This is a genomic window from Methylobacterium sp. 174MFSha1.1 (assembly GCF_900116815.1).
Lineage (GTDB): Bacteria > Pseudomonadota > Alphaproteobacteria > Rhizobiales > Beijerinckiaceae > Methylobacterium.
On sequence record NZ_FPCB01000027.1, the window covers coordinates 55,933 to 111,996 of the forward strand.

Genomic DNA, 56,064 nt, shown 5'->3' on the forward strand with positions numbered 1-56,064 from the left:
GGGCGGGGGCCGGGAGACGGTAACGGGAAGTTAGAGCGCTGCCCGATCGTCTTGCAGCATGAGCCTAGAGCAGCGCCCGATCACGTTGCAATCGGGCGCTGCTCTAGGTCATTGATGTTGCCGCATTTTCTTCGCCCAACCGGAAGCCACTTGGTCGGAAAATGCTATAGCTTCCTCAACCAGATAGCCCGTTACGTCGAAAGATTCTCAGGGCTCCGCGGCCTGTCAGATCGTCGCCCTGTCCATCTTCCTCAAGCTCATCCACATCTCGAAGTCGCGGTAGAGTTCATCGAAGGTCACGAGGGTAAGCGTGAAGCTGTCGGCCTTCACCTTGTTGCGCCGCCACTCCCATCGGTCCTTGCGCACCATCGTCGATAGCGAGGTCGAGCGTCCGATGACGAGCACGCCGACGATGTTGGGTCGTTCGCCGCCGAAGGCATCCACGTAGTCGCCGGTCTTGCGATAATGGTCCAAGGCCCAGGTCCAGTCGACGATCTGACTGAATCCCTTCTCGAAAGGGCGGGCCCACGGGTCGATGCCCCGCTCGCTCGCTTCAAAGATGTGCCGGTCCGATGCGCCCTCGAACTCGATCAAGCAGACATTGTCGGTGCCCGCACGGCGGACGGTCAGGTCGGTCCGGAAGTGGGGAAGGATCCGGAACTCGTGCCTGATCAAGTCGCCGATGCCGACGCGCGTGTTGTACTGCCCCATCAACGCGCAGAGATTCGGCCACGTCCTGAAGTTGGCGAGGACCTGATCACGTTCGGCGAGATCAGTCGTGGTGTCGAGAAGCGCTTTGAACGCGCCGAGTTCGACCTCCGCATCCGTCAGGCTGAAGGCATGCGCGTCGAAAGCGGGCTTTGCCATCAGGTCTGCGCGATGACCGAGGTGATGACGAGCGAATCGCCCTCTGTCTTGAAGAGCACGCGCAGATCGCCGGCTCGCGCGACGAAGGCATCGTCGAGGCCTGCAATCTTCTTGACCTTCGCCGGGTCGAGAACACTCGCCTTGATCGCCATCAAGGTCGCATCGGCCCCGGTCTTATCGAACGGGTGCAGCGACGAGACCATGTTCGCCGCCGTGTTGCTGATGTGCACGCGCGGGGTGTCGTGAGCGTTGTCCTGTCGCCGTGCCGTGGCCATTGTCGGCTCCCACCCCTCCTCGAACGAGCATAATCTAGGTGCAGCCGACAGCGACGTCCATCGCACCTCTGCATCTCAGCCAGTCGTTCCCGGCCGCCGCGGTCGCTCTTCAAACCAACCCGGTCAAGGCCGAGCTTACCCCCGCGGCATCGGCCGCCAATCCGGCGGCGCCATCTCGAAGCCCTCGAACCGGAATCCCGGCGCCACGGTGCAGCTCACCAGCGTCCAGGCACCGAGGCTGGTCGCGGTCTGCCAGTGATGGGCCGGCACCACGATCTGCGGCCGGTGGCCCCGGGCGAGGTCGGGGCCGAGATGGCGCGCCTCGGCGTCGTGGCCGTTGGGGCTGGTGGTGATCACCATCGGCGCCCCGGCATGCCAGAGCCACACCTCCGTCGCGTCGACCCGGTGCCATTCCGAGGTCTCGCCGATGTCGAGCAGGTAGTAGATCGCCGTCGAGGCCGGGCGCCCGTCGATCTCGTTCGGATCCCGGAACGTCTCGCGATAATGCCCGCCCTCGGGGTGGGGCTTGAGGTCGAGCAGGCGCACGACCTCCGATGCGGTCAGGTGTTGCATGGGCGTCAGAACCGGTTCTTCCACTCGCGCAAAGCCATGAACACCGCCGCCGGGTCGGCGCCGGGCTCCATCCCGACGGCGCGGGCGAGCGCCGGCTCGGTGGCGCGCAGGAACGGGTTGGTGGCCTTCTCCTCCCCGAGCGTCGTCGGCACCAGGAAGCGGCCTTGCGCCTTGGCCGTCTCGGCGAGGGCCGCGCGGTCCTTCAGGTTCCGGTTCTCCGGCTCGGCGGCCAGCGCGAAGCGGGCATTCGACAGGACGTAGTCGTGGCCGGAATAGATCACGGTCTCGTCGGGCAGGGGGAGGAAGCGCGACAGCGAGCGCCACAGCACCTGGGGCGGGCCCTCGAGCACCCGGCCGCAGCCGAGGGTGAACAGGGTGTCGCCGGCGAACGCGATCCCCGCCTCCTCGAACCAGTAGGTGACGTGGTCGTTGCAGTGGCCGGGCGTCTCCCAGACCGCCGCCGCGAGCGAGCCCACCGTCACCACGTCGCCCTCGCGCACCGTGGCGTCGACCTGCGGCACGGCGCTGCCTGCCTTCTCGGGGGCCGTCACCCGGGCCCCGGTGCGCGCCTTCACCTCCGGGATGCCCTCGACGTGGTCGCCGTGGCGGTGGGTGACGAGGATGTCGGTGAGGCGCCAGCCGGTCTCGTCGAGGGCGCGCAGGACGGAGGCCGCCTCCGGCACGTCGATCGCCGCGCAGGCGCCGGTCGCGGGATCGCGCATCAGCACGCCGATATTGTCGCTCCGGCACGGGAAGGTGCGGATCTCGGGGCGGATCTCGGGCATCGCGGCGCTTCCTCGAAAACTCTCTCGCCGCCGGAAGATAGGGCGCCACCGGGAGGCGCGCGAGTTGCGCGGCCGGCGAATAGCGGGGAGCGCGCCGGACCTTGCGGGTTGACGCCTTGCCGCGCTTCGCGCCACTCCCCATTGATGGCCTTGGCGTCCGGTCGTCCTGGCGCCCAGTCGTCTTGGCGCCGATGGCATCGGCGTCCGCGCGCCGCTCCGCACGCCCCGGGAACCGATGAGCCTCGACGTCACCGACCTGCGCGCCTTCTACGCCAGCCCCCTCGGGGCGGTGGCGCAGCGGCTCGTCGGCCGCACGGTCCACCGCATGCTCGGCTCGGTGTCGGGCCTGCGGGTGATGGGGCTCGGCTACGCGGTGCCGTATCTCGGGCCCGTCCGGCACGCCGCCGAGCGGACGCTCGCCTTCATGCCGGCGACGCAGGGGGTGACGCACTGGCCCGGCTCCGGCCGCTCGGCCTCCTGCCTCGTCGACCCGACCATGATGCCGCTGCCGGACGCCGCCCTCGACCGGGTGATGCTGATCCACGCCATCGAGGCGGTGGAGAGCCCGGCCGAGCTGATGCAGGAGGTCTGGCGCGTGCTGACGCCCGGCGGACGGCTCATCGTCGCGGTGCCGAACCGCCGCGGCCTGTGGGCGCGGCGGGACGCCACGCCCTTCGGCCACGGCCAGCCCTACAGCCGCTCGCAGCTCGGCCGGCTGATGCGCGACACGCTGTTCTCGCCCGAGGACTGGGCCGAGACCCTCTACGTGCCCCCCGTCGAGGGCTGGCTGACGCTGCGCACCGCGAGCGCCTGGGAGCGGGTCGGCACCGGCCTGTCGCTGCCCTTCGCCGGCCTGCACGTGGTCGAGGCGACGAAGCAGCTCCACCGTCCGGTGGCGGTTCCGGCCCGCCGGACGGCGCGCCTCAGGCCCCGGGTGCTGGCGCCGGTGCCGGTGCCCGCCCCCGTGCCGGGGGGCGCGTGATGCCGTTCCCGGGCGCGGAAGCCGCGCTGCAGAGCTTCCTCCTCGCCTTCTCGGCCCTGTTCTCGATCGTCAACCCGCCGGGCGCGGCGCTGATCTTCGCGCAGGTCAGCGTCGGGCGGACCCACGCCGAGCGCACCTGGCTCGCCCGCCGCATCGGCGTCTACGCGGCGGCCGTGATGCTGGTCTCGCTCTGGGCCGGGGCCTCGGTGCTCAGCTTCTTCGGCATCTCGCTCGCGGCGCTCCGCATCGCCGGCGGCCTCGTCGTGGCGGCGCAGGCCTGGACCCTGCTCGCCGCGCCCGAGCAGCGCGAGGCCCGCAAGACCGCCCAGGCCGAGCCGGCCCAGGCGAGCGAGGAGCGCCCCGAGCCCGCCGCGCTCGCCGAGGTGGCGTTCTTTCCCCTGACGCTGCCCTTCACCACCGGGCCCGGCACGATCGCGGTGGCGATCGCGCTGGGCGCCGGCCGGCCGGAGGGCGGGGCCGACCGGATCGCGTATCTCGCCGGCGCCTCGGCGGCGGCCCTCGTCATCGCCCTGATGGTGCTGCTCGCTTACGCCTCCGCCGACCGGCTGGTGGAGCGGCTCGGCCACGCCCGGGCCCGGGTGCTCGGGCGGCTCGCCGCCTTCCTGCTCCTCTGCGTCGGCACCCAGATCACGCTCACCGGCGTCACCGACGTGCTCGGGCCGCTCATCGCGAACGCCAGGCCAGGGTTCGGCCGGTGAGCGCCATCTGGGCGTCGACCGCCCGCAGGATCCGGGCCTTGGCGAAGTAGTGGATCATGTGGCCCTGGCCCGGCAGCAGGGTGAGGGTGCTGCCCGCGAGCTCCGCGTGCAGGCGGGAGGATTGCTCGGCCGGGTCCACGATGGCGTCGGCATCGCCCGACAGGATCGCCACCGGCAGCCGCAAACCCGCGTAGCGCGGCTGCATCAGGGCGACGGCGGTGTTCATGCTGGCGGTGTCCTCGGCGCTCGCGCGGCTCTGCGTGGCCGAAAGCGAGAGCGCGACGGGGAAGCGCGCGGTGAACCGCGCCGGCACGGCCTGCGGCTTGAACACGTGGCGAAACACCTTGGGCGCCAGCATCTGCCCGACCGCCCCCGGCATCAGGGCGCGGGCCGCATCGCCGACGCCGGGCACGGCGAGCGGCGCGATCAGCGCCACGTCGGCCCGCCGGCCCGGATAGTAGTAGCCGGAGAGCAGCACCAGCCCGCGCAGGTCGAGTCCCTCGTGGACCGCCAGCGCCAGCGACACGATCGTGCCCCAGGAATGGCCGACGACCACCGGCCGCTCGACGTTCAGCCCGGCGAGCACGTGCCCGATCAGCCGCGCCTGCGCGGCGGCGGTCCAGACCCAGTGCCGCGGCCGCTCGGTGTAACCGAAGCCGGGCCGGTCGATCGCGATCACCCGGTAGGTCTTGGCGAGCTGGTCGACGAGGCCGCAGATGACGAAGTCCTCCGCCATCGTGCCGTTGCCGTGGATCAGCACCACCGGGCGGCCCTTGCCGCGGACGACGACGTGCACCCGCACCCCGTCGACCTCGACGAAACGGCCCGGCGGCGCGTGCGCGGGCTCGTCCTTCTTCAGCGCCTCGGCACCGCGCTGCATCAGGGACCCGGTGCGGCGCGCCGCGGCGGCGTTCGCCTTGGCGGTGGCGCGCAGGATCCGGACGGCGCCGCTGGCGGCGCGGCGGGGGCTGAGCCCTGGAACGAACCGAAAGGCCATGGGATCTCCGGCGCGATGCTGCACTGCGGCATAAGATGGGGCCTTCCGGCTCCCGCGCATATCCCCCCACCCAGCCCCTCTTGCCTCCGCTCTTCGCCCTCAGCCTTGGCAGCATCGCCGGGCCCCTGTACGAGGCCCGGACGGGGCGGACCGGGACCGCCGTCCCTTGCGCGCCCGAGCGGCGCGGGGCAGGCCCGAGTCCCGAATCGGCGCCGCTGCGCCGGGACGGCAGCGGAAGGAGCGTGATCCATGCGTCTCGTCGTCGTCGGCGCCTCCGGGCGCATGGGGCGGATGCTGATCCAGGCGGTGGCCGGCAGCGAGGGCTGCACGCTCTCCGGCGCGATCGAGCGCGAGGGCTCGCCCGCGCTCGGCCAGGATGCCGGCGTGCTCGCCGGGCTCCAGCCCCTCGGCGTTCCGGTCACCGACGATCCGCTGCCGGTCTTCGCCGAGGCCGACGGCGTCCTCGACTTCACGGCGCCCGCCGCCACGGTGTTCTACGCCGAGCTCGCCGCCCAGGCCCGCATCGTCCACGTGGTCGGCACTACCGGCCTGTCGCCGGACGACTTTTCCAAGTTGCGGGCGGCCGCCTTCCACGCCCGCATCGTGCAGTCGGGCAACATGTCGCTCGGCGTCAACCTGCTGGCGGGGCTGGTGCGCAAGGTCGCCGCGACCCTCGGCGACGAGTTCGACATCGAGATCCTGGAGATGCACCACCGTCACAAGGTGGACGCGCCCTCCGGCACCGCGCTCCTGCTCGGCGAGGCCGCGGCGCAAGGCCGCAACGTCGCGCTTGAGCAGCGCAAGGTCGCGGTGCGCGACGGCCATACCGGCCCGCGCGAACCCGGCACGATCGGCTTCGCCACGCTCCGGGGCGGCAGCGTCGTCGGCGAGCACAGCGTGATCTTCGCCGGGGCCGGCGAGCGCCTCGCACTCACCCACCTCGCCAGCGACCGCGGCCTGTTCGCCGCCGGCGCCGTCAAGGCCGCCCTCTGGGCGCAATCCCGCGAGCCCGGCTTCTACGGCATGGACGACGTGCTGGGCCTCTGAACCCCTTTTTCCTGACACACGGAGCGACACGCATCATGGAGCGGCTTCTCGTCCTCGCGCGCCACGGCCAGAGCGAGTGGAACCTGAAGAACCTGTTCACCGGCTGGAAGGACCCCGGGCTCACCGAGCTCGGCGTCGAGGAGGCGCGGGCCGCCGGGCGGCGGCTCAAGGCGAAGGGCGTGCAGTTCGACGTCGCCTTCACCTCGGACCTCGGCCGGGCCCAGCGCACCTGCGCGCTGATCCTGGAGGAGCTCGGCCAGACCGGTCTCCAGACCTTCGCCGACGCCGCCCTCAACGAGCGCGATTACGGCGACCTCTCGGGCCTCAACAAGGACGACGCCCGCGCCAAGTGGGGCGAGGAGCAGGTCCATGTGTGGCGCCGCTCCTACGACTCGCCCCCGCCCGGCGGCGAGAGCCTGAAGGACACCGTCGCCCGCGTGCTGCCCTACACGATGCGGGAGATCCTGCCCCGCGTGATGCGCGGCGAGCGGGTGCTGGTCGCCGCCCACGGCAACTCCCTGCGCGCCCTCGTGATGGTGCTCGACGGCCTCACCACCGAGACGATCCCGGGCCTCGAGCTCCATACCGGCGTGCCGCTGGTCTACAGGCTGAAGGACGACACCACGGTCGCCTCGAAGGAAGTCCTCGACCGCGACTGATCACGTCGCCGCGGCCGCCCTCTTCCGGGGGCGGCCGCCGGCCGAAGCGCGCGGGACTATTGCCGCGCCGCCCATCCGTCCCACCTGTCGTACCATGGCGCGCCCTTCGCGCACGCCCCCGGCAAGGGAGAGACAGATGGTCGACACCGATCGCATCACCGGCGCGGCCCGCGAACTCGGCGGCAAGGCGCAATCGACCCTCGGCGACCTCGCCGGCGACCGCAGGGCGCAGGTCGAGGGCCGGTTCCGCGAGGCGCAAGGGCACGCCGAGCACTTCGCCGGCGAGGCCCGCGACACCCTGCGCGACGCCGCCGACACTGCCATCGACTACGCCGAGGACGCCTACGAGCAGGGCCGTCGCGCGGCGCGCCACGGCGCCAGCACCGTCTCGCACTACGTCGAGGAGACCCCGCTCCTCGCGCTCCTGGTCGCCGGGGCCGTGGGCTACGGGCTGGCGCTGCTGGTGCACGGGCGGCGCTGATCACCTGATCCACCTCCAGTGTGGCGGCGTCCGAAGTCTATCCGACCATGCAAATGTCGGGTAAAAGAAATATACCAATATAAAGGACGTCCAAGCTGCCCGGCCACACTGTGGTCGGGTATCTTTCACCATTGCACTCCCAAGAAAAATTTTTGCTAATATTTTAAATATAATTTAGTAATATTATATTGGATAATATTTTAGAAATAAATATTAATAATATGTGCGTATCGTCTATGCATGTGTGCGTTGGTGTATAACCGGCTTGGCGCTTGTTTTTCTGCCTGAATGGCGTAGGGATAGATCGACACCTTTTCTTTGGAGGGATCTATGTCTAACAATCGTACGCCTAAAAAGGATAGGATCGGCGAAATAAATATAGGAATTAACGCTGAAGATCATATAGAGTTTGATTTTAACAAAGAAAAACAGACAGTATCGATCAGGGTTATGCGAGATGGATCCCCTGTAAAGGCAAATCATCAGCACTATACTACATATTACGAGAGGAAGTCAAAGCCTAAATTCATAAATGCGATCGAATTTCAGTCAGCGAAAGATTTTACTTTGGATCATTACGACGCCTTGCGCGTATACAGTCAGGTATGGGCCATTGATACCAATTCCGACGTGTTCTTTGACAATAAAATATGCGTTTCTGTTTGCAGCGAATGCACTCTAGATGAAATTCATGGTGTAGTGCCTAAATTTGCAATTTTATTTGGCGCAACCGCAGCCAACCCAGAGCGATATGCTTGGCGACATTACATCGAAATGATATGCAAGTGCGAGGGATATAGTGAAACGGAGAAATACGCTCTGATCGTAGATTCGGACATTAATAAAATATTTCCTATAAATCACAGGAAAGAGCCGGTTCATGGTACATTTTATCTGCCAGAAAACTGGTGCCTGATTTACGCAACTGCAGATAAGCCAGCGGACTCTTTCATAAACAGGGCAATCTCGGTATCGGATAAAACTGCTAAAACCATCTTGAACGGAGTCGGTGCCCGTGAAAGCAATAAAAAATATTTTTCCCCTATCGACGATGAAGAAGAGCCAAACTTTCTGCGATATGAAATCTACTATGAAGAAGATAGAATGATTGCAATCAAAGTGTGAATATGTATTTATGTTTTAACCAAAAAGATATCGAAAGATCAAATATTGCCAAGACGATTGAGGAAAAATATAAAATAATTATCATATTTGTTGCTAATTTATCAACGTATCACGATATATGAGGCGACACGTGGGGCAGCGTGCCGCCCTCACGCTATGGTCTGTGACTGCCGCCTCGTAAAAGAGCCGGCTGAGACGTGATCGGCGCAATCACCACGACAATCGACAGCTACGTGAGTCTCACCGCCGCCCCAGCAAACATCGGCCCGGCGGGATGGATCTCCCGGGCCGAAGCCTATCTGCTTACTTTGCCGCCTTGCCGTCGGTCGCGCCCGCATGGCCCTGCGGGGCGGGCTTGGCAGCGGCGGTGTGGGCGGCGGCCTTCTGGGGCAGGCCGACGGCGTCGATCACGTCGAAGCGCATGCCGTCCTCGGCGGTCTTCAGCGCCGCGTTCGCCTCGTAGTACTTGCCCTGGCCGATCAGCGTGGCCGCCTGGTTCACGTCGGCGGTGGTCTTGTCGAGGGGCAGCACCGCCATCACGAAGTTCACGTCGACATGGGCGAGCTTCAGCGTCTCGATCGCGCCCTTCTGGTCGCCCTTGGCGAGGCTCTTGTTCGCCTCGTTGACCGCCGACGCCTTCTCGGGCGTCGCGACGAAATCCTCGCCGAGGGTCATCTGGGCGTCGACCGGCACCCAGGCGACCTTGCCCGCCGCATTCATGTCCTTGGACGCCGTGTTCGTGGCGCCCGGCTGCGCCGCATTCGTGTCCTTGGAGGCGGCCATGTCGGCCGGCGTCTTGAGATCGGCTTCCGCCTTGGTGAACACCGCGTCGTCGGTCTTCGCCTTGGCGAGCGCGGACTGCGCCTTGCCGATCAGGCTCTTCGCCTGGGCCGGATCGGCGTCGAAGATCGCGATGCGGGCCATGTGCATGTCACGGAACGCCTGGGCGCCGTCCTTCGAGAGCTTGCCGACATCCTGGTCGATCGCCTTCTGCGCCGGCGTCTCCTGCATCGCGGCCGGCTTGACCGCCTGGTCGGCGGCATAGGCCGCACCGCCGAGGAACGTGGCGGCGACGAGGGCGGCGGCGACGGATTTCCGATAGGCCATGACGATGCCTCCTGCGCAAGATCGACTTCGGCGGACTATTCTGCCCCGGTCGATGTTGTCTCTACATCTCGATAATACATCGCAGGAGCTGACGTTGCCTGTCTATTCCATTAAAAGCCGGTAACCTTCTCAATCGAACCGTACAGTTTCGTTCGGTCACGTTTCGACGGCGTGCCCCGAAAGGGACAGCCCCCGACCGCCGGGCGGTCGGGGGCTGCGGCCCACATCACCTATGAGCGCTCGCCCCCGGGTCGGCCCCGGGGGCGCCGCGCCCTACTGCGCCGTCCACCCCCCATCGACCGGCAGGTTGATGCCGGTGATCTGGGCCGCCGCCTCCGAGCACAGGAACACCGCGATCGCCGCGACCTGATCGACGGTGACGAATTCCTTGGTCGGCTGGGCCTTCAGCAGCACCTCGTCGATCACCTGCTCTTTGGTCAGGCCGCGGGCCTTCATGGTGTCGGGGATCTGCGCCTCGACGAGCGGGGTCCAGACGTAGCCCGGCGAGATGCAGTTGACCGTCACCTTGTGGGTGGCGAGTTCCAGGGCCGCGGTCTTGGTCAGGCCGGCGATGCCGTGCTTGGCCGCCACGTAGGCCGACTTGTAGGGCGAGGCGACGAGGGAGTGCGCCGAGGCGGTGTTGATGATCCGGCCCCAGCCCTTCTTCTTCATGCCGGGAATCGCCGCCCGCATGGCGTGGAAGGCCGAGGACAGGTTGATCGCGATGATCTGGTCCCACTTCTCGACCGGGAACTCCTCGATCGCCGAGACGTACTGGATGCCCGCATTGTTGACGAGAATGTCGACCGCGCCGAACTCCGCCTCGGCGTCGGCCACCATCTTGGCGATCTCGTCGGGCTTCGTCATGTCGGCGCCGGAATAGACTGCGCGGACGTGGAACTCGGACTCGATGCCGGCCCGCTCCTTCTCGATCGCGTCGGGCTGGCCGAAGCCGTTGATGACCACGTTGGCGCCGTGCTGCGCCAGGGCCCGGGCGATGGCGAGGCCGATGCCGCTCGTCGAGCCGGTGACGAGGGCGGTCTTGGATTGCAGCGTCATGGTAGGGGCTCCCGGGTAAGATCAGGCCAGGTAGTCGTGCAGCACGTGGCCGTACGGCAGGGTGAAGTCGACGATCTGGTGGCGGGCGCGCACGATCCGGCGCACCGGCAGGTCGGCGACGCGGCAATTGACGTGCGGGATGAGGTGCAGCCGGGCGTCGCCCTCCCAGGCGCCGTGGACCGTGATGTCCTGGAGCCGGTAGCCGACGAGCTGCGCCACCTTCACGCCGCCATCGACGTCGGGGATCAGCTTCAGGTTGACGTTGAGCTGGCCGATGCCGTCTCTCACCTTGTCGAGCTGGTCCTCCAGGCTGCGGTGCTTGTAGGTCATCGTGCCCATCGCCACCCGCTCCTCGTCGTAATGCAGGGTGCCGGTCAGCGTGTCCTTCATCACCTTGAGCCGCGGCACGCCGTACTTCTTCGGGAAGCCCCAGATCTCGCGGCCGGCGGTGATCGGCGGCTCGTCGTCGAGATACATCTGGACCGAGTAGTTGCAGGGCTCGCCCTTGTAGCTGGCGACGATGGCCGATCCGCTCTCCTCGTAATCGCCGAAGCCGGAGGAATCCGGCATCTTCATCCACTCGTAGAAGGCGAGGTTGCCGGGCGCGGGCTCCAGCGGCTCGGGCAGCGCGGCGCGCAAGGCGTCGGGGTCGGTCTCGTAGGTGATGATGAGATATTCGCGCCGCAGGAAGCGGTAGGGCCCGTGCGGATAGCTCGGGCTGAAGGCCGGCATCGAGGGCGCCTTCAGGATCTCGTCGCGGGTCATGCGGCGTTCCTTCCTCTTGCGAAAGACGATCAGTCCCGCGCGTCGCGGGTGAGGTCGAACACGGTCACGCCCAGCTCGGGCCGGCAGCGCTCGATCCAGTGGCGGTGGCGGAAGGAGCGGCGCACGTCGTTGCGCCCGGCCTTCCAGTGCTCCAGCATCGTGGTGCGCGAGAACTCGTAGTCCTTGGCGTCGCTCTCGTAGTTCTTGGCGCGGTAGATCAGCTGGAGGATCGTCACCGCGTTCTGGTGGCTCACCTCCGACAGGAAGGCGACGTCCGGATCTTGTCGCAGCTCGGGCGGCAGCTTGTCGAACAGGCGCCGGAACGCGGTCTTGGCCTTGTGGATCTCGATCTGGTCGTTGGTGTTGAGCCGGGTGCGGCTGGAGAACCGGATGTCCTTCTCGCGCTCGGCCGCCTCCGACAGGGTGCGGGGCACCGGGCCGCGGGCGCTGAACAGGTCGACTTGGAACACCGCGAGGTCGGCTAAGCGCTCCTCGTCGAGCACGTATTGCAGCGGCGTGTTCGAGACGATGCCGCCGTCCCAGTACTGCTCGCCGTCGATCTCGACCGGCGGGAAGCCCGGCGGCAGGGCACCGGAGGCCATGATGTGCTCAGGGCCGATCCGGTCGCGGCGGTTGTCGAAATAGACGAAGTTGCCGGTGCGGATATTGACCGCGCCGACGCTGAGCCGCGTCTCGCATCGGTTGATCCGGTCGAAGTCGATCAGCTCCAGCAGGGTCTGCCGCAAGGGGGCGGTGTCGTAGTAGCTGAGCGCCTGCGGCGCGCCGGCGGGGTAGAACGTCGCCGGGGGCACGCGCGGGGCGAAGAAGCCCGGCACCCCGACCGTCGCCCCGAAGGCGGCGCTCCAGGCGTTGAACACCTCCCGCGCCTGCTCGCCGGGCCACCACGGCGAGACGGTGATCGAGGAAGAGACCTTGTCCCAGAACGCGCGCAGCCGCTCGACCCGGCGCTCGGGCGGGTTGCCGGCGATGAGCGCGGCGTTGATCGCCCCGATCGAGATGCCGGCGACCCAGTCGGGCGAGAGCGCAGCCTCCTGCATCGCCTCGGCGACGCCGGCCTGGTAGGAGCCGAGGGCGCCGCCGCCCTGGAGCACCAGCACCCGACACTCGTCGCCGATCGTCTTACCCGCCTGATCCCGCTCGTCCATCTGGCCTCCGCTGGCCGCCGCGCGAATCCCGGCGGTTAGATGATGCTGCACTGCCGCGAGACAAGTCTTAGCCCCGGTCCCGCGTCGCGGGTCGCCCCGCCTTCGGGTTGACACGGGCCGGCCCCTCCGCCAAGCCTCCGCGCCGCCCAAGGCCCGGGTGGGCCGCCCGCGCCGCAGGTTTCCCTCGAGGCCCCGGTTCCCGCCGCGGCCCCTTCCAAGCCCCCGCGACGCCGGCCCGACACAGCACAGGTTCCGATGCGCTCCTACCTCGACTTCGAAAAGCCCGTCGCCGAGCTCGAGGCGAAGCTCGAGGAGCTGAAGGCCCTCGGCGACCGCGATGGCGCCGTGGCGATCAGCGAGGACGTGGCGCGGCTGGAGGCCAAGGCCGCGGCGGCGCTCGCCGAGCTCTATGCCGGCCTCACCCCGTGGCAGAAGACGCAGGTCGCCCGCCATCCCCAGCGGCCCCACTTCGTCGATTACTGCGCCGGGCTGATCGAGGAGTTCCAGCCGCTCGCCGGCGACCGCGCCTTCGGCGAGGACGAGGCGGTGGTCGGCGGCTTCGGGCGCTTCCGCGGCCGGCCGGTCTGCGTCATCGGCCAGGAGAAGGGCGCCAACACCGAGGCCCGCATCCGGCACAATTTCGGCATGGCCAAGCCGGAGGGCTACCGCAAGGCGGTGCGCCTGATGGGGCTGGCCGGCCGCTTCGGCCTCCCCGTCCTCACCTTCGTTGACACCGCCGGCGCCTATCCGGGCATCGAGGCGGAGGAGCGCGGCCAGGCCGAGGCGATCGCCCGCTCGACCGAGGCCTGCCTCGGCCTGCCGACCCCGAACGTCACGGTGGTGATCGGGGAGGGGGGATCCGGCGGGGCCATCGCGCTCGCCACCGCCAACACGGTGCTGATGCTGGAGCATTCGATCTACAGCGTGATCTCGCCGGAGGGGGCCGCCTCGATCCTGTGGCGCGACGCCGGCCGGGCCCAGGACGCCGCCACCGCGATGAAGATCACCGCCCAGGACCTCCTGCGGCTCGGCGTCATCGACGGCATCGTGCCCGAGCCCACCGGCGGCGCCCACCGCGACGGGCAGGCCGCCATCCGGGCGGCCGGCGAGGCGATCGCGAGCGCGCTCGAGCCGCTGGCGGCCCTCGACGCCGACACCCTGCGCGACCGGCGGGCGCAGAAGTTCCTGGAGATCGGGCGGAGCCTGTAACGGTCGTCGGGCCGTTCTCGTCACGCCGGATCTGACATCCTCCGCGTCATCCCGGGGCTCGCCAAAGGCGAGAACCCGGGATCCATAACCGCCGAGGGATGCAGGCTCAGTCTGACCGCGTCCGCTTCATCTTGGAGCGTCGGCGGTTATGGATCCCGGGTTCCGCTTTCGCGGCCCCGGGATGACGCGGAGGGTGCCAGGAATGTCGTCGAGGCCGGTTGCGCGTCGCGCCCTGCCCGAGCCTGGATGCCGCAATCCCCATCATCCACAGCCCCGCACAACCCTCATACGCCAGACACAACCCGGCCTTCGTTTTGCCGAAGACGGGGCGGATGTGTTCGCGGGTGAACCCCGTGATGGGGTGCGCCGGCTTCTTGACCGGCGCGCCTGTTAGGCGAATCCCCGCAATCTTGACCGTTCTTGCGGTAAGAGGCGGGTAAGTTTAACGAAGCTATGGGGTTGGGGAGACCGGTCCGCGGCGTCAGTGTGCCGGCGGTCCGATGGCGAGAAGGCGGGGATCCCATGGTGCGTCTGGCGGCGATGCGTCCGGTGCTGGCGGCGAGCGGGCTCGCCGTCGCCTTGTCCCTCGGGGCGTGCCAGGATGCCGGCTTCTCGGCCGCCGGCTCGGCCCGGGCCCGCGAGCCGATCCCGCAGAAGACCGTCGCCCTGATGGCGGCGAAGAACATGTCGCCCCGCGACCCCATCCTGATCCGCGCCTTCAAGAAGGAATCGGAGATGGAGGTGTGGAAGCGCGGGACCGACGGCCAGTACGCGCTGCTCAAGACCTTCCCGATCTGCCGCTGGTCGGGCCAGCTCGGGCCGAAGGTGCGCGAGGGCGACCGGCAGGCGCCCGAGGGGTTCTATCCCATCAGCATGGGCCAGATGAACCCGAACTCGTCCTACTACCTCTCCTTCGACACCGGCTACCCCAACGCCTTCGACCGCGCCAACGGCCGCACCGGCAGCTACCTGATGGTGCACGGCACCTGCTCCTCGGCCGGCTGCTTCGCGATGACCGACGAGGCGATCGCCGAGATCTACGCCATCGCCCGCGAGGCCTTCGCCGGCGGGCAGCGGGCGTTCCAGTTCCAGTCCTATCCGTTCCGGATGACGGCGCAGAACCTCGCCAAGTTCCGCAACGACCCGAACATCGGCTTCTGGAAGAACCTCAAGGAGGGCTCGGACTATTTCGAAGCCCTGCACGAGGAGCCGCGGGTCGGCGTCTGTGGCAACCGCTACGTGTTCGGCGGCCAGGACGCCGCGGCGGGCGCCTGCAACCCGAAGGTCGATCCCGTCGTCGTCGCCAAGCGCGAGAAGGACGAGGTCGAGGTGGCCGAACTCGTCGCCAAGGGCACCGCGGCGACCCGCCTCGTCTACCAGGACGGCGGCCAGCACCCGTATTTCCGCGAGAGCGCGCCGAGCACCCAGCTCTTCGCCGAGCAGGCGCAGCCGCGGCCGAACATGGGCACGATCAGCCGGCCCGAGGCCCTGGCGGCGGCGCCCGAGGAGATCACGATCGAGCCGAAGGTGAAGCCGGTCCTGCTCGCCAAGATCGACCCGAAGCACGAGAAGGGGAAGGCCGGCGCGAAGCCGACCGCGCTCGCCTTCGCGGCCCCGGCGACCAATCCTGCCCCGATCCCGACCCGCGAGGCCGCCGCCGCCGCGCCGGCGGCGCCGATCACCGTGGCGAGCGCCGACGGCGATCCTTCGGCCTACCGCAAGCTCCTCGGCAACCTGTTCGGCGGCGCGCCGGCCGCCCCCCCGGTCGCCCCCGCCGCCCTGCCGGCGGCCGACACCACCCCGGTCGCGGCGATCTCGCCGGCCGCGCCGCTGCCGAAGAAGGTCACCGCCACCGCCCGGTTGCATTCCGCTCCGGCCGCCCACGCGGCGACGACCGCCAAGGTCGACGGGTTGAACCCGGGGGCTGCCAAGAAGGCCGAGGGCAAGCCGGCGGACGCCAAGGCCGCGGAGTCAAAGCCGGCCGAGGCGAAGCCCGCCGCCAAGGCTGGGGAGGCCAAGGCTGGGGACACCAAGCCGGCGGATGCCGGTAAGCGCACCGAAGGGTCGAACCGCAACCGGGTCGCTGTTTCGCAGTCTGGAAACTGAAGGCGCCTGTTCGGCGCTCACGAGGAACTCCACACCCTCCACGTCATCCCGGGGCCGCGAAAGCGGAACCCGGGATCCATAACCGCTGACGTTGGAGAATAGGTCGGACCGATTCAGCTCTCCCCTGCATCGTCAGCGGTTATGGATCCCGGGTTCTCGCCTGCGGCGAGTCCCGGGATGACCCTGTGAGGTGTCGGAGCAAGCGCGCGAAGACATCGCTCCTGCGCTGAATGATCTACTCCGCCCCCGCCGCCCTCTCCACCCGCCGCGGCCCGAGCGACAGCACCAGGGCGCCGGCCAGCGTCGAGAGCACCGAGCCCAGGATCACCCCGAGCTTCGTCTCGGTGTCGAAGTCCGGCGCGTCGGCGAAGGCGAGGCCGCCGATGAACAGGCTCATGGTGAAGCCGATGCCGCAGAGCAGGGCCACCCCGTAGACGTGGCGCCAGGTGGCGCCCGCGGGCCTCGAGGCCAGCCCGATCCGCACCGCGAGCCAGACGCCGCCGAACACCCCGACCTGCTTGCCGAGAAACAGCCCCGCCGCGACCCCGAGGGTGACGGGGGCGAGCAGAATCGCGGGCGTCACTCCGGCGAGCGACACGCCCGCATTGGCGAAGCCGAAGACCGGCAGGATCAGGAAGGCGACCCAGGGCTGGAGCGCGTGTTCCAGCCGGTGCAGGGGCGAGTCTCCATCGTCGGGCCGGCCGGGGCTCGCCCGCAGCGGGATCGCGAGCGCCAGGACCACGCCCGCCACGGTGGCGTGCAGCCCCGAGCGCAGCACCAGGAGCCAGAGCACGGCGCCGAGGATCAGGTAGGGCCCGAGCCGGCGCAAGCCCAGGCGGTTGAGCGTCGCCAGCATCGCCGTGACGGCGCCGGCCAGCGCCAGCATCGGCCAGGCGAGGTCGGCGGTGTAGAACAGCGCGATGATCACCACCGCCCCGAGATCGTCGAGGATGGCGAGCGCGGTGAGGAAGATCTTGAGCGAGACCGGCGCCCGCGAGCCGAGCAGCGCCAGGACGCCGAGGGCGAAGGCGATGTCGGTGGCCGCCGGGATCGCCCAGCCGCGCAGGGTCGCGGGGGAGGACGCGTTGACCGCGACGTAGACCAGCGCCGGCACCGCCATGCCGCCGAAAGCCGCGATGCCCGGCAGCGCCCGATCGGGCCAGGTGCGCAGGCCCCCGTCCAGGATCTCGCGCTTGATCTCCAGCCCGACGAGCAGGAAGAACAGCGCCATCAGGCCGTCGTTGATCCAGTGCAGCAGGCTCAAGGGCCCGAGCTTGGCGTGCAGTGCGCGGTCGTAGACGTCGCCGTAGGGACCGTTGGCGACGATAAGCGCGAGCACCGCGCTCGCCATCAGCACGAGGCCGCCGCCGGCGCTGCTGACGAGCAGGTTGCGCAGGGCCGAGAGCGGGCGCGGCAGGCGCCGGGGGGAGGGAGGGGGATGCATACCCCCGGGTGCCAGGAAACGTGAGCAGGATCAACGTGGGCGGAACCGCCCGACACCCTCATGTCCCGCGGCGCGCCCCGATCGAGGATATACTATTTTTGGAAAAGCAGTTTTCCGTGAAGTTAGATCAATAACTAGCGCGCTCATCAAAATATATCAGACTTCACAACGAAATGATTTTTTGATCATTTGGAGGGAGTGTGGTTCGAGAGCGAGGAATTTCCTGCGATGGCTGGCGACGTCAACCTCCCCGAGGCGCTCCTGGCGCCGATCGCCCAAGGCGGAATGGCGATGGCCGCGCCGCTGCCGGTGCTGCACGAATACGGCCCGTCCGTACGCATCGGGTTGTCGGCGGCGGCGGTGCCGCAGGCCCCCATCAACGAGGCGGGCCTGTCCGAGCAGGAACGCCTGGGTCTCCAGGCCTTCCGGCTGCGGCTGAACGCATCCTACAAGGAGGCGAAGGAGAGACGTCCGCACAAGTCGTCGTCGTGGGGCGGCGATGACGGCCAGCCGCAGCTCCACCGCGATCAGCACGCCGTGATCCCTCCCGCCACGCCGGTGCCGGGCAATCCGTCCCCCGTACAGGCGGCTCCGCCGGTCCGTCGGCTGGCCGGGCGCATCGCGGTCGGCCTGTTCATCGTCTCGGGTCCCGGATCGCTGGCGATGACTGATGCCCAGCAGCAGAAGATCGTCGCGGAGGTGCAGAACGGCCTCAGCTTCCTCGGCGGCCAAGCCCCGGCCAAGGACGTGACCTTCGTGTACGACACCCAGGTCGTCCCGGTCACCACCCCCGATACGGCGGGGCAGCGTCCTGTCGGCTGCGACCCCTACGAGCACTTCGAGGCCCCCTGGCGGGACGACGCCCTGACCTCCATCGGGCACCCGGCGGGGCTCGCCGGGATTCGGAGCTACATCAAGGCCATCAAGACGGCCAAGAGGGCCCAGGTCGCCTATTGTGCCTTCTTCACCCACTACCAGCTCCACCATTTCGCATATTGCCGGGGCGAATACCTCGTCATGCACTATGACAACGACGGCTGGGGAACCGACAATCTCGACAGCGTGTTTGCGCACGAGACGGGGCACGTGTTCGGCGCGCCGGACGAATACGCCGAGAGCGGCTGCGATTGCGGCGGTTCGCACGGCTTTTACGGCCGGCCCAACCTCAACTGTGAGAATTGCGCCGAGGATGGCGGCGTGGCATGCATCATGAAGCGCAACACGTGGGCCATGTGCGCCGAGACGCCCTACCATCTCGGCTACACGATGCCCCCGGCGGGAGCCGGCATCGCGGCGTCCGCTGTCGCGGCGCCCGGCGCCGCATTGGAGGCCTGAGATGGAACAGGTCATGATCGTCGACCCGGCCGAGGCGGATGCCCGCACGTGGCTGGCGTTGATGCAGGCGCGTCGGACGCAGGAATTCTCCGATCACGTCTTCGTCGTGGAGGGCGACAAGCCGGCCATCGACGCACTTCGTGCGCTGCCCGGCATCAAGACGCCGGCGCAGCTTGATCCGGCGGAGACCGCGCGTCTCTCGCCGATCGAGAAGCTGTCGATCCGCGCCTGGAGCGAGCGGACGCAAGCATCGGAGAAGGTCCGCCCGGGGGACGGCGTCAGCTGGGGGCACAAGGACTTCCAGGCTCCCTGATCCAGACCGCCTGATCGGCATGGTCCGGCCGCGGTAACGCGGCCGGACGTTCACCGATGGGTGGGCTCATCCTCGCCCGAGCGCCGCCCGCACCAGCCTCAACGCATCCTCGCTCGCCCATTCCGCCGGGCCCTTCATCACGCCGATCCCGCAGCCGTCGCGGTCGATCAGGAAGGTGGTGGGCAGACCGACGACGTCGCCGCCCTGCTGCAACGCCGGCAGCGCCCGACCGGCCGGGTCGGCGTAATAGGCGAGCCGCGCGATCCCGTTCTCCTGCATCCAGCGCGGCGGCCGGTCGGGGTTGCGGGTGTCGAGGTTGAGCGCCACCACCTCGAAATCCTGGCCCCCCAGCGCCGCCTGCAGCCGGTCGAGGGCCGGCATCTCCGCCTTGCACGGCGCGCACCAGGTCGCCCACAGGTTCAGCAGCACCGTGCGGCCCTTGAGGTCGGCGAGCGTCCGCGGCTGCCCGTCCGGCCCGGTGAAGGTGATGGCCGGCGCGGGCTTCGGCCGCGGATCGACCTGGAGGGCCGCCACCTCGCCGCGGGCCAGCGGCGCGACGCGGGCGGCGGCGGCGGGCCCGAGCGGGCAGGCGCCGCCGTTGCCCCCGCCCGCAACCCCGTATAGGGCAGCCCCGAGGCCGAGGATGGCGGCGAGCCCCCCCGCAGCGAGGGCGAGGCGGGCTTTGCGCGGTGATGCGAGACGAGGTGAGGACATGAGCAACCGGATGTGGGGCGGGCGCTTCGCGAGCGGCCCCGCCGAGATCATGGAGGAGATCAACGCCTCCATCGGCTTCGACAAGCGCCTCGCCCCCCAGGACATCCGGGGCTCGCTCGCCCACGTCGCGATGCTGGGCAAGGCGGGGATCCTGCCGGCCGAGGATGTGGCGAAGATCGAGGCCGGTCTCAAGTCCGTCCAGTCCGAGATCGAGGCCGGCACCTTCGAGTTCCGCCGCGAGCTCGAGGACATCCACATGAGCGTCGAGAGCCGCTTGCGCGAGATCGTCGGCCCGACGGCCGGGCGGCTCCACACCGCGCGGTCGCGCAACGACCAGGTCGCCACCGACATGCGGCTGTGGGTGCGCGACACCCTCGACGCCCTCGACGCCCAGGCCGCCGACCTGCAGCAGGCCATGGCCGAGCTGGCGCTCACGCATGCCGGCACGGTGATGCCCGGCTTCACCCACCTGCAATCGGCCCAGCCGGTGACCTTCGGCCACCACCTGCTCGCCTATGTCGAGATGCTGGCCCGCGACCGCGGCCGGTTCCGCGACGCCCGCGCCCGCCTCAACGAATGCCCGCTCGGCGCCGCGGCGCTGGCCGGCACCTCGTTCCCGATCGACCGCCACGCCACCGCGAACAGCCTCGGCTTCGACCGGCCGACCGCGAACTCCCTCGATTCGGTCGCCGACCGCGACTTCGCCCTGGAAGCGCTCTCGGCGGCGGCCATCGCGGCGGTGCACCTGTCGCGCTTCGCCGAGGAGATCGTGGTCTGGACCTCGGCCCAGTTCGGCTTCGTCAAGCTGTCGGACCGGTTCACCACCGGCTCCTCGATCATGCCGCAGAAGCGCAACCCCGACGCCGCCGAGCTGGTGCGGGCGAAGTCGGGCCGGGTCATCGGCGCGCTGTCGGGCCTGCTCATCGTCATGAAGGGCCTGCCGCTCGCCTATTCGAAGGACATGCAGGAGGACAAGGAGGGCACCTTCGACGCGCTCCAGACCCTCTCGCTGTGTCTGGCCGCCATGGCGGGCATGGTCCGCGACCTGGAGCCCGTGCCCGAGGTCCTCAAGGTGGCCGCCGGCTCCGGCTACGCCACCGCCACCGACCTCGCCGACTGGCTGGTGCGCGAGCTCGGCCTTCCCTTCCGCGATGCCCACCACGTGACGGGCCGCCTCGTCGGCGAGGCCTCGTCCCGCGGCATCGGCCTGGAGGCGCTGCCGCTCGCGGTGATGCAGGCCGAGGAGCCGCGCATCACCGACGCGGTCTTCGCGGTGCTCGGCGTCGAGAACTCGGTGGCGAGCCGCACCAGCTACGGCGGCACCGCGCCGGACAACGTCCGGGCGCAGGCGGAAGGCTGGCTGAAGCGGCTCGCCGGCGAGACGGCCTGAGCTGCGTCATCCCGCTCGTCCCATCCAGAACCTCATCCTGAGGTGCCTATCGATCGTCGATCGATAGGCCTCGAAGGAGGGCTCCAGGACCCTCTGCGCTCGCTTGAGGCCTCCTTCGAGGCTCAGCGATCGTCGATCGCCTCACACCTCAGGATGAGGTCGTGGGTGGGAGGGGGTGAGCGCTCGTGTTAGTGCAAGCCCGGTCGAACAAGCTCTACCATCACGGGAGGACCCACCATGGATCTCGGTCTCAAGGGCAAGCGCGCCCTCGTCCTGTCGTCCAGCCGCGGCCTGGGCCGCGGCATCGCCGAGGCCCTGGCGGCCGAGGGCGCGGACGTGCTGCTCACCGCCCGCACCGCCGAGCGCCTCGACGAGGCGGTGGCGGCGATCAACGCCCGCGGCCAGGGCCGCGCCCACGCCTTCGCCGGCAGCCTGAAGGACAACGTCGAGGCGATCTACGCCGCGGCGCAGGAGCATCTCGGCGGGGTCGACATCCTGGTCGCCAACACCGGCGGTCCGCCGGCCGCCACGGCGCTGACCGTGCAGCCCGAGGCCTGGACGCCCCAGTTCGAGGCGATGGTGACCCCGGTCTTCCGTCTCGCCGGGCTGGTCCTGCCGGGCATGCGCCAGGCCGGCTTCGGCCGCATCCTGGTGGTGGCCTCGAGCGGCGTCGAGCAGCCGATCCCGAACCTGGTGATGTCGAATGCGCTCCGCGCCTCGATCGCCGGCTGGGCCAAGACCCTGGCCTCCGAGGTCGCGGCCGAGGGCGTCACCGTCAACATGATCCTGCCCGGCCGGATCGAGACCGACCGCACCGGCGAGCTGGATGCCGCCAACGCCAAGGCGCAGGGCAAGTCGCGCGACGAGATCGCCGAGGCCGCCCGCTCGGCGATTCCGGCCAAGCGCTACGGCAAGGTCCAGGAATTCGCCGACGTGGCGTGCTTCCTGGCCTCCGAGCGGGCCTCCTACGTCACCGGCAGCATGATCCGGGTCGATGGCGGGGCCGTGCGGTCGATCTGAGGGTCGTGGAGGCTGAACGGTCTTCGTCCAGCCTCCACCCGTTCCGAGCCCGGAATGGGGATTGGCAACGAGAAAGGGCGGCCCCGCGGGACCGCCCTTCTTCATGTCCCAAACTGCGTCAGCCCTTACTGCCGCTTGCCCCAGCGCACGCCCGGGGCCGGGCCGGCCCCCGCCGCGAGCTGCCCGACCGCCGGGCCCGAGGCATCGCCCGGGTGGTGCTGCGAGCCCGGGCCCATCGGCTCGGGCGCCAGCAGGTCCGGGGTCGCGGCCATGTCGGGGGTGCCGCGGCCGGTGGCGAACTGGCCGGCCTTGCGGAAGCGCCAGAGGTAGCCCGGCACCACCGCCTCGATCGCGGTCGGCGCGATGCCGAGGCCCTCGATCGTGCGCTTCTCGGCCTTGGCCGCCTCCGACACGACGTTGTCGCTCTGGAGCAGGGCGACCTGGTCGCGGGTGAGCTTCAGGGTGTCGGGCAGGAGGCCGAGCGTCGCGGTGTCGACGATCTCCATCACCCGCGCCTGGAGCCGGGCGGCGGGGGCGGGCAGCGGCAGCACCACGCGGCTGCGCATCGTCACCTTCAGGGTGTACTCGACGAGCTGCTGCAGGCTCAGGATCTCCGGCCCGCCGAGCTCGTAGGCCCGGCCGCCCTGGACCTGGCCCTCGACCGCCCGGGCGATCGCCTCGGCGACGTCGCCGGCGAAGACCGGCTGCATCCGCGCCTCCGCCCCGGCGAGCGGCAGGACCGGCAGCATCCGGGCGAGGCCGGCGAAGCGGTTGAAGAAGCTGTCTCCGGGCCCGAACACGATCGAGGGACGGAAGACCACCGCGTCGGGCCGGGCCTCGAACACCCGGGCCTCGCCGATCGCCTTCGAGCGGGCATAGGCCGACGGAGACTGCTCGTCGGCGCCGAGCGCCGAGACGTGCACCATCGGGGCGTTCACCGCGGCGGCGGCGCGGGCGACCTCGGCGGCGCCGTCGGCCTGCAGGCGCTGGAAGCTCTGGCTGCCGCTCTCCTGCAGGATGCCGACGAGGTTGACCACGATGTCGGCGTGCTCGGCGGCGCGCACGATCGAGGCCGGATTGCGCAGGTTCGCCTGCACGCCGACGATCTGGCCGACGCGGCCGAGGGGCTGGAGGAACTGGGCGAGGTCGGGCCGGCGCACCGCCACCCGGATCCGGTAGCCGCGCTTGGCGAGCGCCCGCACCACGTGGCGGCCGAGGAAGCCCGATCCCCCGAACACGGTCACGAGCTGCGAGGCGGGTCGGGTCAGGCCGACATGGTCGAAGCCGGTCATGGTCGTGGGGTCCTTCCGCGGGTCTTGTCCGGGGAGTCTTTTCCCGGGGAGTCGTGCCGGGGTCCTGCCGGCTCCATTAGTCGAGGGGGCGAGCGCTGTGAAGCTCTTTGGACTCCAGCCGGCCGGCTCGGGGCCCGAGCCCGACAGGCTTGCAGGGGGCTATCCGCCAGCGGCCTGAGTGAGAGCCCGATCGAGACCTGCATCGCAGGCGTGACCGCGTGCCGCTGGACCGAGGCCCGGCCCGCGGCGCGCCTTGCCGGCCGGGCGGCCTCGGTGTGGCAGGAAAGCGTGCCGCCAGCGAATTCGTAAAAATATCCTTTGAGTTTGACCTAGGGCCATGTAGCAAATTGATGACAAAATAATTCAAACGGGGGATTGGGAATGAATTCGGATGCCGACATGCTGGCCGCCTTCATCGGCGCCGGGCTGGTTTTGCTCGCGTTCGCGTATTGGTTTGCGCGCCGACCGGCAAAGACGCGTTCCGTCATTCCCGACCGATCGGGCGACGAACTCGAAATATTATCCAAGGAATTGGCGAATCTCGTGGACGTCGCGCGATTCATCAATAACGGGTTTCAGGACGATGATTTTTATTCCATCAGAAGCAAATATTTTGTCATCGCCACGCGGCTGCGGGAGCATCCGGCCTATTCACGCTACGTGGACCCGAAGCTCGGCACCGTCGCGGAGGCCGGGCATGCCCTGCCGCTGAGCATGCTGCGCCCGGAGGACAAGGAACGCCTGCTCGTCAGCCTGCGGGAGATGCAGGGCTGCGTGCAGATCCTGATCGATCTCCGCGATGCCGGCTGCCTTCCGGGCTCTGCGCCCGAGGCCGGGCCCGACCGCCATCCTCCCCCCGGCGCCGCGACGACGCGTCCGCTCCCGAGGCGCGGCCTGCGCCTCGCGACGGCGGCGGTCGCCATCGCCCTCCTCGCCGGAGGAGTCGGACATGTGGCCCTCGGCGATGCGGCGGGCTCCGGCGCGACCCTGCTCGCCCAGGCCCACCGGAGCCTCCGGGACGCCGTCGGCCTCGGATCCGGGATCGGCGCGGCCGCCGGCCTCCCGGCCGATCCCGGGGCGCGGCCGCACCGCATCGCCGCCGAGATGGGAGCGCTCGACCAGGACGTCGCCCGGCACCGGGACGAGCTCGACGGGCTGGTCCGGGCGACGAGCGCCCTGCGGGCGCAGGCGGTGGAGCAGCGCGAGGGGCTGGCCGCGGCCCGCACGGAGGCTGAGGCCGGCCGGGCTGCCCTCGTCGCCCTGCGCGCCGAGATCGTCGAGCAGGCCGGACGGATGGCCGAGGCCCGGGCCGAGGGCGAGGCGGCGATCCGGCAGATCCGCGACCGCGTCGCCGCGCTCGGCCAGGCCGCGCAGGACAACCACGCGGCCATCGACCGGATCGCCGGCATCGCCGACGTCCTGCAGGAGACGGCGCGCGGCATCGAGGAGGCCCGCAGCCAGCTGTCGCGCGAGCGCGTGCACCTCGCCGCCCTCACCAGCGACGGCAGCGACGCCGACCACACCCTGTCCGAGATCAGGGCCCGCATCGCCGCCCTCAAGGTCTCGCTCGCAGGAGCGGATGGCGCGGCCCCCGTCGCCGGGACGGCGCCGGCCACCGCCGCGCCGCCCCCGCCGCGGAGCGAGGCGGCCTTGCAGCCGGAGGAGTGGCGGCAGATCCAGCAGGCGCTGGCCCGGTCCGGGCATTTCGCCGGCAAGGCCGACGGCCGAGCGGGGGAGGGGACCCGGGCGGCTGTCGCGCGGTACCAGCGCGGTCTCGGCGCGGAGCCCACCGGCCGGCTCACCCCGGCGCAGATCGACCGGCTCCTGCCGTCCCGCCCGGTCAAGGGACCGGTCGCGGCCGAGGTGCCGATGGCATCCAAGGGATCGATCGCGGCGCGGTGACGCGCGGGCGCCGGGGGGCGCCGGGAACGGAGGCAGTTGCGTGCCGTTCGCCCCGCATGACCGCGCTCCCCCGACCCCGGCACGACCTGTCGCCCGGCCTCCTGATCGGCCTCGGCCTCGGGGGCTTCTTCGACGGGATCGTGCTGCATCAGCTGCTGCAATGGCACCACATGCTGAGCAGCTGGTACCCGGTCACCTCGCTCGACGCGCTGGAGCTGAACACCCGCTGGGACGGGTATTTCCACAGCGCCACCTACGTGTTAGTGGTGCTCGGCGTGTTCGGTCTGTGGCGCCGGGGACGTCCTTACGACGGCCGGCTCCTCGCCGGCGCGACGCTGCTCGGCTGGGCGGCGTTCAACCTCGTCGAGGGCGTGGTCGACCACCAGATCCTCGGTGTCCACCACGTCAACGAGACGGTGCCGCGGGCGGCCTGGGCCTGGTGGGATGCCGGCTTCCTCGCCTGGGGCGCCGCCATGGCGCTGGCGGGAGGCCTCCTGGTGCGGGGGCGGTGATGCGGCGCGCGGCGCTGCCGTGGATCCTCCTCGCGCTGGCGCTCACGGCCGCGACGGCACCGGTCTGGGGGCGGTGGGTCGCCGGGTTCGATCCGACGCTGGACGAGCTGCTGAGCCTGCGATGCGGTAAACCTCTCCCTGGATCGTGAGAGGCCAAGCATCGTCTGTGGTTCTTCATCCGCGATGCCGCGCGAGCCACCGCCCTTTCCCGGACGACTGAAGCGAAGCGGAAGGAGATCCGGGATCCAGCACAAGAATTCGCGAAGCACCTCATGTCTGCAAGGTTGCAAAGATAGAGCCGCTTCGCGGCACTTCATCCGCTGGATCCCGGATCTCCTTCCGCTATCGCTCCAGTCGTCCGGGAAAGGGGATGTGGCTCACGAGGGGGGGCTTGCCGCGGAATGGGACTGCACGGCTGATCCGCCGCTGCCGTGAAGCACGCCCCGACACCCCTCACGCCACCTTGCGCGGCACCATCCGCTCGCTCACCAGGGCCTCCCGCGCCCCCGACAGCCCGGCCTCGGCGTATTCGGCATCCTCGTTGACGTTCCACACGTCGTAGCGGCGCTCGCCGAGAAGGATGTTCCGCGCCGTCAGCATCGCGGTCATCATCGCGTGGTCCTGGTTGTTGTACTTGTGCATCCCGTTGCGGCCGACGAGGTGGAGGGTCGGGTAGCTGCCCTCGAGGTCCCGGCGGATCGTCGCCACGTGGGCGCGGTAGGCGTCGTCGTAGACCGGATAGGCCTTGGGTTGGCGCACCACGCAGGCATCGACCACGCTCGCCGGGTCGACGAGGCCGATCAGGCCGATCTCGCGGCGGGCGAGCGCGATCAGCTCCGAATCCGGCGCGTTCCACAGGCCGTCGCCCTCGAAGCAGAAATATTCGAGGCCGAGACAGGTATAGGAATCGTCCGGCACCATCTCGGGCGACCAGGAGCGGAAGTTCTGCACCCGGCCGACCTTCACCGCCGGGTCGTGGACGTAGATCCAGTTGTCCGGGAAGCTGTCCTTGGCCTTCGCGATCAGCGCCACGGTGACGAAGTCGCGGTAGCGCAGGGAGCGGGCCTGGAAGGTGCTCAGGGGCGCCGGGCGGATGGCGCCGACGAGCTCGCGGATCGGCGCCGAGGAGACCACGTTGCGGGCCGTGAAGGTCTCGCGCCCGCCGCCCTCGCGCCGGGCGCTCACCGTCCACAGCTTGGTGGCGGAATCGTAGGACAGCGCGTCGACCCGCCGGTCGAGCAGGACCTTCCCGCCGTGCTGCCTGATCGCCGTGGCGGCGGCGTCCCACATCATGCCGGGGCCGCGGCGGGGATAGCGGAACGACTCGATCAGGGTCTTGATCACCGGGCCGTCGCCGGCGGCCGGCCGATGGAGCCCGAGGGAGCGCTTCAGCCCGTCGCGGATCGCCGCGCCGAGGTCGAGCCCTTTGATGCGCTGGGCTGCCCAATCGGCCGAGATGTCGTCGCAGGACATACCCCACACCTTCTCGGTGTAGGTCTTGAAGAAGATCGAGAACAGCCGCTCGCCGAACTGGTTGCGGACCCAGTCGTGGAAGCTTCGCGGGTCGGGGATCGGCCGCGCCCGGGCCCAGAGATAGGAGGCGACACAGAGTCCGCTCTCGATCAGGCCGAGGTTGCGCAGGGCCTCGAAGGCCTTCAGCGGGTAGGCGTAGGTCTTGCCCTTGTAGTAGATCCGCGACAGTCGCGGCCGCTCGATGAAGTCGTCGGGCAGGATCTCGTTCCAGAGATCGACCACCTCCTGCGATTTCGAGAAGAAGCGGTGGCCGCCGATGTCGAACAGGAAGCCCTTGTACGCCACGGTGCGGCTGATGCCGCCGACCTGGGTCGCGTCGCGCTCCAGCACCACGACGTCGCGGCCGGCCTTGGCCAGCATGTAGCCGGTGGTCAGGCCCGCCGGTCCTCCGCCGATCACCAGCGTCTCGGTGTGAAGGCTCATCGCTGGGGCAACTCCGGGGCCGCCGGCGCCCGGGGTAGGTCCCCGGGGCCGGTCTCTCTCCCCGAGCTTTACCGTCGGGATGGTAAAGATCCGCTCAACCGACCCTGCTAACCGGGGGGTAACGGCCGCCGTGCGAAGCCGGACCCGCCCGGATCTCCTCCGGGCCAGGATCCCGCGCCATGCTCGCCGCCTTGCTCCCCCAGGCCCGATCCGGACCGCGGGCGGCGCAAGCCTCCCCGTTCGAGCGCCCGGCGCTCGTCTGGCTCCTCGTTCTCGTCGGCGCCGTCGGTTTCACGGCCTGGGCCGGGATCGGGGCGGTCCTGCGCGACCTGCGCCTGCCGGACACGGACGATGCGATGCGGCTCGTCCAGGTGCGCGATCTCCTCGCCGGCCAGTCCTGGTTCGACCTTGCCCAGCACCGCCATGCCGGCGCGCCGCCGATGCACTGGTCGCGCCTCGTCGACGTGCCGATCGCCGGCCTGATCCTGCTGGCGCGGCCCTTCGCGGGGGCGGCGCTGGCGGAGGGGATCGCCGCGGTGGCGTGGCCGCTCGTGCTCCTCGGCCTCTACGCGATGATCCTGTATCGCGGGGTGCGCCGCCTCTTCGGATGGCGCGCCGCGGCCTTCGCGCTGTTTACCGCCGCGCAATCGATCATCGTCGGCGGTCTGTTCCTCCCGGGGCGGATCGACCACCACAACGTCCAGATCTGCGCGGTCCTCGCCCTGGCCTTGAGCCTCGCCCGCATAGGCGCCACGCTCCGGGACGGGGTGTGCGCCGGCGCGCTCGCGGCCCTCTCCCTGGCGGTCGGGCTCGAGGCGCTGCCGTTCATCGCGCTCGCCGGCCTCGTTCTCGCGGGCCTGTGGCTGCGGGCCGGGCGCGCCGCGCTGCCGCCCTTCCTCGGCTTCGGCCTCGCCCTCGGGCTCGTCGCCCCGGCGCTCTTCGTCGTCCAGACCGCACCGGCCTTGTGGAGCGCCACCGCCTGCGACGCGCTCTCGCCGCCCTGGCTCTGGCTCGCCGCCTCGGCCGGGCTCACCGCAGCGGCGGCCTCTCTCCTGCCGGGCGGGTGGGGCGCCGGGCGGCGGCTCGGCCTGCTCGTCGCCTGCGGACTCGCGGCGGCCGGCGGGTTCCTCGTCATGTTCCCGGCCTGTGCCGCCGGGCCGTTCACCGGCATGCCCGACCTCGTGCGCCGGGAATGGCTGGTGCGGGTGCAGGAGATGCTCCCGGCCTGGCGCCTCGCCCGGCACGCCCCCGATCTCGCGCTGGCCGGCTACCTCCCGGTTCTGATCGGCGCCGTCGCGGCGAGCCTGTGGGCCTGGCGCGGGCGCGAGGCCGGGCAGCGGCACCTGATGGCCGCGACCGCCGGCGCGCTCTGGCTCGGCCTCGCCTTCGGCGTGCCGCAGGTCCGCGGCCTCTACGTCGCCGCCGCCTTCGTGCCCCTGGTGGCCGGCCCGCTCCTCGACCGGGCGGTGGCGCTCCTGCGGACGCCCGGGGCCACCGCATCCCGGCAGGTCGCCGCCCTGGCGATAAGCCTCGCCCTGTGCGGCAAGGTCTGGCTCCTCCTCGCGTCGCTCCTGCCGGCCCCCGCCGGGCCGGACAAGGCGATGGAGGCGGAGCGCGCCGCCTGGCAGGATTGCGGCGACGCCAAAGCGGTCGCCGCCCTCGACGTCCTGCCGCCGGGGCTGATCCTCGCCCGGATCGATCTCGGGCCGGCCCTGCTCCTGCACGGCCACCACACCGTCGTGGCGGCGCCCTACCACCGGGCACTGCCGGGACTCGTCGCCGCCCTCGAGGCTTTTCACGACGCGAACTCCCTCGCGGCGGTGGCCGCGCGGGTGGGGGCGGACTACATCGTGGCCTGCGCCACCCCGGCCGATCCGGGGGCGCCGAGCGTCGCGGACCGGATCGGGCGCGGCGAGATCACCCCGCCCGGGCTGGAGCCGGTCCCGGTGCCGGACACCCCCTTGCGAGTCTGGCGCCTCGCGGCCGGCGCCGCGAAAGGCTGATCCGTGACCGGGCGTGCCGCCGCGCTCTCCCTCGCCGCCTTCCCCCTGGTCCTCCTGCTCGCGGTCCTGGCCGCCGGGGCGGTGATGGTCGCCCGCGGCGAGGAGCCCGGCGGCATCGAGGAGGCCTGGCTCGCCCTGCTCGGGCCCCCCGATCTCGGCCCGGTCGATTTCGCGGCTCTGCGGCGCGTGCGCTCCAAGGGCGACGCCCTCGCCTGCGCGGCCGATATCTGCCCGAAGGCGCAGGCCGACGCGGTGCCGCCGGTCTACGCGGTGGCGGGCGCCACCTTGCGCGAGATCGTCCGATCGGTGGCCGAGCGCGAGCCGCGCACCGCGCTCGTCTTCACCGACCGGTGGGGCGAGCAGGACCGCTACGTCGCCCGCACCGCCGTGCTTCGCTGCCCCGACACCGTCACGGTCGAGATCGTCGGCCGCGGGGAGGGCCGATCGAGCCTCGCGCTCTACATCCGCAGCCAGGCCGGCTGCCCCGTCCCGGCGACGAGCCACGGGCGCCTGACCCGCTGGCTCGACGGAATCGCGGCAGCGGCCGGTGCAGAGGCGAACAAGGGGTGATGATCCGGATGCCGCGCGCCGCCCACGAGCACCTGAGCCCCACCGGCGTTCCGCCCCTGGCGGCCCTGCCCGCCCATCCCGACGTGGTGGTGATCGGCGCCGGCGCCGCCGGGATCGGCGCGGCGCGCCGGCTTCTCGCCCGCGGCCTGTCGGTGGCCGTGCTGGAGGCCCGCCCGCGGCTCGGCGGCCGGACCGTCACGACGTCCCTGCGCGGCCACCCGGTCGATCTCGGCGCCCACTGGCTCCATGCCGGGCCGATCAACCCCCTGGTCGCCTTGGGATTCGAGCGCGGCGAGCCCCTGCGCCGGGCCGCGCAGGAGAGCCACCTTTGGGTCGGGCGCCGTCCGGGCCGGCCGGCGGAGGAGCTGGCCTTCGGCCGCGCCTGGGCCGTCGCCGACCGGGCGATGACCGACGGCGCGCGCCTGCACGGGGAGGACCGGCCCGCCGCGACCGCCCTGCCGCCCGGCCTCGGCCCCTGGGGGCAGCGCGTCGCCCTGGTGCACGGCCTCGTCTCGGGCCGGCCGCTCACCGAGATCAGCCTGCACGACTTCCCGAGCATGGAATACGGCGACAACTTCTTCATTGCCGGCGGCTACGGCGCCTATCTCGCCCGCCTTGCAGCCGGGCTGCCGGTGGCGTTGTCCACCCCCGTCACCGCCCTCGACTGGGCCGGGGAGGGGGTGCGGCTCGATCTCGGCGCGCGCGGGGGGCTCAAGGCGCGGGCCGCCCTCGTCACCGCCCCGATGATGGTGATGCAGGAGCCCGCACCCGCGCTCCGCTTCGCCCCCGACCTGCCGCCCCCGGTCCGCGCGGCGATCGACGGATTCCGCACCGGCATCTACGAGCACGTGGTGCTGCACTGGCCGTCCTCGCCGTTCCGCGGCCGCGACCGGCTGGCGAGCCTGATCGGCGGCCGGCTCCAGCCGCCGGGCCTGCTGACCCGGGTCGACGGCACGCCGTTCCACTATTTCGAGCTCGACGTGCCCCTGGCCGCGCGCCTCGACGCGGCCCGCGCCGGGGCGGACGGGGCGCGGCGGCTGGTGCGCGAGACCCTGGCGGAGCAGGTCGGCCGCGGCACCTTGCGCGACCTCGCCGTGCCGGCGGTGACCGAGTGGCGCCACGATCCGTGGTCGCGCGGCTCCTGGGCGGTGGTGCCGCCGGGCCATACGGGGGCCCGCGACCTCCTCAAGGAAGCGGTGGGCGAGCGGATCTGGTTTGCCGGCGAGGCCCTGTCGCGGGAGCAGTGGGGCACCGCGGGCGGCGCCTTCGCGGAGGGCGAGCGGGCGGCCGACGCCATCGCGGCCTTTCTCCACTAAAGCCACATTGGGTTTGCCGCCGCCGGTCCCTACATTCCCCGCATGCTGACCCGTGCCCTCACCCTCCTGCTGCTCCTCGGCCTGTCCTGCGCCGTCGAATCCCACGCCCAGCCGCTCACCCGCAACGTGCTCAAGGGCGCCTGCGAGAAGCTCGTCATCGCCGGCAAGGACGTCAGCCCGACCTGCGGCGAGAGCATCGTCAACACGGTCCAGGGCCGGCGCACCTCGTTCGACTTCACGTCGAGCGACGGCACCACAGTGAGCTTCAGCGGCACCGGCATGCCGCAGGACCGCCAGGAAGAGGTCGGGGTCGATGCGCTCCAGCCGGTCAGCGCCGTGATCCTCACGGTGAAGGGCGCTGACGGCGGCATCACCCGCGACACCCTGATGACCGTCGGCTCCTGCCGCTTCCCGCCCGCGGGGCCGAACCGCTCCACCGTCGCCTGCGCCGCCGACACCCAGCGCGGCCGCTTCGAGGGGACGTTCACGACGGCGAGCGAGGCGGCGGGGGCGAAGTAGACGGTGCGATCATCTCGCGGATGCGCGCCGCCAGGGCGTCGACCGCGAAGGGCTTTGTCAGGACCGCCATGCCGGGTTCGAGCGGACCGTTGCCGAACAGGGCGGCCTCCGCGAAGCCGGTGATGAACAGGACCTTCAGGTCCGGCCGGGCGACCCGGGCGGCATCCGCCATCTGGCGGCCGTTCATGCCGCCGGGCAGGCCGACATCGGTCACCAGGAGGTCGACGCGGGCGTCCGACTGGAGCACCCTCAAGCCGCCTGCCCCGTCCGCGGCCTCGACGGCGGTGTAGCCGAGGTCGCTCAGCACGTCGGTCACGAGCATCCGCACGGTCGGCTCGTCGTCCACGACCAGCACGGTCTCGCCCGCCCCGGCCTGCGCCATCGGGCGCCGCTCGGGGTCGATCCCCTCCGCATCCGCCTCGCCCCGGTGCCGCGGCAGGTAGAGGCACACGGTCGTGCCCGCACCGACCTCGGAGGCGATGCGCACCTGCCCGCCCGACTGCTTGGCGAAGCCGTAGATCATCGACAGGCCGAGCCCCGTGCCCTCGCCCATCGGCTTCGTCGTGAAGAACGGGTCGAAGGCCCGGGCGACGACCTCCGGGGGCATGCCGGTCCCGGTGTCGGACACGCACAAAGCCAGGTATTGCCCCTCCGGCATGTCGTGCGCCGCGGCCTGGGCGCGGTCGATCCAGCGGTTCTCCGTCGCGATGACGATCCGGCCGCCCTCCGGCATCGCGTCCCGCGCGTTGATGCAGAGGTTCAGGAGGGAGTTCTCGAGCTGCGACGGGTCGACCAGGGCGGGCCAGAGGTCGTCCGCCCCCGTGTGCCGCACGTCGATAGCCGGGCCGACGGTGCGCTGGATCAGGTCGAGCATCCCGTCCACCAGCCGGTTCGCGTCGATGGCCCGGGGCGCCAGCGTCTGGCGGCGCGAGAAGGCGAGCAGGCGGTGGGTCAGCGCCGCGGCGCGCTTCGCGGCGCCCTGCGCGGCGGCGATGTACTTCGCCACGTCCTTGGAGCGGCCCTGGCCGATGCGGGTCTCGATCAGCTCCAGCGAGCCCGAGATGCCGGCGAGCAGGTTGTTGAAGTCGTGGGCGAGGCCTCCGGTGAGCTGGCCCACCGCCTCCATCTTCTGCGACTGGCGCAGGACCTCCTCGATGCGGGCGCGCTCCTCGCCGGCCTGCCGCAGGCTCTCGGCCGCGTCCCGCAGGTCGCGCGTCCGCTCCTCGACCCGGGCCTCCAGCGAGGCGTTGAGGCGGCGGATCTCGTCCTGCGTGCGGCGCTGCCGGAACGCCGCGAAGGCGAGCAGGGCGCTGGCGAGGAGGCCGCCGCCGCAGACGAGTCCGATCTCCGGCAGCGCCGAGGCGCGCCGGGCCGAGACGCGCTGCTCGAACAGCACCGTCCAGGTGCGGCCGCCCAACTCGATCGTCGCCTCGCGCGTGAGGCGGCCGGGCGTCGTGTTCGGCGCCACCGTGGAGCGGTGCAGCAGCGTCGCCTCGCCGGGGGCGCCGTCGTAGATGGCGAAGGCGGCATCCTCCTCGGCCTCCGCCGCCACGATGCTGTTGAACAGGTCGTCGGCCCGGAAGGCGCCGAAGACGAAGCCGAGGTAGCGCCGCCGCCGCTCGTCGAGATCGGGCGGGACGGTGCCGCCGGCATAGACCGGCATGGCGACCAGGAAGCCGGCCTGCTTGTTCGCGTCGATCTCCTGCACGAGCTGGATCCGCGCCGAGGCGGCCGGCTGGCCGCTGTCGCGCGCGCGCTCGACCATGTCGCGGCGGACCGGATCGGACATCACGTCGTAGCCGATCGCGGCCTGGTTGCGCGGGTTCGGCGGCTCGGCGAACAGGATCGGGCTGAGCACGGGATAGTCGCTCGGCGGGCGCACGCGAAAGTCCGGCACGCCCAAAGCCGCGGCCCGGGCGGCGAACCGCTCGCGTTCGGAGGCCGGAATCGCCGGCGTGAAGCCGATGCCGAGGAAGCCGGGATACAGCGCCTGGAACTCGATCCGCTGCACGTAGGCGCGGAACTCGGCCAGCGTGACGGTATCGCGGTTGGCGGCGAACAGGCCGGCGCCGCCCCGCAGGAGGGCGGTGTAGGTCCGGAACTGGTCCTCGACGGTGCGCAGCTCGATGTCGGTGGCGTGGAGGAAGGTCAGCCGGTCGCGCAGGCTCCCGGCCCGCCACATCAGGGCGGTGCTGAGCCCCGTCGCAAGCAGGCCCGCGGCCAGGATCGCGTGCGGGATCCATCGCGCGGCCCGCGGTGGCCGGGGGATCGGGGGGGCCGTCGTCTCGACACGGCCTTGCTTCAAGGAATGGTCGTGCAAGGGAGAAGCCGGGCGGATGGAACGGCCCGTCCCATGGACGGGCAATGGCGGGCGCGACCATGATGGCGTCGCCGGGGCGGTTTTGCGAGCCGTCGAACGCGGGTTCAGGCGGCCGGACGGTCGCGGGACGGGCGGGCCGGGTGCTGCGGCCCGCGCAGGAGGAGGACGGGTCGTCTCACGGATACCTCCCGGATCGGCGGCCCTCAACTCGAAGCTCGGCCGGTCCGTTCCCAATCTCGCCCCGCGATGGTTGCGGGATACTTACGGCACCTGCGCGCCGGCCGGGCGCAGGATCGTCGGCGTTCGGGGACACGACGGAGCTTCCCGGCTCCGTCGCCATCCTGACCGCAACCTCGGCCTGGAGACTTCGACGGAAAGATCTCGATCACCGCAAGCCTTGCGCCGGTGTCCTGTGCCCCGTCAGCGTCGCAACCCCCGGCCCAACCCCGCCATCCCGGCGAGATCGTATGCCGTCACGCCGAATGCGGTCAGCGGTTCGAAGTGGCGCAGGTTCTCCGTGACGAGCACGAGGCCATGCATGCTCGCGGTGGCGGCGATTGCTACATCGGCGAAACCCGGATGACGCCCAATACCGATCGCGCAATCCGCCAGCGTACCGGCCGCGTCGGCTTCGTCGATTCCGAACGGAAGCACACGGTCTGCGAACACGGCGAGAAGGGAGGCCAGCCATGTGTCGAGGGCGTCTGCACGGACCGTCGTTCCTTTCCGGCGCAGCTTGCAGATGCCCTGGCGGATCTCCGCAAGCGTCACGGCCGAGAGGTACAGGCATCCCGCCTCCTCGCGCAGTCGAGCCGATACGACTTCGGGCAGACTGGGCCGACCTGGTGCGAGGAGCGAGAGCACGGAGGTATCGAGCAGGTAGCCGCTGAAACTCATAGATCGACCGACCGCGCCGGCGTCTGGTCGCGCTCGGTGTCGTCGGGAATACCCGGGAACGTCATCAGGAAGTCGGCGAAGTTTGGCGTGTCATCGGGATACAGGCGACGCGCGACCTCCACCGGGACGATCACCGCGGCCGGTCGCCCATGCCGCGTGATCGTGGTCGGCTCGCCTCGCTCGGCCGCCTCGACCAGCGCCGAGAATCCTGCCTTGGCGTCCCTCACTTGAAGCGTCCGCATGAGATGGGCCTCGCGATCGTGACCTCATGTAGTCACAATAGAGCATTTTTCCGACGGATTGGGTAATGATTCATCGTAGAAAATGCGGCGAAATCAGAGATCTAGAACGGCGTCCGATTGCGGCGCAATCGGGCGCTGCCCTAACGAGAGCAACGAACCCCCATCAGCGCCGCGACCCGCGATCGAGCCCCGCCTTGCGCAGGGCATCCGCCAGCGCCCCGCCGCCGGCCGGCTCCTCGCGGCGGGGTTGCGGGCGCGGCGCGTCCCGCCGGGGCGCGTCGCGATGCTGGCCGCCCTGCTCCCGCGGCGGCCGCGCGCCGACCTCGTCGTCGAGGCGCATCGTCAGCGAGATGCGCTTGCGCGGAGCATCGACCTCCAGGACCTTCACCCGCACCACGTCGCCGGGCTTCACCACCGCCCGCGGGTCCTTGACGAAGGTCTTGGACAGGGCCGAGATGTGGACGAGCCCGTCCTGGTGCACGCCGATATCGACGAAGGCCCCGAAGGCCGCGACGTTGGTGACCACCCCCTCCAGCACCATGCCGGGCTTGAGGTCGCCGATCGTCTCGACGCCCTCCTGGAAGGTCGCGGTCTTGAAGGTCGGGCGCGGGTCGCGGCCGGGCTTCTCCAGCTCGGCGATGATGTCGGTGACCGTCGGCAGCCCGAAGGTCTCGTCGGTGAAGGTTCTGGGATTCAGGCCCTTCAGCACCGTGCCGTTGCCGATCACCGCCTTGATGTCGCTCTTCGTCGCCTGGAGGATGCGGCGCACCACCGGATAGGCCTCCGGGTGGACGCCGGACGCGTCGAGCGGGTCGTCGCCGTTCTGGATCCGCAGGAAGCCCGCCGACAATTCGAACGCCTTCGGCCCGAGCCCCGCGACCTTCTTCAGCCCCGAGCGGCTGCGGAACGGCCCGTTCGTGTCGCGGTGGCTGACGATGTTCTGCGCCACCCGCTCGCTGAGGCCCGACACCCGGGCGAGCAGCGGGCCCGACGCCGTGTTGACGTCGACCCCGACGCCGTTCACGCAATCCTCCACCACCGCGTCGAGGGAGCGCGACAGCTTCCCCTCCGCCAAATCGTGCTGGTACTGCCCGACGCCGATCGCCTTCGGCTCGATCTTCACCAGCTCCGCCAGCGGGTCCTGCAGGCGCCGGGCGATCGAGACCGCGCCGCGCAGGGATACGTCGAGGCCCGGCAGTTCCGCGCTGGCATAGGCCGAGGCCGAGTAGACCGAGGCGCCGGCCTCCGACACCATCACCTTGGTGAGCTTCAGCTCCGGCTGCTTGGCGATCAGCTCGGCGGCCAGACGATCGGTCTCCCGCGAGGCGGTGCCGTTGCCGATCGCCACCAGCTCCACGCCGTGCGCCCGGCAGAGTTTTGCTAGCGTCATCAGCGAGCCGGTCCAGTCGCGCCGCGGCTCGTGCGGGTAGATCGTGTCCGTCGCCACCACCTTGCCGGTGGCGTCCACCACTGCGACCTTCACGCCGGTGCGGAAACCCGGATCGAGGCCGAGCGTCGGCCGGGCGCCGGCGGGCGCGGCGAGCAGCAGGTCGCGCAGGTTGCCGGCGAAGACCCTGACGCCCTCCGTCTCCGCCGCCTCCCAGAGGCGCGCCCGCAGGTCGAGCTCGATCGAGAGCCGGAGCTTGGTGCGCCAGGCGAAGCGCACCGCCTCCATCAGCCAACGGTCGCCGGGGCGGCCGCGATCCTGGATCCCGGCGGAGAGGGCGATGCGGCCATCGTAGAGCGCTGGCGCGTCGACGCCCTCCGGTGCCTCGTCGAGGCGCAGGTCCAGCACCTCCTCCTTCTCGCCCCGGAACAGCGCGAGCACCCGGTGGGAGGGCAGGCGGGTCAGCGGCTCGGAGAAGTCGAAATAGTCGGAGAACTTGGCGCCGGCCTGGGCCTTGCCGTCGCGCACCCGCGAGACGAGCTTGCCGCGGGTCCAGAACGCCTCGCGCAACTGCCCGACCAGTTCGGCATTCTCGGCGAAGCGCTCGACCAGGATGGAGCGGGCGCCCTCCAGCGCCGCCTCGGGCGTGGCGACGCCCTTGCCCTCGTCGACGAACGGGGCGGCGGCTTTGAGCGGCACCTGGTCGGGGTGGGCGAGCAACGCCTCGGCCAGCGGCCCGAGGCCGGCCTCGCGGGCGATCTGCGCCTTGGTGCGGCGCTTGGTCTTGAACGGCAGGTAAAGATCCTCGAGCCGCGCCTTGGTCTCGGCGGCGAGGATCCGGCCCCTCAAGGCGTCGTCGAGCTTGCCTTGCGCGCTCACGCTCTCGAGGATCGCGGCGCGGCGGGCGTCCAACTCGCGCAGGTAGCGCAGGCGCTCCTCGAGGGTGCGCAGCTGCGCGTCGTCCAGGGTGCCGGTGACTTCCTTGCGGTAGCGGGCGATGAACGGCACCGTCGAGCCGCCGTCCAGCAACTCCACCGCCGCCTTGACCTGCCATTCCTGCGCGCCGAGTTCGGTGGCGATGCGCTGCTCGATCGTCGGCATGGGGCCTCTCCGGGTGGGGGAGGCGCGTGTTTAGAGGCCGGCGGTCCTTCGGGGAAGAGGAGACGTGCCAGGGGCGGTCGCGGCGCGACCACCAAAGGGAGACATGGCAAGGGCGGCCGCGATGCGACCGCCCTTGCAAGTGTCAGCCAAGCGTCAGCGCACCCCGCCCGCCGGCAGCACCCCGGTCGGGGCAGGCACCCGGCGCATCCGCTCGCGGTGGGCGGTGTAGAGGCCGCTGCCGCAGATCACCAGCACGCCGAGGCCCATATAGGCGTCCGGCACCGTGCCGAAGAACAGGAAGCCGAGGAGGCCGGCCCAGATGATCTGGCTGTAGGAGAACGGCACCAGGGTCGAGGCCGGGGCGTGGCGGTAGGCGATGGTGACGATCCAGTGCCCGGCGGTCGAGATGAAGCCGATCGCGGCGCCGATCGCGACCTGGTTGAGGTTCGGGGTCTCCCAGGCGAAGGGCACGATGCCTGACAGGATCACGAAGCCGACGATGGCCGACCAGGTCATGGTGGTCTGCGGCGCGTCGTAGCCGTTGATCTTGCGGGTGACGACCAGCGCCGCGGCCCAGAACAGGGCGGAGACGATCGGCAGGAGCGCGGCGGCCTGGAACGCGCTGGTGCCGGGCCGCACGATGATCAGTACGCCGGCGAGGCCGACGAGGGCGGCGGCCCAGCGCCGGGCGCCGACCTTCTCGCCGAGCACCGGGATCGACAGGGCGGTGACGAAGATCGGCGACACGAAAGCGATCGCGGTGATCTCGGCCACCGGCAGGGTGCGCAGGCCGGCGAGGAACAGCAGCGAGGAGCCGACGAGGGCGATGCCGCGCACCACCTGCAGGCCCGGCCGGGCGCTGCGGAACGGCGAGGCGCCGCGCTTGAGCTGCGCCCGCACCACGGCCGCCGCCAGCATCACGGCGAGGAAGCCGACATAGCGCAGCCACGCCACCTCGATCCCGGAGAGCTGCCCGGTGAGGTACTTGGCGGTCGCGTCGGAGCTCGACAGGAAGACGGTGGAGACCACCACCAGCACGATGCCGCGCAGCGGCTGGTCGCCGAGCAGGGCCGGCAGGGCCGGGCGGGCGGAGGGGATTGCGACGGGGAGTGTCAGGGTGGCCACGGGGCTAACGGCGTGTGCGGATGAGGGAGCTCATCTGTAGCACCGCCCCGGTCAGCTCAGCCGTGCCGAATGCGCGAAGCGGCCATGCTGTCCGATCAGCCCTAGTTAAGGCACGCTTTACCGGATCGTGTTGGGGCGGCGGCGACTTGCGACGTCCCTGCCATCATCCCGCCGCAAGCGTTACGGGTGTAACCTGAAAGAACCATGAAGACGTTCCATCTTCGCCGGAACCAGGTTTGGCGTTGCGTGTTGTTTCGCCCGCGCGGGGTCGAGCCCGCGCGGGCGAGGGGCCTCAGCAGCAGCGGAAGCCGCCGCGGCCGCCGACGCCGAACCGGGCGTTCTGGCGCTCGCGGAAGAACTCCGTCGGGGTCATTGGCTGCTGGTCGGGATGGGTCTTGCGGATATGGGCGACGTAGGTGTCGTAGTTGCCCTGGCCGACCATCAGCCGCGCCCCGTCGCAGACGCAGCGCGTCAGGGTCGTCCAGCGCTCGCGCAAGGTCTCGGCGCCCATCGGTTCACTCCGCCGCCGCCGGCACCGCCCGCGGATCCGCCTCGATTGCGGTCCAGCGGTCGGCCCGGTAGGCCTTGAGGCAGGCGCTCACGCCGAAGGCGATGATCGCCACCACGACGCCGACGAAGACCAGCGCCAGCACCGCGTCGACGCGGTCGTTGAAGATGATCTGGCGCATCTGGTCGGCGCTCTTCGCCGGCGCCAGCACCTTGTTCTCGGCAAGCGCCGTGGCGTAGCGGTCGGCGTGCGCCAGGAAGCCCACCCGCGGGTCGGCGGAAAACACCTTCTGCAGGCCGGCGGTCAGGGTGCAGGCGACGAGCCACAGCGTCGGCACGATGGTGACGAGGGCGTAGCGCTCCCGCTTCATCTTGAAGATGACCACGGTGCAGAGCGTCAGCGCGATCGCCGCCAGCATCTGGTTCGAGATGCCGAAGAGCGGCCACAGGGTGTTCACGCCGCCGAGGGGATCGGTCACGCCCTGGTAGAGGAAGAAGCCCCAGGCCGCGACGCAGAGGCCCGTCGCCACGATGCTCGGGCCCCAGGACGAGGTGTCCTTGAAGGCCGGCACCGCGACGCCGATCAGGTCCTGGAGCATGAAGCGCCCGGCCCGCGTCCCGGCATCGACGGCGGTGAGGATGAACAGGGCCTCGAACAGGATGGCGAAATGGTACCAGAACGCCATCATCGCCTTGCCGCCGATGACGTTCGAGATGATGTGGGCCATGCCGACCGCGAGCGTCGGCGCGCCGCCGGCCCGCGAGATCACCGTGTGCTCGCCGACGTCGGCCGACGTCTGCTTGATCGTGTCGGCGGTGATCGGGAAGCCCATGGCGGTGACGGCCGCCGATGCGCTCTCGGCCGTGGTGCCGACGACCGCCGCCGGCGAGTTCATGGTGAAGTACACGCCCGGATCGATGACGCTGGCGGCGACGAGCGCCATCACGGCGACGAAGGATTCCATCAGCATGCCGCCATAGCCGATGAAGCGGGCGTTGACCTCGTTGTCGATCAGCTTCGGCGTCGTGCCCGAGGAGATCAGGCTGTGGAAGCCCGAGACCGCGCCGCAGGCGATGGTGATGAACAGGAACGGGAACAGCGAGCCCGACCAGACCGGCCCGGTGCCGTCGACGAACTTCGTCACCGCCGGCATCTGGAGATGCGGCGCCAGCACCAGGATGCCGAGCGCCAGGCCGACGATGGTGCCGATCTTGAGGAAGGTCGAGAGGTAGTCGCGCGGGGCAAGCAGCAGCCAGACCGGCAGGATCGAGGCGACGAAGCCGTAGCCGATCAGCATCCAGCACAGCTGCGTGCCGGTGAAGGTGAACAGCGCGGCCAGCGTCGGGTCGTTGGCGACGTTCTGGCCGAAGACGATCGCGGCCATCAGCAGCACGAAGCCGAGGATCGAGACCTCGCCGATGCGGCCTGGGCGGATCCAGCGCGAGTAGACGCCCATCAGCAGCGCGATCGGGATCGTCGCCATCACCGTGAAGGTGCCCCAGGGGCTCTCGGCCAGCGCCTTGACGACGATCAGCGCCAGCACCGCCAGGATGATGACCATGATCAGGAAGGCGCCGAACAACGCGACGACGCCGGGAATCGTGCCGAGCTCGGTCCGGATCAGCTCGCCGAGTGAGCGGCCGTCGCGGCGCATCGAGACGAACAGCACCATGAAGTCCTGCACGGCGCCGGCCAGCACCACGCCGGAGAGGATCCAGAGCAGGCCCGGCAGGTAGCCCATCTGGGCGGCCAGCACCGGGCCGACCAGCGGACCGGCGCCCGCGATCGCCGCGAAATGGTGGCCGAACAGGACGTACTTGTCGGTCGGGACATAATCGAGCCCGTCATTGTGCCGGACCGCCGGGGTCTGGCGGGTCGGGTCGAGCCGCATGATGCGGTCGGCGATGTAGAGCGAGTAGTAGCGATAGGCGATCAGGTAGACCGAGACCGCCGCGACGACGATCCAGAGGGCGTTGATGCTCTCGCCGCGCTGCGTCGCCACGACGGCGAGGGCGGCGGCCCCGAGCGCGCCCACGAGGGCCCAGGGTCCGTGTTTCCGGACGGCTGTCATCAGGTTTCCTCCCGGCTTCGCCGCCGGGCTGACAACGGGCTTCGGCGGCTTCCTTCGACTTTCGGGTAAAGGAAACGCCGGGGGCTGCCAATGCGGCGGCGAGTCGGGGACGCTGGGGAAGGATTAGACTTTCGTCGTAAGGACGGATGAGGGGCGGTTCGGATTCGTAAAGCGGAGATCTAACACCCTCATCGTCATTCCGGGGCCGCGCAGCGGAGCCCGGAATCCAGAACCGCAGGTGCATCCGTATCGAAATGAAGCGTTCCGCTTCTTCTGGTACGAACTGTGGTTCTGGATTCCGGGCTCTCGCCTGCGGCGAGCCCCGGAATGACGCCGTGGAGCGGAGATCGTGCTGTTGTAGGACTACCGATGTCTGAAGTTGATTTATGAAATGACGATCAACTCGAAGGCAATCCCGCCAGGATGTGGTCGTAATCCAGATTCGCCGTCTCGATGACGATCTGGGTCCGGCTGATGACGCCGAGCTTGCGCAGGATCTCCGAGACGTGGGCCTTCACGGTCGAGTCCCCGACGCCGAGCTCGTGGGCGATCTGCTTGTTGAGCTTGCCCTGGCGGATCATCAGCAGCACCCGGACCTGCTGCGGGGTCAATTCGGCGATGCGCTCGGCGATCGGCGCCTTGCCGGGCTTGCGGCCGGGGGCTTCCGCCGGGCCGGTCACGCCCTCGGGCACGAAGACGGCGCCGTTGAGCACGTCGGTGATGGCGCGGATCAGCACTGGCTTGCCGGCGGCCTTGGGCACGAAGCCGGCGGCGCCGTGGGCGAGCGCCTCGCGCACGATGCGCGGATCGTCGAGGCCCGACACGACCAGCACCGGGATGCGCGGGAAGCGGGTGCGGATGGCGATCAGCCCGTCGAAGCCGTTGACGCCCTGCATCGTGAGATCGAGGAGCGTCAGGTCGATCGAGCGGCCGCGGGACAGGGCCGCGCAGGCGCTCTCGATGCCGTCCGCCTCCTCGACCTCGGCGGCCGGGAAGGCGAGGCGGACCGCGCTGCTCAGGGCATCGCGGAACAACGGGTGATCGTCGACGATGATCAGGTGCATGTCCGACCCCTCCGCGACGGGCGTCGGCGCTCCGTCCGGCCGTGGAAGAGACACCCCAGGGGCCGGACCGGTCAATCCCACCATCGCAGCGGATCATCCTCTCGCCGGCGCGGGACCGCACGGAGGGCCGCACGGCACGCGCACTCGCACTCGCAAATCGAGTGCAGCAACGCCGCCGCACCCATAAGTCGAAGAAACGGTTAGCATGCGCCTCCCTCAGCAGCCACCATGCTTTGGTATGGATCCGGGGCGGCCGGCCCGTCCTGCACATTGGTCCAATGGTGGCCGGCGCCACGCCGGTCCTATCGTCGTGCGACCTCGGCGGCCGAAGGACCTCCTCACCGCGGAGCGGGTGGGAGCGGAACGTGGCATCTGGCGGTGGCGTCGCGTGGGGCGGCGCGGCCGCTGATCGCGGGGGCGATCGCCCGTCCGGTCCCCAGCGCAGGCGTGGCCGCCGCACCGGCCGCGCCTGCGCACCCTCGCCGCGCCTGCGCACCCTCAACGCCTTTGTTGCCAGCCGCATCCCCGCGCCGCATAATGGCGGCAATGCCGCAACGGAGCCGGCGAGACGGGAGGGACCGCTTGGTGCTGGACACCTTGGCGCGGGCAGACTCGGCGCGAGCCATGCCGGGCAAGGAGCCAAGTCAGGGGCCGTGTCAGGGGCCTGGCGAGGACACGCGCACGCGTTCGCATCGCTGCGGCATCCAGACCGCCTGGACCGAGGCAGCCGGGGCCGAGGCCGCCGTGGCGGCGCTCGCCGCCTCCCTCGACATCGCCCGCATCGCCCACCTCGTCATCTTCTTCTCGCCGGTCTACGGGGTCGAGGCGCTGAACGCCGCGTTCGCCCGCGCCTTCCCGGGCGTGCGGGTCGCCGGCTGCACCTCCTCGGGCGAGATCAGCCCGATGGCCGGGCTCGACCGCGGCCTCGTGGCGATCGCCTTCCCGCACGAGGGGTTCCGCATCGCCTCGACGGTGCTGGAGGCGGTCGACCATCTCGACGCCGAGCGGGCCGCCGCCTCGATCCGCTCCTTACGCTGCGCCCTTCAGAAGATCAGCCGCGGCGGGCAGCTCTTCGCGATCTCGCTCATCGACGGCCTCGCCAATGCCGAGGAGACGGTGATCGCCGCGATCGGCTACGGGCTCGACGGGGTGCCCCTCGTCGGCGGCTCGGCCGGGGACGAGCTCACCTTCTCCGAGACGGCGCTGATCCATGACGGGCAGGTGCATCGCCGGGCCGCGATCCTGCTCCTGGTCGAGTCCGACTTCCCCGTGGAGATCTTCAAGAACGACAATTTCGAGCCCACGAGCGTCAAGTTCGTGGTCACCGACACCGACCACGAGCAGCGCACCGTGCGCGAGCTCAACGCCGAGCCGGCGGCGGTCGAGTACGCCAACGCGCTGGGCCTCGATCCCGAGGCGCTGACGCCGACGAGCTTCGCCGCGCACCCGCTCGTGGTGCGGGTCGGCGGCGATTATTTCTGCCGCTCGATCCGCCACCTCAACCCGGACCAGTCCCTGAGCTTCCACTGCGCCATCGAGAGCGGCGTGGTGCTGACGCTGGCGCGTCAGAAGGACCTGGTCGAGGCGACCCGGGAGGAACTGGCCCGGCTCGACGCGCGGCTCGGCGGCGTCGACCTGGTGATCGGCTTCGAATGCGTGCTGCGCCGCCTCGACGCCGAGATCCACCAGGTCCGCCACAGCATCGCCGACCTCTACCGGCACTACAACGTCGTCGGGTTCGAGACCTACGGCGAGCAGTACCGCTCGATGCACCTGAACCAGACCTTCACGGGCATCGCCATCGGCCGGCCCGCCGGCCCGTGAGCGCGACGGACGAGGCGCGGAGCGGGGAGGCGGGCGAGGACGTCGCGGCGCTCCACCGCCGCATCGCCAAGCTGGAGCGCATCAACGCCGCCCTGATGTCCCAGGTCGAGCGCACGATGGACCAGCGCGGCAGCGCCTACTCGCTGTTCCAGACCGCCATCACCCTGGAGGGCCAGGTCCGCTCCCGCACCGAGGAGCTGACGGCGCTGATGCGCAGCCTGGAGCGCACGAACCTGGACCTGACCGCGGCCAAGGAGGAGGCCGAGCGGGCCAACCGCTCGAAGACCCGCTTCCTCGCCGCGGCGAGCCACGACCTGCTCCAGCCCCTCAACGCGGCGCGGCTGTCGATCTCGGCGCTCGCCGACATGCGGGTGGGACCCGAGGCGCGGACCATCGTCGGGCAGGTCGAGCGCGGGTTGCAGACGATCGAGGACCTGATCAAGACGCTGCTCGACATCTCGAAGCTCGATGCCGGGCTGATCCAGCCGGTGGTGCGGCCGGTGCTCGTCGCCGACGTGCTGGAGAGCGTCGAGGCGAGCTTCGGGCCGCTGGCGGCGCGCAAGGGCCTGCGCCTGTCGGTGCGCGGCGGCCAGGCCTGGGTGGCGAGCGACCTCGTGCTGCTCCAGCGCATCCTGCAGAACCTGGTCTCGAACGCGATCCGGTACACCGCCGCCGGCGGCGTGCTGGTGGCGGCGAGGACGCGGGGCCCCGAGATCCGCATCGACGTGGTCGATTCCGGTGCCGGCATCCCGGCCGACGAGCAGGACCTGATCTTCGAGGAGTTCCACCGCGGCGGGCGCGAGAGCGTCGACGGAGAGATCGCGCTCGGCCTCGGCCTGTCGATCGTGCGCCGCTCGGCCCAGGCGCTCGGGCATCGCCTGAGCCTCGAATCCCGGGTCGGCCACGGCTCGCGCTTCAGCCTGCACCTTACCCCCTGCGCCCCCGAGCCGCCCCGGTCCGCCCCCTCGCTGGTTCCGCCGACGAGCCTGACCGGCGCCCGCATCGCGCTGATCGAGAACGACAAGGCGGCGCTCGAGGCCCTGGCGCGGCTGTTTCACGGCTGGGACGCCAACGCGTTCGCGGCCCGCGACCATCTCAGCCTGGTGCGGCTCTTGGGCACGACCTGGAGCCCCGACGTCGTCGTCGCCGACTTCCACCTCGACGGCGGTGCCTGCGGCCTCGACACGGTCGAATGGCTGCGCTCCGTCCACGGCCACGACATCCCGGCGGTGATCACCACCGCCGACCACTCGTCCGAGGTCGAGGCGCGGGTGCGGGCGGCGCGCTGCGAACTGGTGCACAAGCCGCTGAAGCCGGCGCAGCTGCGCGCGCTCCTCGCCCATCTGCTGAGCCGCAGCTGAGCCCGCGCGGCTCGACGGCGATTGTTTCTCAAGTATTTCTGAAGACATTCGAGGCAGAAATCCGCCTTGCCGAGCGGTGAGCGGACTATCGTCCTCGTGTCGCCCTAGGCCGGACGGACTATGCTAAGTGTTTCCATTTTGTTTCCAGCTCAATTTTCGCTCGAATGGACTAATCACAATGAGAAATAGACGGTTGCGCACGCGCAACATACTGCGCGAATAAGAGATCGATGCCGCCAGGACGGATTTATTGACTGCTCGTTTGTGGCATCTCTCCGGAATGCGGGGAGGTCCAGCGTGGCACGGATATTACTGACGGGCGCAACCGGCTTTCTGGGCGGCGCCGTCCTTCACCAGGCCCTGAGCCGGCGCGACGGCACCGAGTGGGTCTGCCTCGTGCGCTGCGCCGACGCGGAGCAGGGCTACCAGAGGATCGCGGCGCGGCTCTCCCGCTTCACCGATCTCTTCACGGCCCGTCGCCTCGCCCGGCAGGTGACGATCGTGCCGGGGGATTTCACCCGCGCCGACCAGGATGCCGACCCGCGGCTCGACGACGTGACGCACGTCCTCCATCTCGCCGCCGACACGTCCTACCGCGGTGAGGAGCGGGTCTTCCGCACCAATCACCTCGGCACCCTGGCGCTCGCCCGACGCGCCCGCCTCATGCCGAAGCTCCGGCGCTTCCTGCATGTCGGCACCGCCATGAGTTGCGGCGCCGACGCGCCCACCCTGGTGCGCGAGGCGCCGCCGCGCCCGGAGGACCGCCACCTCGTCGCCTACACGGCCTCGAAGGCCGCGGCCGAGACGTCCCTCGCGGCCGAGTTCACCGACCTGCCGCTCGTCGTGGCACGGCCCTCGATCGTCGTCGGCCACTCGACCCTCGGGGCCGGCCCCAGCTCGAGCATCCTCTGGCTGGTCCGCGCTGCCGACCGGCTCCGCCTCCTGCCGACGGAGACCCGCACCGGCATCGACATCGTGCCGGTGGACTGGGCCGCCGCTTCCCTGCTCGGGCTGCTGCTGAAGCCCGATCTCGCGCACGACCTCTACCATGTCTCCGCCGGCGAGGGGTCGCTGACCCGCTGGCCGGATCTCTTCCGGGCCTTCGAGACCGCCGACCCGGAGGGCGACCCGCGCCTCGTCGATCGTTTCGACTTCGCCGACCGCGCGGCGCTTCGCGAGCGCTTCGCCGCGACCTTCGGGCTCGACACGGCCCTGAAGCACGCGATGCTGCGCGCCACCCGGGCCTATTACATGTTCTGCGCCCTGGACTTCACCTTCGCGAACGACCGGCTCCTCGCCGAGGGCATCGCGGCGCCGCCCTCCCTGCCGGACTATCTCGGGGCCTGCCTGGCGAATTCCACCGACATCGTCGAGCAGTTCGTCGACGACCTCGAGATGTTCACGGCCTCCGCGGCGGCCGAGCCGCTGCCGCTCACGGCGACCGCATGACCCCCTATCTCACGCTCGCGGTCGCCATCCTGGCGGAGATCACCGCCACCCTGTCGCTCAAGGCCGCCGACGGGCTCACCCGCCCCGGGCCGACCGTCCTGGTCGCCCTCGGCTACGGCACCGCCCTGTGGCTCATGTCGGGCAGCATGGACATGCTGCCGATCGGGATCGTCTACGCGATCTGGGCCGGGGTGGGCATGGTCGGCGCGGCCCTCGGCGGCGCCATCCTGTTCGGCGAGCCGGTGACCCCGCTGATGATCCTCGGCATCGGGGTCATCGCGGTCGGCGTCGGCATCCTGGCGGCGGCGCAGGCTCACGCCTGAGGGCGGCTCACCGCGGCCAGCAGCTGCACGGCGCCGTCGACGGCCTCGCGCATCGCGGCCTCGTCCCAGTGCACCCGGGCGAGCACGAAGCCGCCCTCGACGATCGCGATCAGCACCGCGGCGAACGGGGCGGGCTCGATCCCGGGGATGAGGATGCCGGCCGCCTTCGCCTCCTCCAGGCTCGCGCGAAGTGAGGCCTGGATGCGCCCGAGATAGGCCGCGACCGGCTCGCGCAGGGCGGGCTCCTCCATGGCGGCTTCGTTGGCGAGGCGGGCGAGGCGGCAGCCGCGCAGCGCTTGCCGCTCGCGCGTCAGGTACGCTCGCACACGGTCGAGGGGTGGGGTGTGGGACGCGAACAGCGCGTCGATCCCCGCGATCTCCTCCTCGGCCATCTCGGCGAGCGCCGCGGCCGCCACCTCCCGCTTGCCGGGGAAGTGGTGGTAGAGGCTGCCCTGGCCGGCGCCGCTCAGCGCCAGCACGTCCCGCGGGCTCGTCGCCTCGTAGCCGCGCTCCCAGAGCAGCACCTTCGTCGCCGCGACGATCGCGTCGCGCTTCGATGATCCCTGCCGCGCCATGCCGCCTCTCCTGCCGCCGGAGCGCGGTATGCCGCGGCCGGGACTTTCAGGCCAGAGCGTCAGGCCGCGCCCGCGAGGTGGGGCGGGGGCGCATCGGCGTATTGGGCGATGCCGTTGCCGAAGGACCAGTTCTCCCGCGCCGTCTCGACGAGGCTCACGAACACGTCCTCCGGACGCACCCCGGCCGCGCCGAGATTCTCGGTGATGACGGCGAACAACGCCTTCTTCTGCGCGACGCTGCGACCGGTCGAGAGATGGATCTGCACGATCACCAGATCGTCGCTGCGGGCGATCCCGAGATAGTGGGAATCGTAGATCACCTCGTCGAACCGGCCGGAGACGATCTGGAAGCGGTCGTCGGCCGGCACGCCGATGCTGCCGACGAGGGCGGCGTGGACGGCGTCCGCGATGGCACGCCGCTCGGATGCGGGGCGTTCGCGCTTGAGGGAAATGTGGACCAGGGGCATCGGAAACCTCCGCGGCTGCAGGAGCAGCCTCGGTCTTTCTATTGTACCTACTAGTATGTATAAAATGCGATGGCCGCAGCCCTGGCCTGCATCCCGCTCACCGCTCCAGGAGCGGCGCCTCCTGACGCGCCTGCCAGCCGTGGCGCACCAGCTCCGGGTCGGCGTGTTCCTCCGCCGGGTAGCCGACGCAGAGATAGGCGATCAGCCGCCAGTCAGCCGGCACGTCGAGGGCGGCCGTCACCTCCTCGGGGCACAGGATCGACACCCAGCCGACCCCGAGGCCGCGGATCCGCGCCGCGAGCCAGAAGGTGTGGACCGCCGTCACCGCGGAGTAGCGCAGCATCTCCGGCATGGTGGCGCGGCCGAGCCCGTGGCCGGCCCCCGTCGCCTCGTCGCAGAACACCGCGAGATGCAGGGGCGCCTCGCGCAGGCCCGCGAGCTTGAGGCTGCGATAGGCCGCGGCCCGCTCGTCGGCGTAAGCGGCCGCGGCGGCCTCGTTGCAGCGGGAAAAGCTCGCCGTCACCGCCGCGCGCCGGGTGGAATCCGAGACCCGCACGAAGCGCCAGGGCTGGCTGTTGCCCACCGAGGGGCTGAGGCAGGCGAGCGCCAGGGACTCCCGGACAGCGTCCTCCGGCACCGGATCGGGGCGGAAGCGCCTCACGTCGCGGCGCCAGGCGACCAGCTCCGCGAAGCGGGACCGGAACGTCTCCCCGGATTCCTGCCCGAAATCCGGCGGGCTCATCGCTGCGCCAGATCCCCTCTTTGTGCCAGATCCCCGAGCAGGCTCGCCGCCACCGAGACCTTCGATACCGTGAGGCCCGAGGCGGCGATGGCCGCGACGGCGGTGCGGATGCGGGCGAGCGAGGCGCCGCGGGCCTGGCTCCAGGCTTCGACCGCGGCCGCTCCTTGCGCCTCGTACGCCGCGGCCTCGGCGGTGAGCGCCCGGTGGGCCGAGGCGATGCCGGCGACCGCCCGCTCTAGGGCGATGCGGTCGAAGGTGTCGGCCACCGGCACCGCCCGGGCGGCGGCCGAGAGGGCGTTGAGGCGGAAGAGGTCGGCGATCGCGAAGTGGGTCGCGGCGATCGCAGCCGGCGGGCGCCCGGTCGCCTCGGCGACCTGGACGATGTCGGGCGCGGCGCCGAGCTCGCTCAGGGCGGCGAGGCGGGAGGCCAGGGCCTCCGGCACGCCGTGGTCGACGAGCGTCCGGATGCGCCGGGCCAGCGCCTCGGCGGCGGCCGGCGGCAGGGCGCCCGGCAGGGCCTCCGAGACCGCCGCGATGCCGTCGCGGTAGCGCTGTACCGCCGCCTCGATGCCGCCGGGGGCGGCCTCGTTGTTGCGGATGAACCAGACCATGCGCTGGCGCAGGAGGTCCTGCAATTCGGCGTAGAGGGCGAGCTGCTGGTCGCCGCCGATCGCGCCGTCGAGCGCGTCCACCGCCTTGTTGAGGTCGATCAGCCCGAAGGCGTCGCGGGTCACCGCGTAGGCCGCGGCGATGGACGGGGCCTCGGCGCCGGTCTCGTCGGCCAGCCGGCTGACGATGGTCGGCCCGCCGCGGTTGACGATGGCGTTGGCCAGACTCGTGGCGATGATCTCCCGGCGCAGGCGGTGGCCCTGCACCGCGTCGGGATAGCGCGCGACCAGCACCGGCGGGAACGAGCGCTCCAGCTCGCGGGCGAGGTAGGGATCGTCCGGCACCGCGCTGTCGAGGAGCGCGTCCTTGAGGGCGAGCTTGGCGTAGGCGAGCAGCACCGCCAGTTCCGGCCGCGTCAGGCCTTCGCCGCCCTGCGCCCGCTCGGCGAGGCTTGCGTCCGAGGGCAGGAACTCGACGCCGCGGTCGAGGCGGTTGTCGGCCTCCAGGCTCTGCATCAGCCGGGCGGCGAAGCCCGTCTCGGTCGCGGCGGAACGCTGGGCGAGGGAGAGGGCCAGCGTCTGGAGCTGGTTGTTCCTCAGCACCAGGTCGGCCACCGCCTCGGTCATGCCGGAGAGGAGGGCGTTGCGGCTCTCCGGGCTCAGGCGGCCGTCGCGCTCGGGCGTCGCCAGCGCGATCTTGATGTTGACCTCGACGTCCGAGGTGTTGACGCCGGCCGAGTTGTCGATCGCGTCGGTGTTGAGGCGCACGCCGCGGCGGGCGGCCTCGATCCGGCCGCGCTGGGTCAGGCCGAGATTCGCGCCCTCGCCGACGACCCGGGCGCGCAGCTCGGAGCCGGTGATGCGGATCGCGTCGTTCGCCCGGTCGCCGGCGTCGTCGTCGCTCTCGGAGGTGGCGCGCACGTAGGTGCCGATGCCGCCGAACCACAGGAGGTCGACGGGCGCCCGCAGGATCGCCTGCATCACCTCGGCGGGCGTCGCCTCCGCCCGGTCGAGGCCGAGGCGGGCCCGGATCTGGGGAGAGAGCGGCACGGTCTTGGCCTGGCGCGAGAACACCCCGCCGCCCGGAGAAATCTTCGATCGGTCGTAATCGGCCCAGGACGAGCGGGCTAAGTCGAACAGGCGCTTGCGCTCGGCGAAGGCGGCGGCTGCGTCGGGATCGGGGTCGAGGAAGATGTCGCGGTGGTCGAAGGCGGCGACGAGCTTCAGGCAGCGCGACAGCAGCATGCCGTTGCCGAACACGTCGCCCGACATGTCGCCGACGCCCGCCACCGTGACCGGCTCGGCCTGGATGTCGATGTCGACCTCGCGGAAGTGGCGCTTGACCGCCTCCCAGGCGCCGCGGGCGGTGATGCCCATCTGCTTGTGGTCGTAGCCCTGGCTGCCGCCGGACGCGAAGGCGTCGCCGAGCCAGTGATGCGCTTCGATCGAGAGGGCGTTGGCGACGTCCGAGAAGGTGGCGGTGCCCTTGTCGGCGGCGACCACCAGGTAGGCGTCGTCGTCGTCGTGCCGCACGGTGGCGGGCGGCGGCACGATCTTGCCGTCGACGATGTTGTCGGTGAGCGAGAGGAGCGTCCGGATGAAGATCCGGTAGCTCTCGGTGCCCTCCTGCATCCAGGCCTGGCGGTCGGAGGCCGGCGGCAGGCGCTTGGGGAAGAAGCCGCCCTTGGCGCCGACCGGCACGATCACGGCGTTCTTGACCTGCTGCGCCTTGACGAGGCCGAGCACCTCGGTGCGGAAATCCTCCGGCCGGTCGGACCAGCGCAGGCCCCCGCGGGCGATGTAGCCGAAGCGCAGGTGCACGCCCTCGACGCGGGGAGAGTAGACGAAGATCTCGAACAGCGGCCGCGGCAGCGGCATCCCGTCGACGCGCGCGCAGCGGAACTTGAACGCGATCGTCTCAGGCGGCAGCCCGTTGCGGCCGATCTGGAAGAAGTTCGTGCGCTGCGCCGCCTCCACGAGATTCACGAAGCGGCGCAGGATCCGGTCCTCGTCGAGGCTGGTGACCCCTGCGAGGTCGGCCTCGATCTCGGCCCGCACGCCCTCTTGCGCCGCCGCGCGGTCGCCGTCGCGGCGGGGGTCGAAGCGGGCGTAGAACAACGCGACGAGGCGGCGGGCCAGGGCCGGATGGCGGGCGAGCGTCGCCGCCAGGTAGTCCTGGCCATAGCGGATGCGGAGCTGGCGCAGGTAGCGCCCGAGCGCCCGGACCAGCGCGACGTCGCGCCAGCCGAGCCCGGCCTCCAGCACCAGGCGGTTATAGGCGTCCGACTCGGCGAGGTCGCGGGCGAGGGCGAGCAGGGCCGCCTCGACCGGGCCTTCCACCGCCGCGACGTCGATCGCGCCGCCGCCGGCACGCTCCAGCACCATGTCGTGCAGCCAGACCCGCGCGCCGGTCCCCTCGGGCTTGAGGCGGTACGAGCGCTCGTCGATGACCCGGAAGCCGAGATTCTCCAGCACCGGCACCCGCTCGGAGAGCGGCAGGGCGGTCCCGCGGGAGAACACCTTCAGGCCGATCCGCGTGTCGGGATCGCCGGGCCGGCGAAACAGATCGACCGCCCGGGGCTGGCCTTCCGAGATCCGCTCCAGGATCGCGATGTCCGGCAGCGCCTGGGCGCCGGCATACATCTCGCGGTAGCCCGCCGGGAAGGCATCGGCATAGACCGCGGCGAGGCCCCGCGCGTCGCCGCCGCGGGTCTCGGCGAGCGCCTCGCGCAGGGAATCGGCCCAGGTGCGGGACAGCGCGCCGATGCCGGCCTCGAGTTTTTCGGCGTCGATCTCGTCGGGCGGCGCGCCCGGGGTCGCCACGATGACGTGGAGGCGGGCGAGCGGCCCTTCCGGATAGTCCGGCGCGATGGTCGAGAGCCGTCCGCCGAGCTGCTCGGCGAGGTAGGCGCCGATCCGGGCCTGGAGCCGCGCGTCGGTGCGGTCCTTCGGCAGGTAGGCGATCAGCGAGACGAAGCGGCCGAACTTGTCGGGCCGCGCCAGCACCCGCACCCGCGGCCGGTCGGCGAGGGAGACGATGGCGAGCGCGAAGCGCAGGAGCAGGCCAGGCTCGATCTGAAAGAGGTCGTCGCGCGGATAGGTCTCGAGCACGTGGACGAGGGAGCGCCCGGCATGGCTCGTCGGGTCGAGGCCGGCACGGCTGAGGACCGCCGCCACCTTGCGGCGCAGATACGGCACCTCCTCGGCCCGGCTCGCATAGGCGCTGCCGGTGAACAGGCCGACGAGGCGCAACTCGCCCGAGAGCGGCCCGTCGCCCGAGAACAGCTTGATCGCCACCATGTCGAGATGGGCCTGCCGGCGCACCCGCGAGCGCAGGCTCGCCTTGGTCACCATCAGCGCCTCCGGCCCTTCCAGGAAGGCGCGGATCTCCGGCGTCACCGCCACCATGGCGTCGCCGCGCCGCAGGACCTCGACGGCGGGATCGCGCAGGAGGCCGAGGCCGCTGCCCTTGACGCCGGCATGGTCGGCCCCGCCCGCGTCGCGGTATTCGCGCAGGCCGAGCAGCACGAAATGCCCGTCGCGCAGCCAGTCGAGGAAGGCGCGGGCCTCCGCCCGCTCCTCCGGCGCCAGGGGGGAGGGCGCGTCGGTGTAGGCCGCCGCCGCCTCGGCCAGCCGCTCGACCATGGCGGTGTGGTCGGCCGCCGTCACGGCGACGTCGGCGTAGACCCGGGCCAGACCGGCGGCGAGGGTGGCGCGGGCGGCCTCGTCGTCGATGCGGTCGAGATGGATGTGGATGAAGCTCTCGCGGGCGAGAGCCCCGGCCTCGCCGCCGGCCCCGTCGCGGGATTCCTGCGCCGTGGTCTCGCCGACGACCCGCACCAGGGCGCCCTCGGCGTCGCGCTCGACGCCGAGGATCGGGTGGGCGACGAGGCGGGGCTGGTAGCCGCGGGCGACGAGTTCGGCGAGCGTCGAATCGAGCAGGAACGGCCGGTTGGCGTTGACCGCCTCCAGCACCGTGAGGTCGCGCCGACGCCCGCCCAGTTCCACCTCGATGTCGGAGAGGCGCACCGCGCTGGTCGTGCGGCCGGGCCGGGCCGCCGCGAGATGCGCCCTCGCGGCGAGGGCCAGGTCGGCCAGGGCCTCGGGCGGGTAGGCGGTCAGGTCCTCCGGCGCGACGCGGCCGAAGAGGTCGCGGACGAAGCCTCCGGGTCCTCCCCTGTCCTCGGCGAAAGCCGCCGCGGCGGCGATCAGGTCGGTGCGGCTGGCCTTCGCTTCGGGGGTCGCGGTCGCGGTCGAGGGTTCCACGTCTGCTCGTCCTCTGCCGAGGTTGTTGCCGCGAGCGGTGGCACAGCGTCGCGACCCCCGCAACCCCGGCCTCGCCTGCGCACATCAAACTGCCTATAGAGGAGGCACGATGACGGGGAGGGCACGGGCATGAGCGGCGGCAGGAAGAAGGCGGGCGCGAAGCCCGAGGTCGGCGAGCGGCCTGCGCCGCAGGAGACCGAGGGCACCGTGATGGCCCTCGATCTGCCTCCCTCGCCCGACCTATCGCCGGAGATGCAGGCCTACTTCGACAAGTGTCGCGAGAAGATCGGCTTCGTGCCGAACGTGCTGCTCGCCTACGCCCATGACAGCGCCAAGCTCGAGGCCTTCGCCGCGCTCTACAACGACCTGATGCTGGCGCCTTCGGGCCTGTCGAAGCTGGAGCGCGAGATGATCGCGGTGGCGGTGTCGAGCGTGAACCGCTGCTACTACTGCCTCACCGCGCACGGCGCTGCGGTGCGCAGCCTCTCGGGCGATCCGGTGCTGGGCGAGATGATGGCGATGAACTACCGCGCCGCCGACCTCTCGGGCCGCCACCGCGCCATGCTCGACTTCGCGGTGGCGCTGACCGAGGCGCCCTGGACCATCGAGGAGGAGGACCGCGACGCCCTGCGCGATGCCGGCTTCTCCGAGCGCGACCTGTGGGACATCTCGGCGGTGGCGAGCTTCTTCAACATGTCGAACCGCATGGCCTCGGCCGTCGACATGCGTCCGAACCGCTCCTACCACGGCGAGGCGCGGACCCTGCCCGGCCCGGACGAGGCCTGACCCGTCACCCGGTTGCCGCATTGTCGGCGTAGGCGCGCTCGTCGAGCATGGAATGGGTCGAGCACGCCTCCGGCGCATCGGCCGAGCGGGAGCGGTGGATGGCGTACCAGGCGAAGTCGGCGGTCGAGGTCCAGCTGGACGTGCTCGGCGCCCTCATGGTGCGCGACATGCGCACCCGCTTCGGCGGCACGATGTGGGGCTACGGCATCGCCGTCGGCTGGCCCTGCGCCCACATCCTCGTCATCACCGCCATCTACGCCGTCATGAAGAAGCCGACGCCGATCGGCGACAGCATCGTGCTGTTCGCCGTGTCCGGCCTGTCCCCCTACATCATCCTCAACTACATGTCTCGGAAGATGATGGAGGGGCCGATGATGAACAAGCAGTTGATATATTTTCCACAAGTTAAATTCTTCGACGTCGTCATGTCGCGCGCCCTCGTGGAGATTTGTACCAGCAGCCTCAGCATATTTCTGGTTTTCTTCATCGCTGCGTGCTGCGGCGCGCATGTCGTACCAAGGGATCCCTATGCTTTCTGCGAGAGCATGCTCCTCTCGCTATTTTTTGCAATGGGAGTGGGATTTTTCAACGTCTTCATCTCACAAATGCTTCCACAGTGGATGGTTATTATTATTGTTCCCATTCTCATCATCTATTTTACGAGTGGAACGGTCATCGTGGTCGAGTCGATGCCGGCAGTCATCTATGAGTACGTGCAGTGGAACCCGCTCATGCACATC

50 protein-coding genes (2 of these 50 cut by a window edge) are annotated in these 56,064 nt (G+C 70.5%); 25 read left to right on the forward strand and 25 right to left on the reverse strand.

Annotated elements, in window-relative coordinates; translation table 11 throughout:
* Positions 1-34 carry the end of an aromatic amino acid exporter YddG gene (locus tag BM430_RS22535; protein ID WP_093569487.1) on the forward strand. 854 nt of this gene lie to the left of the window's left edge, so only the last 34 of its 888 coding nucleotides appear in the window; its start codon lies off the left edge, out of view; the stop codon is at positions 32-34.
* A 191-nt stretch (positions 35-225) separates the two neighbouring features.
* On the opposite strand, the gene BM430_RS22540 is transcribed toward BM430_RS22535, so the two are convergent.
* The 4 genes from BM430_RS22540 to gloB form a co-directional block, all read right to left on the reverse strand.
* Positions 226-867, reverse strand: a complete 642-nt coding sequence (locus BM430_RS22540; RefSeq protein WP_093569488.1) for a Shedu anti-phage system protein SduA domain-containing protein — start codon at positions 865-867, stop codon at positions 226-228.
* On the reverse strand, positions 867-1,142 hold the full coding sequence (locus BM430_RS22545; RefSeq protein WP_093569489.1) for a hypothetical protein: 276 nt from the start codon (positions 1,140-1,142) through the stop codon (positions 867-869). Before BM430_RS22545 ends, BM430_RS22540 begins: the two co-directional genes overlap by 1 nt.
* Before the next feature lie 135 nt (positions 1,143-1,277).
* Positions 1,278-1,715, reverse strand: a complete 438-nt coding sequence (locus tag BM430_RS22550; protein WP_093569490.1) for a cupin domain-containing protein — start codon at positions 1,713-1,715, stop codon at positions 1,278-1,280.
* A gap of 5 nt (positions 1,716-1,720) precedes the next feature.
* Complete coding sequence (gene gloB, locus BM430_RS22555; protein WP_093569491.1) at positions 1,721-2,500, reverse strand: hydroxyacylglutathione hydrolase; 780 nt, start codon at positions 2,498-2,500, stop codon at positions 1,721-1,723.
* Between the two features lie 235 nt (positions 2,501-2,735).
* Here gloB and BM430_RS22560 point away from each other — a divergent pair, with 235 nt between their 5' ends.
* Entirely contained in the window at positions 2,736-3,482 is a 747-nt protein-coding gene (locus tag BM430_RS22560; protein WP_093569492.1) for a class I SAM-dependent methyltransferase, read from the forward strand.
* Positions 3,479-4,201, forward strand: coding sequence for a MarC family protein (locus BM430_RS22565; RefSeq protein ID WP_093569493.1), 723 nt, complete (start codon positions 3,479-3,481; stop codon positions 4,199-4,201). Before BM430_RS22560 ends, BM430_RS22565 begins: the two co-directional genes overlap by 4 nt.
* Here the strand turns inward: BM430_RS22565 and BM430_RS22570 are convergent.
* Positions 4,167-5,198, reverse strand: coding sequence for an alpha/beta fold hydrolase (locus BM430_RS22570; RefSeq protein WP_093569494.1), 1,032 nt, complete (start codon positions 5,196-5,198; stop codon positions 4,167-4,169). The two genes, BM430_RS22565 and BM430_RS22570, sit on opposite strands and share 35 nt — an antisense overlap.
* Before the next feature lie 249 nt (positions 5,199-5,447).
* Between BM430_RS22570 and dapB the strand changes: the two genes are divergently transcribed.
* The 4 genes from dapB (at position 5,448) to BM430_RS34185 (ending at position 8,510) form a co-directional block, all read left to right on the forward strand.
* Positions 5,448-6,245, forward strand: coding sequence for a 4-hydroxy-tetrahydrodipicolinate reductase (gene dapB, locus BM430_RS22575; RefSeq protein ID WP_093569495.1), 798 nt, complete (start codon positions 5,448-5,450; stop codon positions 6,243-6,245).
* Between the two features lie 35 nt (positions 6,246-6,280).
* Positions 6,281-6,904 (forward strand): 2,3-bisphosphoglycerate-dependent phosphoglycerate mutase, encoded by a 624-nt coding sequence (locus BM430_RS22580; protein ID WP_093569496.1) that lies wholly within the window; start codon positions 6,281-6,283, stop codon positions 6,902-6,904.
* Positions 6,905-7,040: 136 nt separating this feature from the next.
* Complete coding sequence (locus tag BM430_RS22585) at positions 7,041-7,385, forward strand: CsbD family protein (protein WP_093569497.1); 345 nt, start codon at positions 7,041-7,043, stop codon at positions 7,383-7,385.
* A 330-nt stretch (positions 7,386-7,715) separates the two neighbouring features.
* Positions 7,716-8,510 carry a hypothetical protein gene (locus tag BM430_RS34185; protein WP_143132103.1) on the forward strand — a complete coding sequence of 265 codons (795 nt, stop codon included), beginning with the start codon at positions 7,716-7,718 and terminating at the stop codon, positions 8,508-8,510.
* 303 nt (positions 8,511-8,813) lie between these two features.
* Here BM430_RS34185 and BM430_RS22590 read toward each other — a convergent pair whose 3' ends face one another.
* From BM430_RS22590 to BM430_RS22605, 4 genes are all read right to left on the reverse strand, one after another.
* The gene (locus tag BM430_RS22590; RefSeq protein WP_093569498.1) at positions 8,814-9,617 is read right to left on the reverse strand and encodes a YfdX family protein; all 804 of its coding nucleotides are present in this window, start codon (positions 9,615-9,617) and stop codon (positions 8,814-8,816) included.
* 273 nt (positions 9,618-9,890) lie between these two features.
* On the reverse strand, positions 9,891-10,676 hold the full coding sequence (locus BM430_RS22595; protein ID WP_093569499.1) for a 3-hydroxybutyrate dehydrogenase: 786 nt from the start codon (positions 10,674-10,676) through the stop codon (positions 9,891-9,893).
* Positions 10,677-10,697: 21 nt separating this feature from the next.
* Complete coding sequence (locus BM430_RS22600) at positions 10,698-11,441, reverse strand: acetoacetate decarboxylase (RefSeq protein ID WP_093569500.1); 744 nt, start codon at positions 11,439-11,441, stop codon at positions 10,698-10,700.
* A 29-nt stretch (positions 11,442-11,470) separates the two neighbouring features.
* Positions 11,471-12,607, reverse strand: coding sequence for a patatin-like phospholipase family protein (locus BM430_RS22605; protein ID WP_093569501.1), 1,137 nt, complete (start codon positions 12,605-12,607; stop codon positions 11,471-11,473).
* 255 nt (positions 12,608-12,862) lie between these two features.
* On the opposite strand from BM430_RS22605, the gene BM430_RS22610 reads away from it, so the two are divergent.
* Positions 12,863-13,816 carry an acetyl-CoA carboxylase carboxyltransferase subunit alpha gene (locus tag BM430_RS22610; RefSeq protein ID WP_093569502.1) on the forward strand — a complete coding sequence of 318 codons (954 nt, stop codon included), beginning with the start codon at positions 12,863-12,865 and terminating at the stop codon, positions 13,814-13,816.
* Positions 13,817-14,338: 522 nt separating this feature from the next.
* On the forward strand, positions 14,339-15,922 hold the full coding sequence (locus BM430_RS22615) for a L,D-transpeptidase family protein (RefSeq protein WP_093569503.1): 1,584 nt from the start codon (positions 14,339-14,341) through the stop codon (positions 15,920-15,922).
* A gap of 235 nt (positions 15,923-16,157) precedes the next feature.
* Here BM430_RS22615 and nhaA read toward each other — a convergent pair whose 3' ends face one another.
* Positions 16,158-17,366 carry a Na+/H+ antiporter NhaA gene (nhaA, locus tag BM430_RS22620; RefSeq protein WP_093569504.1) on the reverse strand — a complete coding sequence of 403 codons (1,209 nt, stop codon included), beginning with the start codon at positions 17,364-17,366 and terminating at the stop codon, positions 16,158-16,160.
* 228 nt (positions 17,367-17,594) lie between these two features.
* Here nhaA and BM430_RS22625 point away from each other — a divergent pair, with 228 nt between their 5' ends.
* Positions 17,595-18,701 carry a zinc metalloprotease gene (locus BM430_RS22625; protein ID WP_177303139.1) on the forward strand — a complete coding sequence of 369 codons (1,107 nt, stop codon included), beginning with the start codon at positions 17,595-17,597 and terminating at the stop codon, positions 18,699-18,701.
* A gap of 1 nt (position 18,702) precedes the next feature.
* On the forward strand, positions 18,703-19,014 hold the full coding sequence (locus tag BM430_RS22630; RefSeq protein ID WP_093569505.1) for a hypothetical protein: 312 nt from the start codon (positions 18,703-18,705) through the stop codon (positions 19,012-19,014).
* A 66-nt stretch (positions 19,015-19,080) separates the two neighbouring features.
* Here the strand turns inward: BM430_RS22630 and BM430_RS22635 are convergent, their stop codons facing one another.
* Entirely contained in the window at positions 19,081-19,728 is a 648-nt protein-coding gene (locus tag BM430_RS22635) for a thiol:disulfide interchange protein TlpA (RefSeq protein WP_093569506.1), read from the reverse strand.
* On the opposite strand from BM430_RS22635, the gene argH reads away from it, so the two are divergent.
* Both argH and BM430_RS22645 read left to right on the forward strand, forming a co-directional pair.
* A complete protein-coding gene (gene argH, locus BM430_RS22640; RefSeq protein WP_093569507.1) occupies positions 19,727-21,118 on the forward strand; it encodes an argininosuccinate lyase in 1,392 nt (463 codons plus the stop codon). The two genes, BM430_RS22635 and argH, sit on opposite strands and share 2 nt — an antisense overlap.
* Positions 21,119-21,355: 237 nt before the next feature.
* A complete protein-coding gene (locus BM430_RS22645; RefSeq protein WP_093569508.1) occupies positions 21,356-22,138 on the forward strand; it encodes an SDR family oxidoreductase in 783 nt (260 codons plus the stop codon).
* Between the two features lie 125 nt (positions 22,139-22,263).
* On the opposite strand, the gene BM430_RS22650 is transcribed toward BM430_RS22645, so the two are convergent.
* Complete coding sequence (locus BM430_RS22650) at positions 22,264-23,430, reverse strand: complex I NDUFA9 subunit family protein (protein WP_093569509.1); 1,167 nt, start codon at positions 23,428-23,430, stop codon at positions 22,264-22,266.
* Between the two features lie 399 nt (positions 23,431-23,829).
* Between BM430_RS22650 and BM430_RS22655 the strand changes: the two genes are divergently transcribed.
* Together BM430_RS22655 and BM430_RS22660 are read left to right on the forward strand one after the other, a co-directional pair.
* Positions 23,830-25,332, forward strand: a complete 1,503-nt coding sequence (locus BM430_RS22655) for a peptidoglycan-binding domain-containing protein (RefSeq protein WP_143132104.1) — start codon at positions 23,830-23,832, stop codon at positions 25,330-25,332.
* Positions 25,333-25,388: 56 nt separating this feature from the next.
* Positions 25,389-25,844: a DUF2243 domain-containing protein gene (locus BM430_RS22660; RefSeq protein WP_093569511.1), complete on the forward strand. Its 456-nt coding sequence runs from the start codon at positions 25,389-25,391 to the stop codon at positions 25,842-25,844.
* A gap of 453 nt (positions 25,845-26,297) precedes the next feature.
* Here BM430_RS22660 and BM430_RS22665 read toward each other — a convergent pair whose 3' ends face one another.
* Positions 26,298-27,800: an NAD(P)/FAD-dependent oxidoreductase gene (locus tag BM430_RS22665; RefSeq protein ID WP_093569512.1), complete on the reverse strand. Its 1,503-nt coding sequence runs from the start codon at positions 27,798-27,800 to the stop codon at positions 26,298-26,300.
* A 179-nt stretch (positions 27,801-27,979) separates the two neighbouring features.
* On the opposite strand from BM430_RS22665, the gene BM430_RS22670 reads away from it, so the two are divergent.
* The 4 genes from BM430_RS22670 to BM430_RS22685 are packed head-to-tail and all read left to right on the forward strand — an operon-like array spanning position 27,980 to position 32,208.
* The gene (locus BM430_RS22670) at positions 27,980-29,803 is read left to right on the forward strand and encodes a hypothetical protein (protein WP_093569513.1); all 1,824 of its coding nucleotides are present in this window, start codon (positions 27,980-27,982) and stop codon (positions 29,801-29,803) included.
* A gap of 3 nt (positions 29,804-29,806) precedes the next feature.
* Positions 29,807-30,373 carry a hypothetical protein gene (locus BM430_RS22675; protein WP_244539623.1) on the forward strand — a complete coding sequence of 189 codons (567 nt, stop codon included), beginning with the start codon at positions 29,807-29,809 and terminating at the stop codon, positions 30,371-30,373.
* 8 nt (positions 30,374-30,381) lie between these two features.
* Positions 30,382-31,689, forward strand: coding sequence for a flavin monoamine oxidase family protein (locus tag BM430_RS22680; protein WP_244539624.1), 1,308 nt, complete (start codon positions 30,382-30,384; stop codon positions 31,687-31,689).
* A 42-nt stretch (positions 31,690-31,731) separates the two neighbouring features.
* A complete protein-coding gene (locus tag BM430_RS22685) occupies positions 31,732-32,208 on the forward strand; it encodes a hypothetical protein (RefSeq protein ID WP_093569515.1) in 477 nt (158 codons plus the stop codon).
* Here BM430_RS22685 and BM430_RS22690 read toward each other — a convergent pair.
* The 8 genes from BM430_RS22690 to BM430_RS22725 all read right to left on the reverse strand — a co-directional run bounded on the left by BM430_RS22690 (position 32,174) and on the right by BM430_RS22725 (position 42,923).
* Positions 32,174-34,390 (reverse strand): CHASE domain-containing protein, encoded by a 2,217-nt coding sequence (locus BM430_RS22690; protein ID WP_348273093.1) that lies wholly within the window; start codon positions 34,388-34,390, stop codon positions 32,174-32,176. The two genes, BM430_RS22685 and BM430_RS22690, sit on opposite strands and share 35 nt — an antisense overlap.
* Positions 34,391-34,948: 558 nt before the next feature.
* Positions 34,949-35,425, reverse strand: a complete 477-nt coding sequence (locus BM430_RS22695) for a type II toxin-antitoxin system VapC family toxin (protein WP_093569517.1) — start codon at positions 35,423-35,425, stop codon at positions 34,949-34,951.
* Positions 35,422-35,667 carry a type II toxin-antitoxin system Phd/YefM family antitoxin gene (locus tag BM430_RS22700; RefSeq protein ID WP_093569518.1) on the reverse strand — a complete coding sequence of 82 codons (246 nt, stop codon included), beginning with the start codon at positions 35,665-35,667 and terminating at the stop codon, positions 35,422-35,424. The genes BM430_RS22695 and BM430_RS22700 overlap by 4 nt, the downstream gene beginning before the upstream one ends.
* Before the next feature lie 163 nt (positions 35,668-35,830).
* Complete coding sequence (locus tag BM430_RS22705; RefSeq protein ID WP_093569519.1) at positions 35,831-38,155, reverse strand: Tex family protein; 2,325 nt, start codon at positions 38,153-38,155, stop codon at positions 35,831-35,833.
* Between the two features lie 153 nt (positions 38,156-38,308).
* Positions 38,309-39,280 (reverse strand): DMT family transporter, encoded by a 972-nt coding sequence (locus BM430_RS22710; RefSeq protein WP_093569520.1) that lies wholly within the window; start codon positions 39,278-39,280, stop codon positions 38,309-38,311.
* A 292-nt stretch (positions 39,281-39,572) separates the two neighbouring features.
* Positions 39,573-39,791 carry a YbdD/YjiX family protein gene (locus tag BM430_RS22715; RefSeq protein ID WP_093569521.1) on the reverse strand — a complete coding sequence of 73 codons (219 nt, stop codon included), beginning with the start codon at positions 39,789-39,791 and terminating at the stop codon, positions 39,573-39,575.
* Positions 39,792-39,795: 4 nt separating this feature from the next.
* Positions 39,796-41,859, reverse strand: a complete 2,064-nt coding sequence (locus BM430_RS22720) for a carbon starvation CstA family protein (RefSeq protein WP_093569522.1) — start codon at positions 41,857-41,859, stop codon at positions 39,796-39,798.
* A 398-nt stretch (positions 41,860-42,257) separates the two neighbouring features.
* A complete protein-coding gene (locus BM430_RS22725; RefSeq protein ID WP_093569523.1) occupies positions 42,258-42,923 on the reverse strand; it encodes a response regulator in 666 nt (221 codons plus the stop codon).
* Positions 42,924-43,547: 624 nt separating this feature from the next.
* Between BM430_RS22725 and BM430_RS22730 the strand changes: the two genes are divergently transcribed.
* From BM430_RS22730 to BM430_RS22745, 4 genes are all read left to right on the forward strand, one after another.
* Complete coding sequence (locus BM430_RS22730) at positions 43,548-44,747, forward strand: FIST N-terminal domain-containing protein (RefSeq protein ID WP_093569524.1); 1,200 nt, start codon at positions 43,548-43,550, stop codon at positions 44,745-44,747.
* A 95-nt stretch (positions 44,748-44,842) separates the two neighbouring features.
* Positions 44,843-46,108: an ATP-binding response regulator gene (locus BM430_RS22735; protein WP_093569538.1), complete on the forward strand. Its 1,266-nt coding sequence runs from the start codon at positions 44,843-44,845 to the stop codon at positions 46,106-46,108.
* 297 nt (positions 46,109-46,405) lie between these two features.
* Complete coding sequence (locus BM430_RS22740; protein WP_244539625.1) at positions 46,406-47,557, forward strand: SDR family oxidoreductase; 1,152 nt, start codon at positions 46,406-46,408, stop codon at positions 47,555-47,557.
* On the forward strand, positions 47,554-47,880 hold the full coding sequence (locus BM430_RS22745) for a DMT family transporter (RefSeq protein ID WP_093569525.1): 327 nt from the start codon (positions 47,554-47,556) through the stop codon (positions 47,878-47,880). Before BM430_RS22740 ends, BM430_RS22745 begins: the two co-directional genes overlap by 4 nt.
* Here BM430_RS22745 and BM430_RS22750 read toward each other — a convergent pair.
* From BM430_RS22750 to BM430_RS22765, 4 genes are all read right to left on the reverse strand, one after another.
* Complete coding sequence (locus BM430_RS22750; protein WP_093569526.1) at positions 47,871-48,455, reverse strand: TetR/AcrR family transcriptional regulator; 585 nt, start codon at positions 48,453-48,455, stop codon at positions 47,871-47,873. The genes BM430_RS22745 and BM430_RS22750 overlap by 10 nt on opposite strands.
* A gap of 59 nt (positions 48,456-48,514) precedes the next feature.
* Entirely contained in the window at positions 48,515-48,922 is a 408-nt protein-coding gene (locus BM430_RS22755) for a tautomerase family protein (protein WP_093569527.1), read from the reverse strand.
* A gap of 97 nt (positions 48,923-49,019) precedes the next feature.
* Entirely contained in the window at positions 49,020-49,664 is a 645-nt protein-coding gene (bluB, locus tag BM430_RS22760) for a 5,6-dimethylbenzimidazole synthase (RefSeq protein ID WP_093569528.1), read from the reverse strand.
* Positions 49,661-54,538 (reverse strand): NAD-glutamate dehydrogenase, encoded by a 4,878-nt coding sequence (locus tag BM430_RS22765; protein WP_093569529.1) that lies wholly within the window; start codon positions 54,536-54,538, stop codon positions 49,661-49,663. The genes bluB and BM430_RS22765 overlap by 4 nt, the downstream gene beginning before the upstream one ends.
* A 129-nt stretch (positions 54,539-54,667) precedes the next feature.
* On the opposite strand from BM430_RS22765, the gene BM430_RS22770 reads away from it, so the two are divergent.
* Positions 54,668-55,324, forward strand: coding sequence for a peroxidase-related enzyme (locus BM430_RS22770; protein WP_093569530.1), 657 nt, complete (start codon positions 54,668-54,670; stop codon positions 55,322-55,324).
* 47 nt (positions 55,325-55,371) lie between these two features.
* Positions 55,372-56,064 carry the 5' portion of an ABC transporter permease gene (locus tag BM430_RS22775; RefSeq protein WP_093569531.1) on the forward strand. 138 nt of this gene lie beyond the right edge of the window, so only the first 693 of its 831 coding nucleotides appear in the window; the start codon lies at positions 55,372-55,374; its stop codon lies beyond the right edge, outside the window.

Bases quoted from the DNA above. Each gene is read 5' to 3' on its own strand.
- BM430_RS22540 (WP_093569488.1), bottom strand. From the start codon at position 867: ATGGCAAAGCCCGCTTTCGACGCGCATGCCTTCAGCCTGACGGATGCG.
- BM430_RS22545 (WP_093569489.1), bottom strand. From the start codon at position 1,142: ATGGCCACGGCACGGCGACAGGACAACGCTCACGACACCCCGCGCGTG.
- BM430_RS22550 (WP_093569490.1), bottom strand. From the start codon at position 1,715: ATGCAACACCTGACCGCATCGGAGGTCGTGCGCCTGCTCGACCTCAAG.
- gloB (WP_093569491.1), bottom strand. From the start codon at position 2,500: ATGCCCGAGATCCGCCCCGAGATCCGCACCTTCCCGTGCCGGAGCGAC.
- BM430_RS22560 (WP_093569492.1), top strand. From the start codon at position 2,736: ATGAGCCTCGACGTCACCGACCTGCGCGCCTTCTACGCCAGCCCCCTC.
- BM430_RS22570 (WP_093569494.1), bottom strand. From the start codon at position 5,198: ATGGCCTTTCGGTTCGTTCCAGGGCTCAGCCCCCGCCGCGCCGCCAGC.
- dapB (WP_093569495.1), top strand. From the start codon at position 5,448: ATGCGTCTCGTCGTCGTCGGCGCCTCCGGGCGCATGGGGCGGATGCTG.
- BM430_RS22580 (WP_093569496.1), top strand. From the start codon at position 6,281: ATGGAGCGGCTTCTCGTCCTCGCGCGCCACGGCCAGAGCGAGTGGAAC.
- BM430_RS22585 (WP_093569497.1), top strand. From the start codon at position 7,041: ATGGTCGACACCGATCGCATCACCGGCGCGGCCCGCGAACTCGGCGGC.
- BM430_RS34185 (WP_143132103.1), top strand. From the start codon at position 7,716: ATGTCTAACAATCGTACGCCTAAAAAGGATAGGATCGGCGAAATAAAT.
- BM430_RS22590 (WP_093569498.1), bottom strand. From the start codon at position 9,617: ATGGCCTATCGGAAATCCGTCGCCGCCGCCCTCGTCGCCGCCACGTTC.
- BM430_RS22595 (WP_093569499.1), bottom strand. From the start codon at position 10,676: ATGACGCTGCAATCCAAGACCGCCCTCGTCACCGGCTCGACGAGCGGC.
- BM430_RS22600 (WP_093569500.1), bottom strand. From the start codon at position 11,441: ATGACCCGCGACGAGATCCTGAAGGCGCCCTCGATGCCGGCCTTCAGC.
- BM430_RS22605 (WP_093569501.1), bottom strand. From the start codon at position 12,607: ATGGACGAGCGGGATCAGGCGGGTAAGACGATCGGCGACGAGTGTCGG.
- BM430_RS22610 (WP_093569502.1), top strand. From the start codon at position 12,863: ATGCGCTCCTACCTCGACTTCGAAAAGCCCGTCGCCGAGCTCGAGGCG.
- BM430_RS22615 (WP_093569503.1), top strand. From the start codon at position 14,339: ATGGTGCGTCTGGCGGCGATGCGTCCGGTGCTGGCGGCGAGCGGGCTC.
- nhaA (WP_093569504.1), bottom strand. From the start codon at position 17,366: ATGCATCCCCCTCCCTCCCCCCGGCGCCTGCCGCGCCCGCTCTCGGCC.
- BM430_RS22625 (WP_177303139.1), top strand. From the start codon at position 17,595: ATGGCTGGCGACGTCAACCTCCCCGAGGCGCTCCTGGCGCCGATCGCC.
- BM430_RS22630 (WP_093569505.1), top strand. From the start codon at position 18,703: ATGGAACAGGTCATGATCGTCGACCCGGCCGAGGCGGATGCCCGCACG.
- argH (WP_093569507.1), top strand. From the start codon at position 19,727: ATGAGCAACCGGATGTGGGGCGGGCGCTTCGCGAGCGGCCCCGCCGAG.
- BM430_RS22635 (WP_093569506.1), bottom strand. From the start codon at position 19,728: ATGTCCTCACCTCGTCTCGCATCACCGCGCAAAGCCCGCCTCGCCCTC.
- BM430_RS22645 (WP_093569508.1), top strand. From the start codon at position 21,356: ATGGATCTCGGTCTCAAGGGCAAGCGCGCCCTCGTCCTGTCGTCCAGC.
- BM430_RS22650 (WP_093569509.1), bottom strand. From the start codon at position 23,430: ATGACCGGCTTCGACCATGTCGGCCTGACCCGACCCGCCTCGCAGCTC.
- BM430_RS22655 (WP_143132104.1), top strand. From the start codon at position 23,830: ATGCTGGCCGCCTTCATCGGCGCCGGGCTGGTTTTGCTCGCGTTCGCG.
- BM430_RS22660 (WP_093569511.1), top strand. From the start codon at position 25,389: ATGACCGCGCTCCCCCGACCCCGGCACGACCTGTCGCCCGGCCTCCTG.
- BM430_RS22665 (WP_093569512.1), bottom strand. From the start codon at position 27,800: ATGAGCCTTCACACCGAGACGCTGGTGATCGGCGGAGGACCGGCGGGC.
- BM430_RS22670 (WP_093569513.1), top strand. From the start codon at position 27,980: ATGCTCGCCGCCTTGCTCCCCCAGGCCCGATCCGGACCGCGGGCGGCG.
- BM430_RS22680 (WP_244539624.1), top strand. From the start codon at position 30,382: ATGCCGCGCGCCGCCCACGAGCACCTGAGCCCCACCGGCGTTCCGCCC.
- BM430_RS22685 (WP_093569515.1), top strand. From the start codon at position 31,732: ATGCTGACCCGTGCCCTCACCCTCCTGCTGCTCCTCGGCCTGTCCTGC.
- BM430_RS22690 (WP_348273093.1), bottom strand. From the start codon at position 34,390: ATGTGGCGGGCCGGGAGCCTGCGCGACCGGCTGACCTTCCTCCACGCC.
- BM430_RS22695 (WP_093569517.1), bottom strand. From the start codon at position 35,425: ATGAGTTTCAGCGGCTACCTGCTCGATACCTCCGTGCTCTCGCTCCTC.
- BM430_RS22700 (WP_093569518.1), bottom strand. From the start codon at position 35,667: ATGCGGACGCTTCAAGTGAGGGACGCCAAGGCAGGATTCTCGGCGCTG.
- BM430_RS22705 (WP_093569519.1), bottom strand. From the start codon at position 38,155: ATGCCGACGATCGAGCAGCGCATCGCCACCGAACTCGGCGCGCAGGAA.
- BM430_RS22715 (WP_093569521.1), bottom strand. From the start codon at position 39,791: ATGGGCGCCGAGACCTTGCGCGAGCGCTGGACGACCCTGACGCGCTGC.
- BM430_RS22720 (WP_093569522.1), bottom strand. From the start codon at position 41,859: ATGACAGCCGTCCGGAAACACGGACCCTGGGCCCTCGTGGGCGCGCTC.
- BM430_RS22725 (WP_093569523.1), bottom strand. From the start codon at position 42,923: ATGCACCTGATCATCGTCGACGATCACCCGTTGTTCCGCGATGCCCTG.
- BM430_RS22730 (WP_093569524.1), top strand. From the start codon at position 43,548: ATGCCGGGCAAGGAGCCAAGTCAGGGGCCGTGTCAGGGGCCTGGCGAG.
- BM430_RS22735 (WP_093569538.1), top strand. From the start codon at position 44,843: ATGTCCCAGGTCGAGCGCACGATGGACCAGCGCGGCAGCGCCTACTCG.
- BM430_RS22745 (WP_093569525.1), top strand. From the start codon at position 47,554: ATGACCCCCTATCTCACGCTCGCGGTCGCCATCCTGGCGGAGATCACC.
- BM430_RS22750 (WP_093569526.1), bottom strand. From the start codon at position 48,455: ATGGCGCGGCAGGGATCATCGAAGCGCGACGCGATCGTCGCGGCGACG.
- BM430_RS22755 (WP_093569527.1), bottom strand. From the start codon at position 48,922: ATGCCCCTGGTCCACATTTCCCTCAAGCGCGAACGCCCCGCATCCGAG.
- bluB (WP_093569528.1), bottom strand. From the start codon at position 49,664: ATGAGCCCGCCGGATTTCGGGCAGGAATCCGGGGAGACGTTCCGGTCC.
- BM430_RS22770 (WP_093569530.1), top strand. From the start codon at position 54,668: ATGAGCGGCGGCAGGAAGAAGGCGGGCGCGAAGCCCGAGGTCGGCGAG.